Below are 57,123 nucleotides of genomic sequence, written 5' to 3'. Positions count from 1 at the left end.
GTGTTTATCTATCACGGCGGCTATGTGGCTTTTGTAGATGACGAGCAAACCTTTATTACCCGAATGGACGAAAAATCATTCCGTAAATTGAAATTTGTGAAATAAGTGAAGCAAAAACGGCGTGATGCTAAACACATCACGCCGTCGAAATCATTAATTAATAATTGGGGATTAACGTTTTAGGTAACGGGACAACCACGCAGGGCCTTCAAAAGCCGTATCTTCATCCGTCATAATCGCTTTTGCCGCGTCAGCAGGGCTTGCCTTGCTTTCCCAAAGCTCATCCAGTGTTTCCTCGTCGATTTCCTGATTCCCGCTCAATCGACTTACGCGCTCACCGTATAATTTACGTGCTAAAAGATCTCTATCCATCTTACCACCTCACTAAGTACAACAAAAAAACATCAAATAAACTTCTGTTTTATCCCTTTAGTTGAAGCTTATTGTTGAAAGCATCTACATAATAGATTAATTATAGGTGATAAAATGTTGCTCAGATCACTTGCTGATTACTTTTGAGCTAAAAAATAAATTTATTAATATGCTTTAGCATACACAACAAGATTTACGGAAGTAGAAAATGGAAAAGAAAACTTTATTAACCCATTGTAGTGACGCACCTGGGTTAATTTCTAAGATTACGAACATCTGTTACAAGCACCAGCTTAATATCATCCACAATAACGAGTTCGTAGATAACACCAGTGGTCACTTTTTCATGCGCACTGAACTGGAAGGCATTTTCAATGATGAAACCTTCTTGATGGACTTAGATCAAGCACTTCCTGAAGGAGCCAAACGAAAGCTTGTGAGCTCAGAACGAAAGAAAGTTATCATTCTGGTTACTAAAGAAGCGCATTGTCTTGGTGACATCCTGATGAAAAATTTCGATGGCAGTTTAGATGTTGAGATCGCTGCCGTGGTTGGTAACTACGATACCCTTCAAGGCTTAACCGAGAAATTTGATATTCCATACCACTGCGTATCTCATGAAGGCCTGAATCGTGAAGAACACGAAGAGAAGGTACTGGAAGTTCTGGCTAAGTACGATGTTGATTATCTGGTACTGGCGAAGTACATGCGTGTACTAACACCTAACTTTGTTGAAGCGTACAATAACCGAATTATCAATATTCACCACAGCTTCCTGCCTGCATTCATTGGTGCCAAACCTTATCATCAGGCGTATGAACGCGGCGTTAAGATCATTGGTGCAACGGCTCACTTCGTAACTAATGACCTGGATGAAGGCCCAATCATCAAGCAAGACGTGATTCCTGTGGATCATAACTTCAGTGCTAAAGATATGGCACGAGCGGGTCGTGATGTAGAGAAGAACGTACTGAGTAAAGCATTGAACAAGGTCGTGAATGACCACGTATTTGTATACGGCAACCGTACCGTTATTCTTTAATATCCGGTTGTTAACCCATTGAAAAAGGCGACTTCAGTGTCGCCTTTTTGTTTGTTGCTATTCTTGATTGCGGCCTAGACTTGTGTACGACCTAAAGAGATCACTACCCTTCGGTTTTTGTCTTTCCCTATAGGGTTGCTATTGTCCGCGATTGGCCTGCGCTCACCGTAACCCTGAATTTCGATTCTGTCTTCTGGAAGACCAAGTGATTTAAAGTAATCTCTCATCACCATTGCTCGCCTTTCCGATAAAGCCTGATTAACGCCTTTATCTCCTGTCGAATCGGTGTAAGTTGAAAGTAAAACCAAATCAATATCCGGGTTGTGTTTCACATACTCCGCAATTTGGGCAAGACGCTTTTGAGAAGCTTTATTTAGCTGATCACTATCTCTGTCGTAATGAAGAATAGTAAAAGAGATATCTTCGAAGCTATACGGCAACAACTGGCTCAGGCAAAAACTGAAAGCGTCATATTTCTGTCTAAACAGTACAGACGAAAGTGCAACTTCAATACGCTGATCACGGCTAATCCAGTCGGCATAGCTAAATGTTGGCGTTCGCCCTTTTTCTAGCTCAGATAGAATACCCCACGCAGCCTGACCACCTACATAACCATCAAACTGTTTAAAAAACTTAATCATCTGCATCCGGTCTGCACTTTCACCTGGCCTCCAGGATGGCGGCATAGAAACCAGGCTCACCGCTCTGGTCTCCCCCATTGGGCGTCGCATCTTAAGTTCAAAATCGAGATTAATTTTCTTGCTGGCCCGGGATGAAAATTCCGCTTGCCCGTAATGAGGTATGGGATGAACCAGACGGCACTCCAATGGAGAGTTCATCGTCATTTCCCACTTTGATTGCTCTGGTGTTGCTTCATAGCGAATAGCGGAAGCTCCTGACATCGGAGATATCAGACTAGCGGCAACCACTGTGCTTAACGCAATCATCTTATTCATAAAATCTATTAACTCTTACCTATCAAAACGGCTAACTATTGCCGTTGTTACGGATAGAACGTCCTTTTTCTTCTGTCTGCTCAGATATAAGCAAAAAGCTAGCCAACCTATACTCTAACAAAATTGGCATTAGTCATTTTTATTGTAGGGATTATCTGCAATAATGCGTCGCTTACAAAACATGACCTAAATACCATGAGCAAACAAGAAGATTTATTGACGCTAAAAAGCCGATTCAGAGGATATTTCCCTGTTGTCATCGATGTAGAAACTGCCGGATTTAATGCAAAAACCGATGCACTTTTAGAAATCTGCGCCGTTACCTTAAAAATGGATGAAAACGGAGACCTGCTGCCAGCGTCTACAATACATTTTCATGTCGAACCTTTTGAAGGTGCCAACCTGGAACAAGAAGCACTGGATTTCAATGGTATTCGTGACCCTTTCAGCCCGCTTCGTGGAGCCGTTACTGAAGCACATGCGCTGAAAGAGATTAATAAACTGGTCAGAAAAGAGCAAAAAGACTCAGAGTGCAGCCGAGCTATCATTGTTGCCCACAACGCGACTTTTGATCATAACTTTTATATGGCGGCCGCTGAGAGAAGTAAGCTCAAAAGAGTCCCATTCCATCCTTTCGCTACCTTTGACACTGCCGCACTATCGGGTCTGGCTTATGGCCAGACGGTACTAGCAAAAGCGTGTAAAGCAGCCGGGATGGAGTTTGACAATAAAGAGGCGCATTCAGCCCTTTATGACACTCAAAAGACCGCAGAGTTATTCTGTGGCATCGTTAACAAATGGAAAGCACTTGGTGGCTGGCCACTAGTTGATGAAACCCAAGAAAAATAATCAAACACAACTCTAACGAGAATAAAAATGAATCCTGTAGTTATCTCAGTATGTATTATGCTGCTGCTAGCACTGATGAGAGTCAACGTTGTTGTCGCTCTTACTTTCAGTGCAGTAATCGGCGGACTGGTTTCAGGTATGAGCCTGAACGAATCTATCTCAGCATTTGAAAGCGGCCTTGGAGGCGGTGCTACTATCGCACTTAGCTACGCCATGCTTGGTACTTTCGCTGTTGCGATTTCAAAATCTGGCCTGACAGATCTGCTTGCACAGAATGTTATCAAGAAAATTCACGGCAAAGAGAACGGTGCTGCTTCAACTGGATTGAAGTACGTTGTTATCTGTGCCCTGATTCTGGTAACCATGTCATCTCAAAATGTTATTCCTGTACATATCGCCTTTATCCCAATTTTGATTCCACCTCTACTGGGCGTATTTCAAAAACTTAAGGTAGACCGTCGTCTTATCGCGTGTGTGCTTACTTTTGGTCTTGTAACCCCGTATATGGTTCTTCCAATTGGTTTCGGTGGTATCTTCCTAAACAATATCCTGCTTAAAAACCTGCATGACAACGGCCTTGAAGGTGTTGTTGCTAGCCAGGTTCCGACAGCAATGCTGTTACCAGGTCTGGGTATGATTTCTGGCCTGCTGGATAGCGATATTCTTTACTTACCGTAAACCTCGCGAGTACAAAGAGACTGAACTGACAACAGTTCACACCGAAGTCGAAGTTGATAAGAAAAACATCATGGTTGCTGTTGCTGGTATTTTCGCAGCACTAGGTGCTCAGTTAAGCACAGGTTCTATGATCATCGGTGGTCTTGCTGGCTTTATGGTGTTTACTTTTGGTGGCGTAATTAAGTTCAAAGAAACACACGATGCGTTTACCAAAGGTGTACACATGATGGCGATGATCGGCTTTATCATGATCGCAGCAGCTGGTTTTGCAGCAGTAATGAAGCAAACTGGCGGTGTTGAAACACTGGTTGAAGCGCTATCGACAAGTATTGGTGACAACAAAGCACTTGCAGCTCTGCTAATGCTGATCGTTGGTTTGCTTGTGACTATGGGTATCGGCTCGTCGTTCTCTACTATCCCAATTATCGCAACTATTTATGTACCATTAGCATGCGGCATTTGGCTTCTCACCAATGGCGACGATCGCACTAGTTGGTACTGCTGCGGCACTTGGTGATGCAGGCTCTCCGGCTTCTGACTCAACGCTTGGTCCAACATCCGGACTGAACGCTGATGGTCAGCATGAACACGTTTGGGAAACAGTAGTTCCAACGTTTATTCACTACAATATCCCGCTAATCGTATTTGGCTGGATTGCGGCAATGGTTCTGTAAATCCAAAGTTCTTTAAAACAGATCTAAAAAGCCCGGACACTCACCTAGTATCCGGGCTTTTCTTTATGATTTTAAAACTATTCCGCAGCAAGCTTATCAAGCTGACTACGTTGTTCAAACACCAGGTTCATTGCATCCAGATATTGATATAACCCGTTCCCGTATAGCTGACTCTCATCAATCAGAGTTTGCTCAAGAACCATGCCCTGTGAACGTGCTTTCTGCTCCTGGTTGGTAAACTTTAACAACTTAATAAGAATCCCTGGTCTTGCCCGCTCAAACTCTGAAATCCGGTCGCGTAGCTGATCATTGAGCTTATACAACTCCTGCTCTTGCCTAGGTAAAACAATCTTTGGCGAGTACTTATGGTGCAACAGGATTCCTGCCATATAGGCGGCAAGCAGACCTACTGCGGTGATTACATTTATGCCAATAGTTAAATAACTTACTATCATCACCAGAGTTGAAAGCCCCCCAACCCATGCTAATCGATAAAGAATTTGTTTTTTACGCTGTTGCCGTTCAGCCTTAAGCAAAACATTATTTAACTCAAGTAGTTGGCTGCAACCCCGCTTAATGTGCCCATCGTACAGCTCAATCGCTGCTTTGACATCAACTACAGGAATGGCTTGATCTGTCTGGCTCATCTTGGACCTAACTCATTTTTCACTTGTTACTATAAAGACATACTAAATGAATTAGTGTTAAGCCAAGCTCTGGCAACATCCAATAAAAACTGTCCTTAAAGTTTTAATTGACCCAAATGAATTAAACTCAATTTGCCGCGTTCTGAGCAAAAAAAGTCCTGACAAAATCAGGACTCTTTCTAAATATTGATTAGAAAAGATTACTCGCTATCAGCCATTCTTGCTGCAGCTTCTTTGATGAGTGGCTGCAGCTCACCTTTCTGGAACATCTCTAGAATGATGTCACATCCACCAATCAGCTCACCTTCTACCCAAAGCTGAGGGAACGTCGGCCACTGCGCATATGCTGGTAACTCAGCTCGAATATCAGGGTTTTGAAGGATATCTACATAAGCAAATTTTTCACCACAGTTCATAAGTGCTTGTGCTGCCTGAGAAGAAAAACCACAACTAGGAAGTTTTGGAGATCCCTTCATATAAAGAAGAATAGGGTTTTGCTCAATCTGCTGTTTGATTTTATCGATAGTTTCCATCATTTACTCACTGGCTGATACAACTTTACATAGGTGAAACATTTTACTGTTTTAAAATAGAATAAAAAGCACATTATTTAAATGGTTATTAGGTCATAGTGTTACTTCTTATAAGTGAATATTTTAATATTTTTTTGTTAATGGGCTTTTAATAAAGTAAAAACTTGATAAACTATGTCTCAAGTCAGCAAAATGACCAATAACAACAATTTACTTGGAAGCAATAGAAAGAGACAACTCTTTCATATCAATGGAGAATCCGGCAATGGCTTTTGAACTACCAGCTCTTCCTTATGCAAAAGATGCACTAGAACCACACATCTCAGCAGAAACACTAGATTTTCACCACGGTAAGCACCACAACACATACGTTGTAAAACTAAATGGTCTTATCCCAGGTACTGAGTTTGAAAACAAAACTCTGGAAGAGATCATCAAGACTTCTTCTAGGCGGCGTATTCAACAACGCAGCACAGATTTGGAACCACACTTTCTACTGGCACTGCCTGGCTCCTAATGCTGGCGGTGAACCAACAGGTGCAGTAGCAGAAGCAATCAATGCATCATTTGGCTCATTTGAAGAATTCAAAGCGAAGTTCACAGATTCTGCGATCAACAACTTTGGCTCTTCATGGACATGGCTTGTTAAGAAAGCTGACGGCTCTCTAGATATCGTAAATACGTCAAACGCAGCAACGCCGCTAACTGACGAAGGTGTTACTCCTCTACTTACAGTAGACCTTTGGGAACACGCTTATTACATCGACTACCGCAATGTTCGTCCTGATTATATGAACGGTTTCTGGGCTCTTGTGAACTGGGCATTTGTAGAAGAAAATCTGGCTAAATAAAAGCAACTTTAACCAGGTCAAAAATTAGAAAAGCTGGCAATTAAAGCCAGCTTTTTTCGTTCTGAAATTGTTGGAAAAATTAGCCACAACAAACTCGATTCTTACCGCTCTTTTTCGCGTTATACATTCGATCATCAGCTTCTTTGAGTAAATCATCAAAAAAGAGTGGTTCACATTGATTTGGTCTGGTGCAGACACCAATACTCACGGTGGTTTTAATCGCTATATTACCAAATCGACAAACCCGTTTAGCACAAGCTTCCCTAATTCTTTCAGCAATATGCATGGCTTCTTTAGCGGAAACATCCGGGAGTAGCACGAGAAACTCTTCGCCTCCCCAGCGACCAACTATTCCTTTATCATCAATAACGGATTCACAAGTATGAGCAAACGCTTTGATTACCTTATCACCAGCATAATGACCATAAGAATCATTCACTTTCTTAAAGTTATCGATATCTAAGATCATGCATGTTAAGGTCTCAAATTCACGCTCCTCATTCTCCAGCCACTCAAAAACAGCATCCCGGTTATAGAGGTCGGTTAACTGGTCATGATTTGCTTTATATTGAAGCTCTTTTTCCAGTTTTGCTTTTTCTGTCACATCCTCTACAACCGTTTGCAATGCAGGCTTCCCGTCCCATTCAATCTTATTTTCATAGATACGAAAAGTACGAAGGGCACCATCGAAACAATAGTTTTCGACAGTTATGCTTTCTCCTTCTACTTCTCCATTGATAAGTTTGTTGTATCGTTCAATACAAAAACCTCGGTAAGATTCAGGAATACGATCCAGTAGCGAACTCTGCATAACAGCCTCTACTGAGTCAGCGTTATAAAGACGCACCCAGGCTTCATTAACCAGTAGTGCTTTGAAATCTCGCTGGATAACCATCCCTTGTGCAGATTTAGTGATTAGCTCTCTATATTGTTTTTCGTTATCAAGAATTTTCTTGTTGGCTTTAACAATGCTTGTCAGGTCGACCACTGTCACTTGTAGAACAGGCTCTCCCTCCCAATCAATAACCTGGTCAAGAGTAAGTACCGTAATTACTTCACCAGTAGAGTTTACATTTGCGTGAGTAGTCGATGCTGCCTGTATTTCACCATTCAGCATCGCCTGATTATTAGATTTAGCGAGACCCCATTCAGTCGGCGATATTAAGTCTAAGAGAGAGCTTGTTTCATCAAGTAGGTCTTTCGCGGATTCAAACCCAAAGATACGTGCGTAGTTATCGTCTACACTAAGAATTTCGAAATTTTTATGGATAACCACTCCGTAAGTGGAATCAATATTTACAGCAGGCATAGGCAATACAAAAAATCTATATGAGTACCAGTTTCAATTAAACCGGATTATATGCTGAATGTAACATAAACATAATCCGTTGAAAGGTACAGACATCAAAAAGCCCGAACCTAAGTTCGGGCTTGATTTATTGTTTTGTGAAAGCAAGCGTTTACCAGCCAGTCACTTCACGAAGACCTTTACCGATATCAGCCAGGCTCTTCACTGTCTTAACACCCGCTGCTTCAAGAGCTGCAAACTTGTCTTCAGCAGTACCTTTACCGCCGGAGATAATCGCACCAGCATGGCCCATACGCTTACCCGGAGGCGCAGTAACACCTGCAATGTAAGAAACCACCGGCTTAGTCACGTTATCTTTGATAAATGCTGCCGCTTCTTCTTCAGCAGTACCACCGATTTCACCGATCATTACGATTGCTTCAGTTTCAGGATCTTCCTGGAACAGTTTTAGAATATCGATGAAGTTAGAGCCAGGAATCGGGTCACCACCAATGCCAACACAAGTAGACTGACCGAAGCCTTCGTCAGTAGTCTGCTTAACTGCTTCATAAGTTAGCGTACCAGAACGGGATACAATACCCACTTTACCTTTTTTGTGGATATGACCAGGCATAATACCAATCTTACACTCATCTGGAGTGATAACACCCGGACAGTTTGGACCAATCATTACAACGCCTTCCGCATCCAGACGTACTTTAACGTCCAGAAGATCAAGGGTTGGGATACCTTCTGTGATAGTTACGATCAACTTGATGCCTGCGTCAATCGCCTCAAGAATCGCATCTTTACAGAAAGGGCCGGCCCATAGATAACCGATGCTGTCGCACCTGTTACTTCTACTGCTTCACGAACCGTATTGAACACAGGAAGACCTAGGTGCATTTGCCCACCTTTACCAGGTGAAACACCACCAACCATTTGTGTGCCGTATTCGATTGCCTGCTCTGAGTGGAAAGTACCCTGACCACCAGTAAAGCCCTGACAAATAACTTCGGTATTTTATCAATCGATACAGACATTATTTGCCCTCCGCTGCTGCAACTACTTCTTTCAGCTGCTTCAGTTAGCGAGTTAGCAGCAATGATATTCAGACCACTTTCTGCCAGTTTCACAGGGAGCCAAGCGGAGCGTTGTTACCTTCAAGGCGAACGACTACCGGTACTGTAACACCCAACCTCTTCGACAGCTCCATTGATGCCTTCAGCAATCAGGTCACGCGAACGATACCGCCAAAGATGTTAACCAGCACTGCTTTTACGTTGTCATCAGACAGGATAATCTTAAATGCTTCAGTAACGCGCTCTTTTGTTGCGCCACCACCAACATCCAGGAAGTTAGCCGGACTGCCACCGTGAAGGTTTACGATGTCCATCGTACCCATCGCAAGACCAGCGCCGTTAACCATACAACCGATGCTGCCATCAAGCGCTACGTAGTTCGGTTCCCATTGAGCTGCGTGAGCTTCACGCTCATCTTCCTGAGAAGGATCATGCATTTCACGTAGCTTAGGCTGGCGATAAAGTGCGTTTGAATCGATGTTGATCTTACCGTCAAGGCATAGAAGGTTACCTTCACCAGTAATAACAAGTGGGTTGATTTCCAGAAGTGCAAGATCGTACTGGGCAAACATGTTGCCAAGACCCATAAAGATCTTAGTGAACTGTTTGATTTGATCGCCTTCAAGGCCAAGTTTGAAAGCAAGCTCACGTCCCTGATATGCCTGAGGGCCTACCAGCGGATCAATGGCTGCTTTGTGGATTAGTTCCGGCGTCTCTTCCGCAACTTTTTCAATCTCTACGCCACCTTCAGTAGATGCCATAAATACGATACGACGTGTAGAACGGTCTACAACAGCGCCAAGATACAGCTCATTCGCGATGTTGGATGCTTCTTCTACCAGGATCTTAGATACAGGCTGACCATTCGCATCTGTTTGATAGGTAACCAGGTTTTTACCTAGCCATTTCTGGGCAAACTCTTTAACGCCATCTTTTGTGTCGTGTAGCTCTACACCGCCAGCCTTACCACGGCCACCAGCGTGTACCTGACACTTTACAACTTTCTTTTCTGTACTAATACGTCCAGCGGCTTCAAAGGCTTCCTGCGGGGTATCACAAGCGTAACCTTCTGGTACCGGCAAACCGAATTCTGCAAAAAGCTGTTTGGCTTGATATTCATGCAAATTCATTGTGCTATTCCATTTGTTAATCCCTTAGGGGATTTATTATGTCCATAAAACGTTCTCGGGAGAGAATGCTTATACGTCTGTAGGGTACTCGCATTTATCAATGGCAACATCCGATGCCATTGAAAAGAGTCAGACGCTGAGCTTGCCTGACTCTCAATTCAAACTGGTGCATTAAAATAAACACACCAGTTTAGTCAGGCTGCTTATACATCGAGTAGTAAGCGTGCTGGATCTTCCAGTAGTTCTTTGATGGTAACCAGGAACCCAACGGATTCACGACCGTCAATCAAGCGGTGATCATAAGAGAGAGCCAGATACATCATTGGCAGTATTTCTACCTTGCCATCCACAGCCATCGGGCGTTCCTGAATCTTGTGCATGCCAAGAATCGCTGCCTGTGGCGGGTTGATGATAGGCGTAGACATTAGAGAACCAAATACACCACCATTAGTAATGGTGAAGTTACCACCTGTTAGTTCTTCTACCGTTAACTTACCGTCACGACCTTTAATTGCAAGATCTTTAATGCCTTTTTCAATATCCGCCATACCTAGAGTATCGCAATCTTTTAGGACCGGAGTCACAAGACCACGTGGCGTTGATACCGCCATACTGATATCGAAGTAGTTGTGGTAAACAATATCGTCACCATCGATTGAAGCATTCACTTCAGGGTAACGCTTCAGAGCCTCAGTTACCGCTTTCACATAGAAAGACATAAAGCCAAGACGCACATCGTGGCGCTTCTCGAACTGGTCTTTGTATTGCTTACGAAGATCCATGATTGGCTTCATGTTTACTTCGTTGAAAGTCGTCAGCATAGCGGTACTGTTTTTCGCTTCAAGCAGGCGTTCAGCAACACGCTTACGCAGACGAGTCATAGGTACGCGTTTCTGGCTACGTGCCGTAGCCGGTGCTTCAACCGCTGGCTGTTCAGCAGCAGGAGCTGGTGCATTAGCTGGTTTGTTCGCAAGGTATGCATCGATATCTTCACGAATGATGCGACCACCAACACCAGTGCCTTTGAGCTGTGCAGGATCGATACCATGTTCTTCAACCAGACGGCGAATTGCAGGACTTAACCAGTCATTAGACTCTTCACCCAGAGACGCCTTATGGCGCTTATCTGGAGAAGCTTCCGTTGTTTCTGTTGTATCGGCCGTTGGCTCACCAGCTACAGCACCAGGCTTAAGCTTGCCGATGAGCTGCTTGGACAGCACTGTCGCGCCTTCTTCTTCAATAATGGCTTCTAAAACGCCTTCTTCTGGTGCCGGAACTTCCAGCACCACTTTATCGGTTTCAATATCAACGATAACTTCATCACGAGCTACTGCGTCACCAGGTTGCTTGTGCCAGGTAGCAACCGTCGCATCAGCTACGGATTCAGGCAAATCTGGAACCAGAATTTCAATTGTCATATCTTTTCTTCCTTAACTTCTAGTTCTTAATAATCTAGGTTCAAAGCATCTTCGATCAGTGCTTTTTGCTGTTTAACATGGACTGACATATAGCCAACCGCTGGTGACGCAGATGCCGGACGACCCGCATATTTCAGCGTAGCTCCACGAATCGCATTCACAAAGTTGTGTTGGCTACAGTACCAGGCACCCTGGTTTTGAGGCTCTTCCTGACACCAGACGAAGTCCTGCACATTTTCGTATTTCTCAATAATGTCCCTAACCTCAAACAGAGGGAATGGATACAACTGTTCAACACGAACAATGGCAACATCGTCCTGTTCATTCTTACGGCGCTGTTCCAGCAGGTCGTAGTAAACCTTACCTGAACAGAATACGACGCGTTTCACCTTGCTCGGCTCCAGTTCATCCACCTCATCAATGGCTGGCTGGAACGTTCCATTAGCCAGTTCATCCATAGTTGAAGTACATAGCGGATGACGAAGCAGTGATTTTGGAGACATCACCACCAGCGGACGACGCATTGGGCGAACCACCTGACGACGCAGCATGTGGTAAACCTGAGCTGGTGTTGAAGGAACGACAACCTGAATGTTTTGTTCCGCACAGAGCTGCAGGTAGCGTTCTAGGCGAGCGGATGAGTGCTCTGGCCCCTGTCCTTCGTAACCGTGAGGAAGCAGCATTGTAAGGCCACATAAACGTCCCCACTTCTGCTCACCAGAAGAGATAAACTGGTCGATTACCACCTGAGCACCGTTGGCAAAGTCACCAAACTGAGCTTCCCAGATAGTTAAGCCACCTGGCTCCGCTGTTGCATAACCATATTCAAATGCCAGAACCGCTTCTTCAGAAAGTACCGAGTCAAATACCTGGAAAGGCCCCTGACTGTTATGAACATTCTGCAATGGAATATAGGTACTCGCATCGTCCTGATTATGCAGAACCGAGTGACGGTGGAAGAAAGTACCACGACCTGAATCCTGACCCGACAAGCGGATGCGCTTACTATCATCAACCAGAGTAGCGTAGGCAAGTATCTCTGCCATACCCCAGTCTAGAGCTTTTTCACCGTTCAGCATCGATCGACGGTCGTTGTAGATTTTGTTAACACGACTCTGAAGCTTGTGGCTATCTGGATATTGGCAAATCTTTTCACCAAGTTCTTTTAGTCTGGTCTCGTCAAACTGAGCTTCCCAGTCGATATTCCAGTCATGCCCAATATAAGGGTTCCAGTCTACAGAGTGCATCTCCATAGGGCGCCACTCTTTAACAACAACCTCACCACGGTCTAATGCGTCTCGGTAGTCGTTTACCAGCTCCGTTGCGGTATCAATACCAAACTCACCACGCTCCATCAGAACGTCTGCATATAGCTTACGTGGTGTCGGATGTTTTTTGATCTTCTGATACATCAGAGGCTGAGTCGCGTTTGGTTCATCCGCCTCATTGTGACCATGACGGCGGTAACAAACCAGATCAATAACAACATCACGTTTAAACGTGTTACGGAAATCCAGTGCAATCTGAGTGACAAATGCTACGGCTTCAGGGTCGTCCGCATTAACGTGGAAAATCGGTGCCTGTACCATTTTGGCGATATCGGTACAGTACATGGTCGAACGGGTATCTCTCTGGTTTGAAGTAGTAAAACCAACCTGGTTGTTGACTACGATACGAACCGTACCACCAACACGGAAACCACGAGTCTGAGACATATTAAATGTCTCTTGAACAACACCCTGCCCTGCTATTGCTGAGTCACCATGAATGGTAATTGGCAGAACCTTGCTTCCGTCTTTATCACCAAGGCGATCCTGACGAGCACGAACCGAACCCATAACCACCGGATTTACGATCTCCAGATGAGATGGGTTAAATGCAAGAGCAAGGTGGACGTTGCCGCCTTCTGTTGCGAAATCCGCAGAGAAGCCCTGATGGTATTTAACGTCACCTGTACCCCAGGTTTCGTCGTGTTTACCGGCAAATTCGTCAAACAGGTCTGCTGGTTTTTTACCAAGAACGTTAACCAGCATGTTTAGTCGGCCACGGTGTGCCATACCGATAACGACTTCGCGCATCCCGCTACGGCCTGCATGACGGATAAGCTCTTTCGTCATAGGGATTAGAGCATCACCACCCTCCAGGGAGAAACGCTTAGCGCCCGGGAACTTCGCACCCAGATAGCGCTCAAGGCCTTCAGCAGCGGTTAATTCATCAAGGAAGGTTTTCTTCTCATCCAGATTAAAAGAAGGCTGAGCCAGAACGGACTCAAGACGCTGCTGAACCCAACGTTTCTGTTCGGTGTTCGTCATGTGCATATATTCTGCACCGATAGAACCACAGTAGGTTTTCTTCAGAGCGTTGTAGAGGTCACCTAATTGCATCGTCTCTTGTGGTATCGCAAAAGAACCGACGTTAAAGGTTTCTTCGAAGTCTTCTTCGGTTAAGTTGTGGAAAGCAGGGTCCAGATCGGGACCAGCATCCCTTTTCCAGATACCCAGAGGGTCAAGGTTTGCAGCCTGGTGCCCACGGAATCGATAGGCGTTAATTAACTGCAGAACTTTTACTTGTTTAGCATCGACATCAGGATCACTTACTTGGACATTGTAATGCTTTGTCTCTTGAGCTAGTCGTCGGAAGTAATCACGGACCCGTGAATGTGGTTGTTCCACCACTTCTGATGGTTGCACAGGCAATCCATCAAACACACGTTTCCATTCCTCACTTACCTGATCGGGGTCACTTAGATACAGTTCGTAGAGATCTTCTACGTAGGTTGCATTGGCACCAGCCAAGTGTGAAGACTCGAGCCATGCCTTCATCACGCCGTTGTGCATATATTCCCTTAATCAGTTGTTTATTATAACTTTACCCAGCCAGTATGACCGAGTAATAATCGCCGACAACCCTGCCGGCAATACTTTGTCTTTTAAAGCAACACCTGGTCTTTTCAGAGCATTAAATCGCTACTTTTTCACCAGGTGTGCCTATCTATTACCTATCGTAATCTGCCGGGTTAAACCGAACGTTCCACTAGCATAGTCTTTATATGACCGATTGCTTTGGTCGGATTTAATCCCTTAGGACAAACACTTACACAATTCATTATGCCATGGCAACGGAAAACACTAAATGCATCGTCAAGATCAGACAATCGTTCATCTGTTGCAGTGTCCCGGCTATCGATTAGCCATCGGTAAGCAGCCAATAACCCAGCGGGGCCGATAAATTTATCAGGGTTCCACCAGAAAGACGGGCAAGACGTTGTACAACATGCACACATAATACATTCGTACAAACCATCAAGATGCGCGCGTTCGTCCGGCATCTGCAGATTTTCTCTTGATGGTGGCAGGTTGCCGTCAGCAATTAGATAAGGCTTAACTTTTGCGTAGTTATCATAAAATTGCGTCATGTCCACGATCAAGTCACGAACCACAGGCAATCCTGGTAATGGTCTGATTACTATAGGGCTCTGCTCCGTAAGAGCCGAAAGCGGAGTGATACATGCCAGGCCATTTTTTCCGTTCATATTCAAGCCATCTGAACCACATACACCTTCACGGCATGAACGGCGGAAAGAAATGGTTGGGTCCTGCTCTTTCAATAAGATAAGAGCATCCAGAACCATCATGTCTGAACCTTCTTCCACTTCCAGCGTGTAGTCCTTCATATGAGGCTTTTTATCTACATCCGGATTGTAGCGGTAAAGAGAGAATGTCAGTTTCATCGTTTAGTCCTCCCTTAGTAAGTACGTACTTTTGGTGGAAATGCTTCGCGGTATACCGGCTCCATATTTACATCACGCTTCGACATCTCTTCTGTCTCAGGGTTGTAAATGGAGTGGCATAGCCACTGCTCGTCATCGCGATCCGGGAAATCGAATCGGGCGTGTGCACCACGACTCTCGGTACGATAGTTCGCAGCCACAGCCGTTGCGTAAGCTGTTTCCATCAGGTTATCCAGTTCCAGACACTCAATACGCTGAGTATTGAATTCTGAAGACTTATCTGAAAGGTGAGCTTCTTTCAGGCGGTCACGAATCACTTTCAGCTCATCAAGGCCTTTCGCCATTGCTTCGCCTTCACGGAATACAGAGAAGCTATTCTGCATGCAGGTCTGAAGGTCTTTGCGAATCTGTACTGGGTCTTCACCGCTAGCGCTGTTCTCCCAGCGCATAGTACGAGCCAGAGAAGCTTCGATATCAGATTCCGTTGCCGGACGCGCTTCTGCCTGTGCCGCCAAAGTTTCACCAAGGTGTAGGCCTGTTGCACGGCCAAACACCACAAGGTCAAGCAGTGAGTTACCACCCAGACGGTTCGCACCGTGAACCGATACAGAGGCAATTTCACCACAGGCAAATAGCCCCTGAACTTCAATATCTGCACCGCTAGCATCTTGCTTGATAGCCTGACCAGAAACCTGAGTTGGTACACCACCCATCATGTAGTGACAGGTTGGGATAACAGGGATTGGTTCTTTAACCGGATCAACGTGAGCAAAGGTACGGGATAGTTCACAGATGCCCGGCAGGCGAGACTCAAGAACATCTTTACCAAGGTGATCAAGTTTAAGCTTGATATGTGGTCCCCATGGGCCATCACAACCGCGGCCTTCACGAATCTCAATCATCATTGAACGTGCAACCACGTCACGACCAGCAAGGTCTTTCGCGTTCGGCGCATAACGCTCCATAAAGCGCTCACCTTCGCTGTTTAGAAGGTAACCACCTTCACCACGACAACCTTCGGTTACCAGTACACCAGCGCCAGCAATACCTGTTGGGTGGAACTGCCACATTTCGATGTCCTGCATTGGAACGCCTGCACGCAGTGCCATACCCACACCGTCGCCAGTGTTGATGTGTGCGTTAGTTGTTGACTGATAAATTCGGCCTGCACCACCGGTTGCCAAAATTGTTGCTTTAGACTTGAAGTAACAAATCTCACCGGTTTCCATGCAGATTGCGGTACAACCTAGAATAGCGCCATCCTGGTTTTTAACTAGGTCAAGTGCATACCACTCAGAAAAAATCGTGGTTTTATGCTTGATGTTCTGCTGATACAGTGTATGCAGAAGTGCGTGACCGGTACGGTCTGCAGCTGCCGCAGTACGCGCAGCCTGTTCACCACCAAACTCTTTAGACTGACCACCAAACGGGCGTTGGTAGATAGAACCATCATCAAAACGAGAGAATGGTAAGCCCATTTTCTCTAGCTCGATGACTGACTCTGGACCATTCTTACACATGTATTCGATTGCATTCTGATCACCAATGTAGTCAGAACCTTTAACCGTATCGTACATGTGCCACTGCCAGTTATCCTTGTGGGAGTTACCAAGAGCAACGGTGATACCGCCCTGCGCAGATACCGTATGGGAACGAGTTGGAAAAACTTTTGAGAGAAGAGCACAAGTCAGACCCTGCTCTGATATTTGAAGGGCGGCACGCATACCTGCACCACCCGCGCCGATTACTACGGCATCGAATTCACGAACTGGAATAGTCACTTATGCACCCCACAGAATAGATAGTCCAGAGAAGAAATAAACGATAAGTACCGCTACCAAACCAAATTGAAGTAAGCCACGAAGCAACGTTGGCTTTACATAATCCGTCAGCACTTGCCATATCCCAATCCAGCCATGAATCAGAATGCAGGTAAGAGCCAACATGGAAAAGGCTTTAGTAAACGTGCCGCCAAAAAAGGAGGTCCAGGTTTGATAAGTGATATCGTTAAATGCACAAAAACCGACTAAATAGACGGTATACAGGGTGAGAATGATTGCGGTGGCACGAATTAACAGGAAATCGTGGACACCATTTCTGCCTACAGATGATACATGGCTTACCATACAAGAATTCCTCCAAGAAGTGACAGTACCACTGTCGCACCAAATGACACCTTCGCCGTCATCGTTCCGGACTCGAAGTCCTCAAAGTGTCCGAGATCCATAATCAGATGTCGGATGCCACCAACGATGTGATAGGCGAGTGCTGTCAGGATTCCCCAGAGAATAAGTTTGACGAAAAAGCTGTCAACGATATCTGCAGCCTGGGCAAAACCGACTGGCGAGGAGAGGGATAATGATAGTAACCAAAGCAAAATACCGATCGAAACAAAAGTTATCACACCAGATACACGGTGAAGGATTGATGCTATTGCTGTGATCGGAAAGCGAATGGTCTGTAGATCTAGATTTACAGGTCTTGACTTTCTTTCTTTCACGGGCTTGCTCACTCAGCTCCATTGAGCGTTATAGTTATTTTTGATTAACATTCCGTTAATTTAACATTAAAGAAACATTTTCCGATGAAAATTTCATCACAGGCGGAGATTTCGTGTTACTAAAAAGTTAATGCAGGCTCGAAAAACTTTGCACATCAATTCTTTCAAGCCTAGAATTTATAAGGAGTTAATCGCTATATTCGTCGCCACTATACGACCCGCAACATATTAATACAATTGTTGTAACAATTTTTGTTACTCAGAACATGTTTTTAACTTTTTCTGCGTGCAAAATCTTAACAAGTGCACACAAAATGGGACGAAAATTGACTTTCAGCCCGATCATGAGTAAAAAAACAGCTCACAAAAAATCCTGGACGGATTAAATTATAAACAAAGGAGAATGTTATGGCAGATAAGAAAGCGACCCTTCATATTGAAGGTAAAGCTCCAATCGAACTGCCGATTATGGATGGTAATCTAGGCCCAGAAGTAATCGATGTTCGTAAACTAGGTGCAAATGGATACTTTACTTTTGACCCTGGGTTTCTTGCCACTGCATCTTGTGAATCACAAATCACTTTTATCGATGGCGGAAAAGGTGTTCTTTTACACCGTGGTTTCCCTATCGATCAACTTGCAAATCAAGCGGATTATTTAGAAGTTTGTTATATCCTTCTTTATGGTGAAGCACCAAACCGCGATGAATACGAAGAGTTCAAGAAAATAGTTACACGCCATACCATGGTACATGAGCAAATCGCTAGCTTCTTCCATGGTTTCCGTCGTGATGCTCACCCAATGGCAATCATGGTGGGTGTTGTAGGTGCACTTGCTGCGTTCTACCACGACTCATTAGATATCAACAACGACAACCACCGCGAGATTGCAGCATTCCGCTTGCTATCTAAAATGCCTACTCTGGCTGCGATGTGTTATAAGTACTCAATTGGTCAGCCTTTCATCTATCCTCGTAATGACCTTAGCTACGCAGAGAACTTCCTTCACATGATGTTCGCTAACCCATGTGAAGAGTACGAAGTAAACCCTGTTGTCGCACGCGCTATGGATAAAATCTTTACCCTTCACGCAGACCACGAGCAGAACGCTTCAACATCAACCGTTCGTCTTGCTGGTTCATCAGGCGCTAACCCATTCGCATGTATTGCCGCAGGTATCGCTTCTCTTTGGGGGCCAGCTCATGGTGGTGCTAACGAAGCCTGTCTTCGTATGCTTGAAGAAGTAGGTAGCGTAGATCGTATTCCTGAGTATGTTGCTCGAGCAAAAGACAAGGATGACCCATTCCGCCTAATGGGCTTTGGTCACCGTGTTTACAAGAACTACGATCCACGTGCAACGGTAATGCGCGAAGCTTGTCACGAAGTACTGAAAGAGCTAAACATTGAAGATCCACTACTAGACGTAGCGATGGAACTTGAGCGTATCGCTCTATCGGATGAATACTTCGTTGAGAAGAAACTGTATCCAAACGTAGATTTCTATTCAGGTATCATTCTGAAAGCAATTGGTATCCCTGTATCTATGTTTACCGTAATCTTCGCGATGTCTCGTACTATCGGCTGGATTGCTCACTGGAATGAAATGCACAGTGACCCGGCTAACCGTATCGGACGTCCACGTCAGCTTTACACTGGCAAAGAAATGCGTGACTTTAAACCTCTTCACGAGCGTGAATAAGGTTTTTAGGTTACAGGTAATGTTAAAGCGCAGGCTAATTAGCCTGCGCTTTTATTATCCCTAACCTGTCACCTATAACCCTTCACTTCAATTAAACCGGGTTATCGATATCAATAAACTCGACATTCATACCATGCTACTGAGCCAGTCACTCACCCAGCGCTTTATGCCATAGCGCTCAGTAGCATGATGCCCAGCACCAAAGTAATGGATATTTAACCCTCGTTCCCATGGTCCTCGTGGGAATGTATATTAGATTCAAAGTTATCAGTCAGAATTATAAACCGTTAACGGGGTAATTCTCATCTTTTCAGTATGTTACGTGGATATTTTCAGCCACAGTATGCATTACCACGCAGAGCGTGGGAACGAGGTAAATGGCACTTTGCGGGACAATTTGACTCATATTTGCCCCAAAGCGACACAGCATAATTTTCGACCGATAAATCCTGTCAGGATTTGCCCTACATTTCCTAATGTTGGGCAAGAACCGGAGCGTGAACGGTTTTGGACAAAAGCTTTCAGTACAGAGCTTCTTGGCTAAATTACCTTTATGCGTTTTTTATAAGAATTTATTCACGCCTGAGATTTTTCGAGGCAACTTCACCCAAACCCAATGCACTAGTAGAAAGTGTATATTTGGTAAATTTTCCAGTTAATTACTTCTCAGTATGCACACCAAGAAGCATTAGCTTGGATAGATAAATAGGCAATGTAGGGAAAACTGAACATTCCTCCCATTACAATGCTTAAAAAGCCGAACACATAAGCTTTAACGGTTGCACCTTCTCGCCACACCACCCAGCTAGCTAGCAAAAACAAATGAATTAAAAAATCAATATCAAACTGGCTTCTCCAATTCATACTCAGCAGATCATTTACCGCTACAGATGGCCAGTTAAAGCCATACCCATTAACAGCAATTATGGTGAATACATAAATAATAACTGTTGATAATACCAGTAAATACCGAAAAAACTTCATGATTACCTCATGTTCAGCATAGACTACCAAACCTTATACTGAAGAATGTATATACTGTACATTATGAGAAGGCTTTCACTTGTGAGTGTGTGTATTACGCATTGAATTGTAACAAGATTATGACTTTATGGTCAGTTTGAATCTAACTTAGCTGCGCTTTCAAGAACTCAATAAACACTTTTGTTTTTGCTGGCATCACTCTACCGCTCGGTATTAATGCATTCACAGGAGGGCCAGATATTGATGTGCTGGGGAGTAGTTCTACCATATCTCCACTTTTTAGAGCTTGGCTAACAGCTTTGTCATACACTTGCGCAATGCCTAAGCCTGATACAACGGCATCGACCAACGCCCTTCCATCATTAAATACCGCTATTGGTCATATTGATATTTCAGATGTCTTTCCGCTTGAGTCTTTAAAAAGCCACGGGCGGATTTTTCCAGTCGGGGCACGAAAGGCTACGGAGTTATGATTACGCAACTCATTTAAATCTTTAGGGATACCAAATTCTTCTATGTATCTTGGAGAGGCGCAAAGTATTCTTTTGGCCTGACCTAGGTTTTTGGCAACAAATGAGCTGTCATCCAACTCACCAATCCGAACTACAACGTCCCATTCTCCTTGAACGGCATCTTCAAATCGGTCTGTCAGAGATAGTTCAACAGTAACTTTAGGGAAATTATCGGTAAATTCTCTCAATGTATTAACGACATTGCGCCCGATAGCGTTAGGAAGATTCACTCGCAGTTTACCTACAGGCTCGTCTTTTCTTGCTTCTAATAGGAGCCTCGCATCATTAATGGTATCAAGCGCATGCTTCGCTGCCTCAAAATAAATCCTTCCTTCTTCCGTCAAACTAACTGAGCGTGTTGTTCGATTAAACAGCTTTAACCCTAGCTCCGCTTCAAGCTTTCTAACGGCTTTTCCCGTTCCTGATTTCGTTGAATTAAGGGAAGCAGCCGCCAAGGTAAAACTACCAAATTCAGCGACAGCAACAAATGCAACCATCTCATTCAAGAGTGCATTTTTGAACATAATTGTGTCCAATTGGGATACTATGAGTATCAAAGTAGCATGTTTATCCCTCAAATAAAAAACAATAATCTTACCTCACTGGTTCGAAGCACAAGCTTATACAAGCAATACGCTTCAATACGGTGCTCAGAATTAAACAGCTTATGTACGTTCTGAATTTAGCCGAATATGAAAACAACTTGAGGAAGAAATCATGTCTCTACAACAACAACTAGATACTTTTAAAGAACAATTCAAGAAACAAGCTCCTGCACCCGCTTATGAAGCATTCAGTCGCTCAACACAAGAGCTAATTGAAAGTGGGCAAGCTGATAATGCCCTAAAGGTTGGGAACAAAGCCCCTGATTTTGTATTAAGTGACTCTGAAGGTAACGACGTAGCCCTAAAAATACTATTGGCGAACGGCCCTGTTGTGATTAGCTTCTATCGTGGCGTGTGGTGCCCATACTGCAACATCGAACTGCAAGCTTTGGAAGCGGCAGCTAAGGACATCGCGGCCAAAGGTGCAACCCTTGTCGCTATCTCTATGCAAGGTGCTGCGGATAGCCGTAAATCTCAACGTGACAACAATCTCAGCTTCCCAATCCTGACTGACAAAGCTGGCGAGCTAGCGGACAAGTTCGGTATTCGTTGGCAAGTTCAGGATTATGTGATCGAGTTCAAAAAAATGTTCAATGTCGTTCTTCCGAATATCCATGGTGATGGTCAGTGGAATCTACCGATGCCTGCACGTTATGTGATAGACACAGACGGAACGATTGACTACGCGGAAGTGAATCCAGATTACACTCAGCGACCTGAGCCGAGTGACCTGTTTCCTGTACTCGATTCTCTTGCAAAGAAATAAGCCCTGTTTTCCAGCAGTGAAAAACTATGCCGCAATATAAGTAGCTTAGATTTTATCCTCTTGATAGGGGTGGCAGTAGCCAAGTTCTCCTCACCCCATCATAAATGTATTTAGAAGGTAAGTAAGATGAAAAAAATGATTTTGCCACTGATTCTACTCAATATGATTGGTGGTATTGGCTCTGGTATTATGTTCTGGCTCTCTGGAGAACTGATATGGTTGGGTTCGTTTCTCACTACGCTCCCTTTACCATTTTTTCTCATGGTGCTAATTAACATGACAGGCATCGCAAGGACGTCTTCACGTTTACCTTTAGTTCAGCTTATGAGCTTAGTCGGGATCGCGTTTGTTGCTATGTATATATATAGGGCTGAACATCTGACAAGTGCTCAGTATATTGCGATACCTTTAGCTGCATTTGGTTCGCTTTTTGTACAGTGGTATATCCGAAGTTTTTCCATCTATAATCGAAAAAAAAGTAAGACCATCGTAAAAGGCCAACTATTACCAGAGTTCGACTTAAGTCGGTTAGATGAAAGTGTTATATCTTCAACATCTTTTATTGGATCAAAAACGTTAATCGTCTTCTTTAGAGCAAACTGGTGTCCTTTCTGTATGAACCAGTTCAAAGAGGTTCAAAAGCTCGCTGACACGTTGAAAAGTCGTGACGTGAAGGTGAAATTTATTTCCAATCAGGGTTTTGATAACTCAAAGAAACTGGTCGATAAAATGGGTTTACCAGAACACTTTGAGATTTTACAAGATGTTGACTTAAAGGCGGCCAAGAGACTAGGGATTGAGGACATCGGTGGTTCCCCTGCAGGTATGTCGGGATACCCTGAAGATACTGTTATGGCAACAGTGATTACGCTAGATGAAAATGGTTTAGTAACTTTTGGTGATGAAACAGATAACTATCGTGTGCGCCCTCATCCAGATACATTCTTATCGGTGTTTAACAAGTAATAGTCAGGCGAAGCTACAAGCAACGGCCCGTAAAACAAGTTCTCAGCGAAAATATGTTGAGGATGAAGGCGTTAGATGGGTGACCGCTTGTTTTGACAAATATCTGAATCGCTACTAGCTTAATTAGCTGTGGCGGTTCAACTCGCAATCATACTGTAACCTTTCATCAAAGGGATATCATGAACGAAAAAGGCTCTTATATTTCCAATGACAAGTATGCGAATAACCTTGGCATTGAGCTTGTAAAAGTAGAAACTGAATTTGCTCGTTGTGAGCTAGAAATAAATGAAAATCACAAGAATGGATTGGGCACTTTACACGGTGCGGTGATTTTTGCATTGGCTGATATCGCTTTTGCAGCCGCGTGCAACACAGTAAATACATCAATCGGTATGCAAGCTGATATCAAGTTTTTAAATAAGCCTGAAGGTAGTCGTTTAATTGCGGAAGCTAATATTGTTTCGGGGTCAAACAAGATAGGCCATTATCACGTACGTATATCAGATAACGAAGGTGTACATGTTGCCGAATTCAACTCGATCTCATACCGCTTCCCCCTAAACCGTAGATGTATTAATGATGACTCATTTGTAAACTGCATAAAAAATCAGAATGTTCTCACAAAATAAAAACGCCACTCTGCACGAAAATGGGAGTTTTCGCTCACGGCCAGACCAGACATGAGTAATGGTTAGGTGTTCAAGTCATTTCGTGTTCACGTTTTTCACTGTTCAGCTAACAATCAAGGTACTAATGTACTATCTGAATTAAAACAGTATGTTAAAGTTGATCAAGGCCTTGTAACTAGCTTAACTTTAAGGAAAAAGATTGAAACTGACTATCAAGTATGGAACTGACAGTTTGGACTGGAGAGAAATCCTCCCAAAACTTTGCAAAAAACCATTTCCACGCTTAGCCTTGAGAGTGCATATTAATGCAAAGGCTCCGAAACAACCTAACTACTTGTACCGGCTGTGGCTGCCTTTCTTTGAGAAGCTGCAGCCTATTCAACCCAAACGATGAGGTCGCCTCTCATGGCAATGAACCAAGATATTTTATTGAAGGTCGTGATGAGGAACAAAGTGATAGTTACTGCAACTCGGATCACTTCGGGAGCATTGCTCGCTAATTTTAGTGAACCTCCCAAAGCGCTGGCTGTTCAGAGAGTATTCAGCCAAAATGTCGATTAACTGTGCTTTATCATCTAATAGTTCGGCTCTTTTCGTTCGGATCGGTCGGGGAATGCGCATGAACTGCACTTAAAGCGACTTAATAGCTTGATGCTCGCTTGCCGAGTAATGCTTGATAGTTAAACTCTTACGTGACAACAATCATGACTTCACCTTATTCTCCCAGAAGAGCGGTACGATTTTTCATCGCCCAATCTTCTAGTGTCAGTGCTGCGCGGCCGGTCACATGAGGAACGTCATCACGCACTGTGCCCAGATAGGCCATCCGGCCATCCTGGATCTGACGCATCACCTCTACACCACTTGCGGCATAATTCGGCTCAACGTCTACCGCACCTGAGTTAAAGAATTCTTCCAGCTCACTTGCCGGACGCACATCACAAGTGATCTCTGTACCCAGCGCTTTAGTTAAAATAGCCGCTGCTTCAACGCCGTTCAGAGATTCTGTGCTCAACCAATAATCCTTGCCATGGTGCTTTTCTGCACCGTCACGCAGCACGATAGCAGCCACTTCTGCCGCATCTTCCAGCGCAATCCAGCCCCAGCGTGCGTCGCCTGAGTAGATAGAAAAGCGGTTGTTCTTAATCTGAGTAACGTTGACCAGGTTTTCCATAAAGTAGTTGGGATGCAAGTTGGTCCATTTCAGGCCGCTGGCTGCAATATAGGTTTCCACCATCTGGTGCCAGGCAAAGTGTGGGTCAGTGACATCAGGGTTATGGAATACTCCCCAGTGCACCATGTGCTGAACACCTGCCTTAACCGCTGCATCGGTTAGCGTCTTGCTCTGTACCAGCATGTCCACCGTGTAACCGGTCAGCATAAACACGCTGTCGACACCTGCCAATGCTGTGCCGAATGTACGCGGTTCATCCAGGTCAAGCAGTACCGCATTGCGCCCCTGTGCTTTCCAGTCATCAACTTGCGCCTGACGACGTGAGCTGACGACGACCTCAACATCACCCGCCAGTTGCTGCAGCTTATTAACAACCTGACCACCCACCTGACCGGTAGATCCAACAACCAGAACTTTCTTTTTACTCATGAGTTTATCCTTGGTTTATAACCTATTGGTTAATGAAATCTGTTCAATGGGAAGATAATACGCAGTCTAGCTACTGGAAAAAATAGTCATAAATCCAATATTCTATTGTCGAAAAAGGCAATAATTCCCCCGTTTATAGGTGCTTCTAGCTGGTATAATTTGTCCGGTGCACAGCTCTCCTAAAAGGATAAACAATGAACGAAAGCAGACAGCTCCTGGTATTTTTGGATGTAGTTGATCAAGGTAGCTTTGTTAACGCAGCTCGACTGCGCAATACCGATCCCGGCCGGGTAACTAAACAGATCAAAGCTCTGGAAACCAAGTTAGGGGCAGTACTGCTTAACCGCTCGACTCGCTCGATGTCACTGACCGAAGTGGGCGAAAAGGTGTATGCCAAGGCAAGTCAGATCAAGACATTGCTGGATGAGGTTAGCGATATTCCCGGTGATTACCAGCAGAATGTACAAGGAGTGGTTAAGGCTACTTCTCCGGTTTTTATCGGGCGTAAGTTTGTCGAGCCAGCCATACGCAGCATACAAACCCAGTATTCTAATGTGGTGTTTGATCTGGAGATCACCGATGGCCATACCGATATCATCAAAGAAGGTTACGATGTGGCGATCCGTCAGTGGCTGCCGAAAGACTCCAATCTAATCGCCATTAAACTGCGCGATGTCAGTTTTAAGCTCGTCGCCAGCCCTCAGTTTTTGCAAAAGCACGGACAGCCAGCCTCAGTACATGACCTAGCCAGGCTGCCCGCGTCTCTCTATCGCCGCAAAAACCTGTACCGTAATAAGCTGCAGTATTTTAACCATGAGCAGGAGCTGGTTTCTGAACCTCTGCACGGTAACTTTGTAGTCAATGATGCCGACCTGATCATGCGCGCGGCACTCGCTGGTAACACCTTTGCCCAGGTTGCGGACTATATGGCGGATGAGTACCTGCAATCAGGCGAGTTAGTTCAACTGTTGCCTGAGTTGCAACTGCCACCTGAGCAATCGGTCTATGCCGTTTACCCTCACCGAGGAGCGACCAAAGGCACCAAACTGCTTATAGAGCAACTGAAACATTCACTGGTAAATTAAGAGTACATCAAATCCATCTAATAAAATGTTTGGGTAGTTCTCTACCATTCACTTGCTGAGCTATTCAGTTTGGTTGATTCACACGAGCAAGATATGAGTTCAAGCTATACAGAGAAATAGGGGGATGATTATGCCGCCCCCTATTTAACTTCTAATGTTACTGATAAACCGGATAGTCAGTTAAACCTTTCTCATCCCCTCCAAAAAGTGTATTTGGATCGAGTTCGGCTAATGGATAGCCATTTTTAATACGGTTTGGCAGGTCAGGATTCGCGATAAATGGACGGCCAAAGCCAATCATATCGGCGAAACCAGATTCAACTGTTTTAACCGCTTTCTCAGCGTCGTACATACCAGCATAAATGATGGTGCCACTATAAACCTCGCGAAGAGATTGCTTAAATTCTTCAGGCGTTTCAGGAGCGCCATTCATATCCGCTTCCGCGATATGTACATATATTACTTCTAGCTGATTCATTAATGCGCCTGCCGCAACATAAGTCTCAATAGGCGTTGAATCAATACTATCATTCAGCGTTGTAAATGGAGAGAAACGCACACCAACACGCTCTGCACCAATTGCTTGCGTTGTTGCCTCAACGACTTCTTTTAGGAAGCGAAGACGATTTTCAATAGAGCCGCCGTATTCGTCGGTACGATTATTTGCTTCAGAGTCAATGAATTGGCTCACCAGATATCCGTTTGCCGCATGGATTTCAACACCGTCAAACCCTGCCTCTATGGCATTCAAAGCGGCTTGGCGATATTCTTCAACAACGTTTTTGATATCCTCTACGGTCATTTCTCGTGGTAGAGCGGCATCAACAAAACCAGGAGCACCATTTTCAGATATAAATACTTTAGTGTTCTGTGCTTGAAGTGCAGAGGATGAGATTGGTTGCTCGCCACTGGTATTAGCGGGATGTGTCACTCGGCCGACATGCCAAATTTGGGCAAAGATGGTACCGCCCACAGCGTGAACGGCTTCCGTTACTTTTTTCCAACCAGAGATTTGCTCTTGAGTGTAAATGCCGGGTGTGAAGGCATATCCCTGACCGAGTTGAGAGATTTGTGTCCCTTCAGCAATCACGAGTCCAGCAGAGGCTCGTTGCGCGTAGTATGTAGCCATCATTTCGTTGGCAATGTTACCCGGTTGGGTCGCTCGAGAGCGTGTCATTGGTGGAAGTGCAATACGGTTACTTAGTGTTTTCGAACCGAAGTTAAGGGGAGCAAAAAGGACATCTTTCATTTTCGTTTCTCTTTATTTGTGGATGGGCTGAAACCCATCTGGATATTTGATTACATACACAGATAACCCTATAAACCTTTGGTTTCTCGATTTATGGTAAGAAGTTATCTTCAGGAATACTTTGGTCAAAGCTTTTAACGTTACTTAAGGCAAGCTGTTAAATTCTTGATAATTAGCTCTGTCTCTCAAATACAACAGTGCCAACTCGTTCAGCTCCAGCGATAAAAAAGGGCGGCGTTTTTAGCGTCAACGTATCACCTTCAACGGTATACTCTCGTTCTTCTGAGTGACCAACCCAGTTTGGAAACAAAGAATGCTCAATAACATGCAGCAGCTTACCCGGCTCTTTAATGACAATACGCCCAGCGTATGTGCTGTAGGTCTGCATAGCCATTTCGAACTCCTTTGGCGTGCCGGATAAAATGTCATCAGATGCAAAAGGGGCACGATTACTACTATGCAGAGCGACACTCATAAAACCATCTTGGGTGTAAATAAGCTGACCTTCGGGATCTCCTCCAAATGGGAAGACGATGTCACTTTCTTTTTCGTCAGCTAGAGTAAACCGCTTCAATCCCCATGTACCGATAAGGTTATTGTCCATCGTATTCGCTCCGGTTTAGAACAAATCAAACTGAGTTGATTCAAAGGTTTCCATTTCCAGCGTGTCAAACCAAGGCTGGGCTTTTGCCAGATGCGTTTGCATATGCTCGGTTGCCAAATGGGCGAGAATATCTTCTTTGCTTTCCCACTTTTCGAATAGGAATAACACCAGACTGTTTTCCGTATCGTAGTTAAGATCGTATGCGATACAGCCTTTTTCCTCTCTTACGGTTTCAGCAAGCTCAGCCATATGCGTGACAAATTTTTCTTTGAATTCAGGCTTGATTTGCCCTTTTACAGTATTGATGATCATAATCAGGTACCTCGATTGCATTTGAGTTTTAGGATTGTGCAGTGGATTGATGTTTAATCTACTCCTAGTCTTATTGATTTTGTATGCAATAAAACACAGAATACTTTTGTGTTTTTTTACAAGATAGATTCAACCACGTGAACGTAAACCGACTGGATTTAAAATTGCTAATGGTGTTCGCTGGTATCGTTGAAGCAAGAAGCCTCATCGCAGCAGCTATACTTAGGGAAAGTGGTGTTGGTTATATTAGTAGGCAGGTAAAGAGGCTTGAAACTGAGCCGAGGTAGTCGCTCAACATATTCGCTATCGCTCATACACGTCTGTAAACGAATCTATCAAGGTGCTTGTAAAATCAGAGAGCTTTCTAACTAACTGCATGTAAAAAAGTTCAGGGAGAGTATCGCTCCCCCTGAACCGAGTCGTGTAAAACACAAAGGCAGTGAACAGATTAACTTTCTTTTTTAACGTCCAGTAAATGGCCTATATGGAACGCGCCATAGATGCCACTAGTCACTTTAGAGATATGGTCATTGTAACCTTCTAGATGCTCACCCATCCCCATCTTATCTACTGTGGTACGTAGTGGACGTTCACCAAATGGCTTCGCTAACAATGCAACATACGCGTCCGCGACATCTTGAGGGTTTTGAGCTGGATTGTTTGCTAATGCTTCTTCAAAGCGCTCAAGGAAGAACTCTGGTGTTGGATTCAGTCCACTATAGGTTTCAGCACGACTGTCGGAGCCTTTCATTAAGTTGTCAATAAATGAGGTAGGGTAACCGCCCGGTTCGATTAAACAAACTTCTATTCCCAGCCCAGAGAGTTCGGAACGGTATGTTTCGGTTAAGCCTTCAAGCGCCCATTTCGATGCACTGTAGGGACCATGAAAAGGTAACGCAAAACGACCAAGCAAGCTGGACGTGTTCACGATTAGGCCGGATTTTTGCGCTTTAAAATACGGGATAACCGCACGCGTAACACGCTGAACACCAAAAACATTGATATCGAAAATCGTACTTAGATCGTCAGCCGTAAACGACTCCTGATAACCGGTTGTCCCGCGTCCCGCATTGTTGATAACCGCATCAAGTCCACCAAGTAGCTCAACAGCGCTGCGAACGCCTTCATTTACAGAATCATCTGAGCGAACATCCATTTCGATCATTTTGACTCCAGCCTCAGCCAGTTCCGTTTTAAGATCAGTATTGTTTGCAAGACTGCGTGTGGTGCCAACAACCTCATGACCATTTTTTGCCAAAGACTCAGCGATGAGTTTACCGAAACCACCGAATGCACCAGTAAGTAAGATTTTCATTATTTATTCCTCGTTGCCCATTTGCTTGAGATGGATAATGCCAGTTGATGATCAATCTACTCTCTGTCTTGTTGATTTTGTATGTAATAAAATACAGAATACTTTTGTGTTTTTTTACAAGCCGGGTTCAACCAAATGAACGTAAACCAACTGGATTTAAAATTGCTAATGGTGTTTGTTGATGTCGTTGAAACAGGAAGCTTCACCGCAGCGGCTCAACTTAGAGAAAGTGATGTTGGTTATATCAGTAGACAGGTAAAGAGGCTTGAAACTGAGCTGGGGAGTGTATTGTTCAACCGCTCAACACGTTCGCTATCACTAACACACTTCGGTAAACAAACCTATCAGGATGCGTGTAAAATCAAAGAGCTTTCTAACCGTATTGTCGAATCTGCACACAGTGAAAAAGCAACGATTCAGGGGTTGGTCAGGGTAACTTGCGGTGCATTCTTAGGCAGAAAATATGTTTACCCCGCTCTGCAACGGATAAGCGATAACTATTCTGGACTTACTATTGAGTTGGAATTAGATGAAGACAAGGTTGATATCATAAAGAAAAGATTTGACCTGTCTGTAAGAGTCTGGAAGCCAAAGGATACGAACTTAGTCGCTCAAAAGTTATGTAGCTTCGGCTTTTTACTTGCTGCCGCACCTGAGTTTATAGAAGAGCACGGGACACCTCGTTCTTTATCTGATCTAGATAGCTTGCCGTCTGTCCTTTACGCAAGAAACGAGCATTCCAATAAGCAGTTTTCTTACTGTGATGAGCAGGGTGTGATAAAAACGTATCATCTTACCAGTAACCTTTTGGTCAGTGACGCAGAACTCATTGTTCGCACTGTACTCAGTGGAAAGCGATATGGGTTGTTTCCGAGCTTCATGGTCGAGAACGAACTGAAAAGTGGTCAGTTAGTTCAGTTATTACCTCAAATAAAGTTGGTCAGCGACGAAGGTATCTACTTGGTTTACCCGACTAAGTCAAAAACTAAGGCACTCGAAATTATCATCGACGCACTCAAACAACAAATCCCTTTCTTGCTTTAGCAATGTATTGTTCTGTCTTTATAATCAGTTTCAGAAAATGCACATGACATCAATCAGGGTTATGAATAAAACTAATGACCAATCTCAAAAGATGCCATTACCACTGTCGTAAATAACGCTGATAGCATTTTGTGTCAAGTCGTTAGATTCTTGGCACGCATGACAGCCATTAGTGCTCATAGGGTCTAATTTCTACCCATTGACTTAATCCCACATCAAGGAGTCACTATGAGCGACAAACATCAAAACCCAGCGAATAATGAACAAATTAATCGCAGACAGGCACTAAAAACCGCCGTTTCAGGGTTGGCAGGCGTAGGCGCATTAGCAGCATCTGGAATGGTAAGTTCGGCATTTGCCTCACCATCCAGTGAGTCAGACAGTTTGCAACAGCCCCTAAAAGGTAAGGCTGCCATCGTAACAGGTGCAAGAGCTAACATGGGACGAGCATTTGCACAAACTCTGGCCGAGCTGGGTGCAAATGTCGTTATTCATTACCATAGAGAATCAACGCGAAGTGAAGCACTCGAGACGGCTAAGTTAGTTGCTGATGCTGGAGCAAAGTATGAGTTGGTAACAGGGAACCTTGGTGACTTGGCGACGGTAAAACGTATCTTTGACACAGCAGAGAAAAGGTTCGGCGGTGTAGACATTGTTGTAAATAATGCGGGAGCCATTATTAAAAAACCGTTGGCCGAGTTTACCGATGAAGAGTTTGACCAACTCGATCAGGTAAACCATCGCGGCCTCTTTTATTCACTCCGAGAGGCTAGCCGACGTATACGTGAAGATGGACGCATCATCAACATTGGCACTTCGTTGTTAGCAGGCGCCGCTCCGGGTTATTCCGTCTACTCAGGCACTAAAGCCGCAGTGGAGGAATATACGCGGACTTTGGCGAAAGAGCTGGGTGGCAAGAACGTTACAGTGAACTGTATTGCGCCCGGCCCTATCAATACTCCTTTCTTCTGGAGTCAGGAAAATGAACGCTCTGGTGCTTATGCCGCGAAGTTGGCCCCTGCGGGTCGACTGGGTGAAGTGTCGGATGTAGTTCCTCTGGTTCGATTTATATCCAGTCCTGAAAGTCAGTGGGTCAATGGCCAGACACTGTTCATTAACGGCGGTTATCTCACGCGCTAATTAAGATTTAACAATGCAATTGCCGGCTACATTTTCAGCCGGCTTTTTAGTTTGTGGACAACATTACTGAGCACTTGTGAGGTAGATTATGGACTTGGCGAATAAGTTGGAACTGTTGTTGGATGTCGCTAATTACGGCTCTTTTGCAAGAGTCGCGGACAGCCGTAACATAGACAGGTCATCACTTTCAAAACAAATCAAACAATTAGAAGACTCGCTGGGGGTTCGTTTATTGAATCGAACCACGCGCTCCCTGTCTTTAACCAGCGTAGGAGAGGATGTTGTCATGCAAGCAAGGAAGATCGCTGACTTGCTTGATGAAACACGCTTTATCGCTGAAACGTCACAAACCGAAGCAAAAGGACATATCAGGATATCGAGTTCAACCTTCTTCGGTAGAAAGTACCTTCAGCAGGCAGTAAATGTATTTGCAAGCAGGTACCCAAACTCTAGCATTGAAATGCATCTTGATGATAACAGGGTAGATATGGTGGGAGAGCGATTTGACATCGTTTTTCGAATCGGGCCTATACGAGATTCTAGTATGATTGCCCGAAGACTCGCGCCCAACGACATCGCTTTGATTGCTTCAAGAGACTTTATAAAAACACATGGAATGCCAAGGACACCGGATGAGTTAGTGAACTTACCAGCGGTTATCTATTCGAATGGTAATGTTAAGCTGGATAAACTCCACGTTTTAGACGGTCCCAACTTTATTGAACCCAGAATCTATACCATGCAAGGGCAATACAGTGTGAATGAAACAGAGCTCATCATTGATGCCGTCAGGTCTGGTCTGGGTTACGGCATGTTGGGACATTTTGTGATACCTGATGAACTGGAAGCTATGGGGCTCGTTCAACTTCTGCCAGAATACGACATCCCGTCTTATGGGGATATCTATGCGATGTATGCTCATCGCGCCCAGCCACCATTAGTAAAAGCATTTCTTGATATCGTCCAGAATACTATTATTGGCACCCCTCCGGTATGGTCAAAAAACTTCTCTCGTCCTTGATAGCCAGCCGAAAGCTCAACATGATCCAATCCACTGCAGGTAAAAAGTTCAGGGAGAGTATCGCTCCCCCTGAACTGAGTCGTGTAATACACAAAGGCAGTGAACAGATTAACTTTCTTTTTTAACGTCCAGTAAATGGCCTATATGGAACGCGCCATAGATGCCACTAGTCACTTTAGAAATATGGTCATTGTAACCTTCTAGGTGCTCACCCATCCCCATCTTATCTACTGTGATGCGCAGTGGGCGCTCACCAAATGGCTTCGCTAACAATTCAACATACGCGTCCGCAACATCTTGAGGGTTTTGAGCCGGGTTGTTTGCTAATGCTTCTTCAAAGCGCTCAAGGAAAAACTCCGGTGTTGGATTCAGTCCACTATAGGTTTCAGCACGACTGTCGGAGCCTTTCATTAAGTTGTCAATAAATGAGGTAGGGTAACCGCCCGGCTCGATTAAACAAACTTCAATTCCCAACCCTGAGAGCTCGTAACGGTATGTTTCGGTTAAGCCTTCAAGCGCCCATTTCGATGCACTGTAGGGGCCATGAAAAGGTAACGCAAAACGGCCAAGCAAGCTGGATGTGTTCACGATCAGGCCGGACTTTTGCGCTTTAAAATACGGGATAACCGCACGCGTAACACGCTGAACACCAAAGACATTGATATCGAAAATCGTACTTAAATCGTCAGCCGTAAACGACTCTTGATAACCAGTTGTCCCACGTCCCGCATTGTTAATAACCGCATCAAGTCCGCCAAGTAACTCAACCGCGCTGCGAACGCCTTCGTTTACAGAATCATCAGAGCGGACATCCATTTCGATCATTTTGACCCCAGTCTCAGCCAGTTCCGTTTTAAGATCAGTATGGTTGGCAAGACTGCGTGTGGTGCCTACCACCTCATGACCATTTTTTGCCAAAGATTCAGCGATGAGTTTACCGAATCCACCAAATGCGCCAGTAAGTAAGATTTTCATTATTTATTCCTCGTTGACTATTTGCTTGAGAGGGATAATATCAACAGACAAGGATATGAAGGTAATGAAACGATTTGGTCATAGCTATGAATATATCAAATAACCTAAGTTTGGCTTTGGTGAGACTTTTTGTTGTTTTAGCTGAAACCGGGACAACGACTCAAACAGGAAAGGTACTTTTTCTCTCGCAATCAGCCATAAGCCACAACTTAAAAAAGTTAAGGGCAGCGCTTGAGGATGATTTGTTTATCAGAGATGGCAACAAGATGGTGATGACATCAAAGGCCGTTGAGCTTTATCCTCGATTAAAGGCGTGGCTTCTTGAGCTTGATGAGATTGTCAGCCCTGCAACTTTTCGCCCAGAGGAAACAGAAGAGACATTTGCCATTGCATGTAGTGACTTATTCGAGCAGATGTTTGGACCTGTGCTGTTAACAAGGTTTCAGGAAGTCGCTCCCAAGGCAAAGCTGAAGTTTATCAAAATCAATGCCAATAGATTAGCCGATGACTTAAACAGACAAGTATGCGACATAGCCATCTCTGTTCGCAGCCCCTCAGACAAAAATATTGAGTCCGAGGTTCTATACACCGACAACTACGCATCCTGTGTGAGAGCCGGTCATTCATTGCTAAATACACAGAAAAGCTTGGATGATTACTTACGATACCCGCATATATTATCTAGTTTAAATGATGGCATTAAATCCATAGTAGACCGTAAGTTGGAAGAAATAGGCCGCACCAGAGAACTTAAGTACGTGACTTTCAATTTTTCGAATGTTCCTTACTTTATAGCCAAAAGTGATGCCGTTTGGTCCGCGCCAAGTCGCTACATTCAGTTTTGCTGTGAGCATCATGATATTGAGATGTTTGATACCCCCTTAAACATTAAGCCTTTATCTATCAAAATGTTTTGGCCTAAGCGAGCTAATAACTCACCCGCAAGCCGGTGGTTAAGAGAGGTTATTGTTTCAACAACAAAAAGGTAAGTTTTGTCGACTATAAAAAGTTAAGCTGGGCGATGAGTTATCGAATATACCGTGTTATCACTGAAGCTGCTATCTGTCATCACCATTTACACTTGGTTTGAATATACTCAGTGAACTAGAATCATTTCCTCGCTCTGAGTATGCCCTTGATACCATTATAAAAGGAAGTGACATTATGCTCTCAAAACGTTTTCTACCATTCATTGCCCCACTTTTGATGTCTTTGTTTATGGTTACTCTGATGACAGGCCTTATCACGGCTATCAACACAGGCGTAGACAAGGGATTTACTTGGCGTTGGTTATCGTCATTTTCCATCGCATGGCCAATGGCTTATTGTTTTATTCTTCTCTTTTCAAACAAGGTCGGCCGTTTGGCTCAGCGTATTTGTAGTCTAGAAGATTAGTTTTAGATCTAAAGAAACACCATGACTCAATTGTTCGGAAAATACAGTCAGACTTACTCTCCAGAAAACCATGACGCAATGGTTCTACGTAACCATATATGACGTTTGTCGGGCGCAAATCGTTTATGCCAAGCCGCATAAAGCTCAATTGGCTTTAGTTCAAAAGGCAGAGGCCTATGGACAAGTGTTCCATGGGTTACCTCTGCCAGACCTTTAGGTGCAACTGACAACCTTTCACTGTGTCCTACCAACGTTTGTAGAGACAGAAAACTCGGTGTTATGGTGTCAATGACTCTTGTACAGCCTTTAGCCATCAATATCTCATCAATCATCGTTCCCGAAGACTTTCCTCGTAGACTCACCATAACATGCGGATAGGCGCAAAATTCATCGATACCTATAGGTTTATCGACCAGCGGGTGCTTGGGCGACATGAACAGTACAAGCTCATCACTTCTAAGGTGTCTTGTCTGAAGCGTATCAGGCAACATGATTGGTGAACCAATTAACAAATCCGTCGCTAAGAGCGAAGAGTTTGATATGGCGTCTTCACCTGAATAGGCCTGAACCGTGATATTAAGCTCTGGGGCTATTGACGACAATCGGTCTCTAATCGGAGATATGATAGTAGATAATGCATAGTCTGTTGCCAGAATAGTCACTGTACCTGTTGCTGTTGAAGGTTCAAACTCCATTGACGAACTGAGTGTGCGCATTGAGTTCAATATCTGTGAAACAGGAACACTCAGCTCATTTGCTCGTTGAGTCGGATTTAATCCCCGGCTATGTCGCTCAAAAAGAGGGTCATCAAAAATATCTCTTAAACGCTTTAGCGCACCGGAAACCGCAGATTGGGACAACCCTAATCTCGCAGCGCTCATCGTCGTTGATTTCGTTTCAAGGAGTGATTCAAACACAAGTAATACTTGTGGATCTAGTCTTCTGATATCGGCCATGTCGATATCATATATCAGTCTAATCGTTTAGAAAAGTTTCTCTGCTCTCCATACACTAAGCTCATCTACTCAATCAGTAATACAGGTCCAAAATGATGAACAAGCTTACAACCCACGTTGCAATAATCTTTGCTGCTTTTATTGGAGGAAACGCTATGGCACAAGAATCAATTAACTATCAGACGGAATCCGCCCAGTATGAAGGCTATCTTGTAAAACCAACTCAATCCGGTGACTTGGATGGTGTTTCAGTGTTATTTGCCCATGACTTTCTGGGTCCCGGAGAAAACCAGCTTTCTTTAGCAAGAGAGTATGCTGACCGAGGTGCGCTTTCTTTTGTTGCGGATTTCTATGGTTCAAACGTTCGCCCATCAAATCCTGAAGAAGCGAATATCGAAGCGATGCGAGTTCGCCAAAACGTTCCCGAGCTACGTGCTGCCATGAAAGAAGCACTATCGGAGGTTGTTGCGGCTGGCGGAAAGAAAGAGAAGACCGTCGTGATTGGAACCAGTGTCGGTGGCCTTGCTGCGATAGAGTTAGGGCGCTCTGGAGAAAGCGTGAACACCATTATTACAATGTGGGGGGTTTTAGAGAATACTCAACCGGAAACCGCGAGTGCCATAAAATCGAACGTCGTACTTTTGCAGGGGGATATTGACCCTCTTACCTCAAAAGCGGCTATCGATGCCATAGAGGATGAGTTCAGTAAAAACCAGACCTCTTATGAAGTCGTTTTATATAAAGATACCGCTCATGCATTTACGCTTCCGTTTGTAGGCACCGATGCGAGCACAGGATTTGCTTACAATGAACAGTCTGCAAAAGACGCCAGTGACCGTATTTCATCAATTCTGGTAAAGGCAGCGAAACAATAATTGGAGTGTCACGTCAATTTTACATCTCACTTAAATCGCTTTGCGTTTAAGTGAGATTGTCTATGTTTGCTTTATCTATTGTGGAAAAGGCAACATACTTTCAGTATCGATATGCAAGTTACAAGCAGCAATGATTTCACTGCAATATTATGCATCTGATATGCATGGTATAACAAAGTGAGAATAGAGAATGTAGACCAAATATTGGAAGGTATTGTCCATAAGCTTCCACGGTCGGCATCTCAGAAAGAGGTGCCGTTCGTCATTTTAGGATACCAGAAGTTATCCGAAGGGTAGAATACGCCAGAAGCCCCTAAATGATTTCTGTCCAAAAATAATTTGTGTGGGTATCGATTGTAGGCGTATGGTCAGTCACACTAAATCGACGTCCTCACGGTGAGAACGAGCAAATAAATAACCCTGCTAAGTTAGCAGGGTTAATTATTAGATATACACTCCCATACAGAGCATGGGAGCGAGCAGTCATGCGGGATTACACCGGATTATCAATATCTATAAACTCGACATTCATACCATGTTCCTGAGCCAACCATTCACCCAGTGCTTTTATGCCGTACCGCTCTGTTGCGTGATGCCCAGCACTAAAATAGTGAATATTTTGTTCGCGAGCAGAGTACGTAGTTCTTTCCGATATTTCGCCGGAGATAAAGGCATCTAACCCCATTTTCGCAGCAAGATCGATGTAGTCTTGCCCTCCCCCAGTACACCAGCCAACTTTCTTAATTGGCATATCAAACTCCGGGGCAATATGTAGTGGCTCGCGGCCTAATGCCACCGCTATACGTTTTGCAAACTCATCGGCCATAATTGGTTCTGCAAGCTCACCATACAAAGCAACAGATTGTGGTGTTGGCTCCAGACCGCCTTCTACACGAATATCCAGCAATTCAGCCAGCTTAGCGTTGTTTCCTAACTCCGGGTGAATATCCAGAGGTAAATGATAGGCATAAAGGTTAATGTCATTTTTTATCAAGGTACGCAGTCGGTTACCCTTCATGCCTCGAATTGGCTCCGCTTCGCCTTTCCAGAAGTAACCATGGTGTACAAGGATAGCGTCTGCTTGCGTTTCAATTGCTTTTTCGATCAGAGCCTTAGATGCGGTTACGCCAGTTAACACCTTACGCACCTCTTCTTTGCCTTCAACCTGTAAGCCGTTAGGGCAATAATCTTTAATCAGCTCTGGCGATAATTTCTGATTAAGTAGCTTCTCTAGTTCTAAGTTATTCATTATGTGAAATACCAACTCTACTTTTGTCATTTATACTTTAAGTACTGTTATTTCAGGATATCACATGACAACCGACTCACTAACTTCTATTGCACAATGGATAATTCAACAACCTTCACTCCTTGTCCCTGAGCAAGAACCTGTCGTTGAAAATCCATTTACTAGTGTGAAAGATATTCCATCAGGAGGGTATGAAGGAAGTCCAAAGCTTGGATTTATTTATCAGGAGTTATGTAAGCGGCTGTTTGATCTGCACCCTGACTATGAACTGGTTGCCGATGAAATTCAGCTAAGAGAAGGTAAACAAACTCTTGGAGCCATCGACTTTCTACTAAGGCGAAACGATAACGTGGAGCACTGGGAGGTAGCCTTAAAATTCTATCTACTGAAAGGTGGGTATTGGTATGGCCCGGATAGCCGAGACAGGTTAGATATCAAATTGGCCAGAATGCTTAATCACCAACTAAAAATGTCAGAGACAGGAGCTTTTCAAACTGCGTTTCCGGCTATAAGCACAACTATTCCTAAACTGCTTATTCAGGGACGATTGTATCAGAACCCATTTAGTGATGAACCTGTCCCAGACTATTGCCTTAACCATCCGTTGAACAAAGATATCCTAACCGGATTCTGGTGCTATCAGCATCAAATAGATAAAGTTACTGAGCCATTATACAAGCTTCAGAAGATCGATTGGATCACTGGTAACCAAAAGCAACGACAGCTACTTCTTTCACTACCTGAATACTCTATTCACTGCCAGTCTGAATCTGGAGTATTCTGGATTATTGTTCCCGATACATGGCCAAACAACCATTAAAAAAGCGCGAAAGTTAACCTCTCGCGCTTATCACTTGTTACCTGTAGGACGAAATCCGTCCTGTAACCTATCGCCTATTACAGGCCAGCGTCAGCAAATACCTGATTTACAATTTCCTGAGCTTCTTTCTCAATCGCTTTCAGGTGTTCTTCACCTTTAAAGCTCTCACAGTAGATCTTGTAGATATCTTCAGTGCCAGAAGGACGAGCTGCGAACCAACCGTTTTCAGTTGTCACTTTCAGGCCACCGATAGCTGCGCCATTACCCGGAGCATTTGTCAGGCGAGCTGTTATTGCTTCACCAGCAAGCGTATCTGCAGAAACCATTTCAGGAGACATCTTCTTAAGAACATCTTTCTGCTCAGTGTTTGCTACAGCCTGAATACGGTTGTATGCAGAAGCGCCGTGTTTAGCAGCTAGTTCTTCGTAGTATTCCTGAGGATTCTTACCAGTAACCGCTGTGATTTCAGCAGCAAGAAGACAAAGGATAATACCGTCCTTATCTGTTGACCAAGGCGTACCATCTTTACGCAGGAACGATGCCCCTGCAGATTCTTCACCACCGAAGCCGAATGAGCCATTGTAAAGGCCATCTACAAACCACTTAAAGCCTACTGGCACTTCACATAGCTCACGGCCAAGATCAGCAACAACGCGGTCAATAAGAGCACTTGATACTAGAGTCTTACCCACTGCCACATCGCTAGCCCAACCTTCACGGTGACGGTATAGGTAGTCGATACACACAGCAAGGTAGTGGTTAGGGTTCATCAGGCCTTTTGGAGTTACGATACCGTGACGGTCGTAATCCGGGTCGTTACCGAATGCCAGAGCGTACTCATCTTTAAGAGCAAGCAGGCCAGCCATCGCGTAAGGCGAAGAACAGTCCATACGAACCACACCATCTTTATCCAGAGACATAAACTGGAAAGATGGGTCAACCGCTTCGCTTACCAGAGTAAGGTCAAGGTTGTATGTTTTAGCGATTGTACGCCAGTATTCAATACCTGAGCCACCTAGTGGATCAACACCAAGCTTAAGGCCTGCTTTCTGAATCGCTTCCATGTCGATAACGTTTACCAGGTCATCAACATATGGCTGAACAAGATCTACCTGCTTAAGCAGTTCGCTTGCTTTTGCTTCTTCAAGAGGCAAACGCTTAACGCCTTCAAGGCCAGCTGCGATAAGCTCGTTAGCGCGGTCTTCAATCGCTTGAGTCAGTTCACCTTCAGCTGGACCACCGTGTGGTGGGTTGTATTTGATACCACCGTCCTGAGGTGGGTTGTGAGACGGAGTAATTACAATACCATCTGCTTTTTTCTCATTCTTAACGTTGTGCGTAAGAATCGCGTGAGAGATACCTGGAGTTGGCGTATAGCCATTCTCTTCCTGAACAATAACTTCAACACCGTTTGCAATCAGTACTTCGATAGTCGAGTAGATCGCCGCTTCAGAAAGCGCATGGGTATCTTTACCTAAAAACAGTGGACCTGTTGTTCCTTTCTCTGCACGAACTTCTGCTACCGCCTGAGCAATCGCCAGAATATGGTTTTCGTTAAACGTAGATTTATCTGCTGTACCACGGTGCCCAGAAGTACCAAACTGGACTTTATGAGCCGGGTTAGTTGGGTCTGGTTGTAATAAGAAGTAGTTGGCAACCAAAGCGGGAATGTTGTGTAGATCTTCCTGCTGAGCCTTCTGCCCTGCGCGAGGATGCATAGCCATAAATAATCCTTTGAAAAAACACTAAAGCCTAAAAATAATAAAAGCCCCATAACGACGTTTGAGGACGGTTCATTATGGGGCCTAATCTTGCAACAAAGCTATGCTGTCAGTCAAAAACTATATGGAACTGCACACTTTTTCTATTAAATCGGCCTGAAAACCCATGCGAGTCATCAATTGCTCTGCCATCTGACGTTTTCGATTTGTATTATTGTTGGTAATTACCCAAAAAGGTGTGCCTGGAATAGCGCGTGGTTTTGTCGTTTTACCACTCTCTAAAAGCGTACTTTCGTTGTCCGCAAAATAAACACGTGTACGGCCTTTCACCTGCGTTGCTTCTGCAAAACTTGAATTATCTATACGATAAAGTGCAGACAGAACCTGCATAAATCTGTCGATAGCTTTTTTGCTTCCGGCAAACTCATCAGAAATTAGCAGTGAGCGCATCTCTTTCACGCCATCGATACTGGTCTCTTTTCCAGCATCCTTACTAACAACGATACCTTGTGGCTGCTCTGGCTTAGTCTCTTCAGAAACCGTTTCGGTAGGCATTGAAGCGTCTTTTCTTACAGTTTCACCGTTGTTATCAAAGCCTAGCAAGCGTCTAAGAATGTCAGATGCACTTTCACCAATGTGCTCCGTCTGACTAGCAATGTAACGGTAAAGATCCTCATCAACTTCAATTGTCTTCATTCGTATTCACAATCTCACTATTTTTAATATCTGGATGATTATATACTCAAGCCACATCAAGATGCGAGTGTCAGCAGAATATTTTAAGACGCTGATTTCTTTCATCGCAACATCATCATACAAAAATACAATGTCAGAAATGCTCAACTATAAACTGCAAGGCAGTGGTCCAAACGTTCTGCTAATTCACGGACTGTTTGGCAACCTAGACAATCTCGGCCTAATCGCCAGAGATCTCGTAACCGACTATCAGGTACTGAGTGTAGATCTACGCAACCACGGTCTCTCTTTTCATTCAGATGATCATACCTATCAGGCTATGACCGATGATATCTATGAGTTGGTAGCTCACCTTCATCTGGCTGATCTTCACGTAATCGGTCATTCGATGGGTGGAAAAGTCGCCATGCGTTTCGCGTCGGATCATGCTGATCTATGTAAAAGTATGATCGTAATGGATATGGCACCAGTAGCCTACAAACAGCGAAAGCACGACAATGTTTTTGCCGGGCTTCAGGCAGTAGTTGAAAGTAAACCGACCAAACGCTCCCAAGCGATGCAACTCATGGCACAGCACATAGAGATGGAAGGTGTAAGACAGTTTTTGGGTAAGTCTCTTTTTAGTAAAGATGGCTATCTTCAGTGGCGTTTTAATGTTCCTTCGATATTGAAAAACTACTGGAATATTCTCGGCTGGGAGACAATCAAGAACTGCGAAATCCCAACCCTGTTTCTTAAAGGAGCAAACTCAGATTATCTTACGCAGGAACATCAGCCTCTAGTCCAGCAACAGTTTTCGAATGCGAAGGCGCACGTCATCGCAAACACCGGACACTGGCTTCACGCAGAGAAGCCATCTGAGGTAATTAGAGCAATTCGTCGATTTCTGGTAAACAATTAACGAGTCAGTGACTGACCGCATTAACATTACCTTTTAACAGTGGTATAGTTCTGCCACTAAAATTGGCATCAGGGAATGGTATGCTTTACGAGTACTTTGATTTACTGGAATCTATCGGTCTGGATCTTCTTTTTGCTTCTATATTCCTGCTTATTGGACTAGCAATTAAAGATGTTCTTAAACAAGGTAATGTCCCAGTGTTTGGTCAACGTATCGTATGGGGAGTTCTCTGCTTAGGGTGTGCCGGCTTTGTAGCAAAAGGCCTAATCCAGCTAAGCTGGGAAGGTACTGGCCTGGGTTGAAACCCTCTGTCGCCAAGTTCAACAAATTCATAAATAGGTAATCATATATGGCAAGTGTAGGTCTCTTCTTTGGCAGTGATACTGGTAATACAGAAGCTGTTGCAAAGATGATTCAGAAGCAGCTAAGCAAGAAGCTGGTTCACGTTCAAGACATCGCTAAAAGCAGCAAAGAAGATATCGATAACTTCGATCTTCTGATTCTGGGTATCCCGACATGGTACTACGGTGAAGCACAGTGTGACTGGGATGACTTTTTCCCTGAGCTAGAAGCGATCGATTTCTCTACTAAGCTTGTCGCTATCTTTGGTTGTGGTGATCAGGAAGACTATGCAGAGTACTTCTGCGATGCTATGGGTAACATTCGCGATATCGTTGAAGAAAAAGGCGGTACTATTCTAGGTCACTGGCCGACTGAAGGCTATGAGTTCGAAGCCTCTAAAGCACTTGTTGATGACGAAACATTTGTTGGCCTGTGCATTGATGAAGATCGTCAACCAGAACTAACTGAAGAGCGTGTTACTAATTGGGTCAACCAGATCCATGAAGAAATGTGCTTATCAGAGCTTGAAGACTAATCGTAAAACAAGCTGTAGTAGTTTGAAGCGCCTCTTTACACAGAGGCGTTTTTTATTTCTTCTCCATCAACATCCTGCTTTACCTGTCTGTATTTAGGTTTTTTACGAACATATAGCGTTCTCTGAACTTCAGAGACCACCTCACCTCTGGCGTTTTTAACGTAGATCATAAACTCTGGAAAACACTTATCGCCATCTGCGGTTGTTCGCAGTATCTCATCCAGCACTTCCTGTGATATTTGAAATTCGGCGTATAAGTCAGAGCTACCCGGCTTTAGAAAATTGATGCTGGCCTCTTTGTCCCATACATAATATTGCTCTCCTAGAATTCCCATCAGCATTAGCGAATAAACCGGGTCGGTAAGAGAAAATATGCTTCCACCATACTGAGTTCGGTTAGCATTTTTGTTCCACCATCTCAGCTTCAATCTCATCTTAACTACTCGAAAGTCTTCGCTGATATGCCGGATACTGATCCCCGCTCCCCAAAAAGGAGGCCAAATATTCAATGCAAATTTTACAGTTCCAGGTTTATATACCCTGGCGAGATGTTTATTCATTGTTTTTTGTTAATCAATTGTTACTGGTCGGATCACAATATCTATGATTTTTATCTTAATATCAAATCTTTCTTATTAACCCTTTGAAGTTTGAGGTTTAATGTTCTTGCTCAGTAACCTATAATGACTCTAATTGTGACTGTTGAATCAGTTATGCAGTTCATCTACAGGAAAACATATGTCAGACAATAATAAAGCACTCAAGGATGCCGGGCTAAAAGTTACCCTACCAAGATTAAAGATTTTGGAAGTCCTTCAACAACCAGATTGCCAGCATATTAGCGCAGAAGAGCTGTATAAAAAGCTAATTGACCTTGGTGAAGAAATTGGACTTGCAACAGTTTACCGAGTGCTAAACCAGTTTGATGACGCAGGTATTGTCACACGCCACCACTTTGAAGGTGGTAAATCAGTATTTGAACTTTCAACACAGCACCATCACGACCACCTGGTTTGTCTGGACTGTGGCACTGTCATTGAATTTTCTGATGAGGTTATCGAAAATCGTCAGAAAGAGATCGCCTCTTCCTATGGTATTGAGCTAACCAACCACAGCTTATACCTTTACGGGAAATGTGCTGAAGGGGATTGTAAAAAAGACCCGAATCTCCACGAAAAAAAGTAAAGATACAAAAAACCAGCATTAAGCTGGTTTTTTTATGCTAACCAAAATTGGTCATTCCCGCACTAGCCGTGCGCCTTGACGGGAATCTATTTATTTAGCTTCAATCTTAGCCCATGTATCACGCAGGCCAACTGTACGGTTAAATACTAAAGCTTCTGGCTTTGAGTCTTTAACATCAGCACAGAAATAACCTGTGCGTTCAAACTGGTAACCTACTTCAGCTTCAGCCGCTTTCAGGCTTGGCTCAACAAAACCGTTCATCACAACCAGTGATTCAGGGTTAATTGTTGCTGCAAAGTCATCAGCCGCTGCTGGGTTAGGAACAGTAAACAGACGATCGTACAGACGAATCTCAGCCGGAACACCTTTATCCGCAGAAACCCAGTGAATAACACCTTTCACTTTACGGCCATCTGCCGGGTTCTTACCAAGTGTTTCATTATCGTAAGTACAGAAGATAGTTGTGATATTACCTTCTTCATCCTTTTCGATACGCTCAGCCTTAATAACGTATGCACCACGTAGACGAACTTCTTTACCCAGAACCAGACGCTTATACTTCTTGTTCGCTTCTTCGCGGAAGTCTTCACGTTCAATCCAGATTTCACGGGTAAACGGTACTTCACGCTCGCCCATTTCTGGTTTGTTCGGGTGGTTCGCAACGTTTAGCGTTTCGACTTCCCCTTCTGCAAAGTTTTCGATAACAATCTTCACAGGATCAAGAACGGCCATTGCACGCGCTGCGTTCTCGTTCAGATCGTCACGAATGCAAGACTCCAGAGAACCAAACTCGATCATGTTTTCTTGCTTAGTAACACCGATACGCTTACAGAACTCACGGATTGAAGCTGGCGTGAAACCACGGCGACGCAGACCAGAAATAGTTGGCATACGAGGGTCGTCCCAACCATTTACTAGTTCATCAACAACAAGCTGGTTTAGCTTACGCTTAGACATCACCGTGTATTCAAGATTCAGACGGCTAAATTCATACTGATGTGGCTGACACTCAATAGTGATATTCTCTAGTACCCAGTCGTATAAACGACGGTTGTCCTGGAATTCCAGTGTACATAGTGAGTGCGTAATGCCTTCCAGCGCATCCGAGATACAGTGAGTAAAGTCGTACATTGGGTAAATGAACCACTTGTCACCAGTCTGATGGTGTTCTGCGAAGCGCACACGATAGATTACCGGATCACGCATTACCATAAATGGTGAAGCCATATCGATCTTCGCACGAAGACATGCTGTACCTTCAGCAAACTCACCAGAGCGCATTTTTTCGAACAGCGCCAGGTTTTCTTCAACGCTACGATCACGGTATGGGCTATGCTTACCTGGTTCTGTTAGTGTGCCACGATATTCGCGAATTTGTTCAGGACTTAGCTCTTCTACGTACGCTAAGCCTTTATTAATCAGTTCGATAGCATATTCATATAGCTTGTCGAAGTAATTTGATGAATAACAGATGTCACCAGACCAATCAAAGCCTAGCCATTTAACATCGTTTTTGATCGACTCAACGTATTCGATATCTTCTTTTTCAGGGTTAGTATCATCAAAACGAAGATTACATTGTCCCTGGTAGTCCTGAGCAATTCCAAAGTTTAAGCAGATTGATTTCGCGTGACCGATATGCAGGTAGCCATTTGGCTCCGGTGGGAATCGAGTATGCACGCTAGTGTGTTTACCATCAGCCAGATCTTTATCGATAATTTGGCGGATGAAATTCGAAGGGCGAGCCTCAGCAGCTTCACTCATCTAAGCACCTCAGTTTTTTGGATTGTCAGAAATAATCGCTAATGATCCACGATTATGAGGAATTACACAATATAAACCGTATAAAAGTTAACGTTTTCTTTTTGATTGCGTAATTAGTATGCAGGTCGGCCCGTTAAACTCCGTATATTTGCCAATTATGCTCTATTCCGTCGAACCGCTATAGCGATATTTGTACCTGTAGCGACCATGGCTGTTTGGCATGTTCGCTACATAGAGCACAATAGGCAAACAACTAATCGATAGTATCCGGCACTGTCCGAATGTTTATCAGGTGTACTCTGTGGAATGAACATGCATGAGACTGAAATATCATTTGAACACAGAGCCACTTAGCGGTTCATGGAAGAGAGTATTCCTGATAAATATTATCGCAGAACAACAAAACCCCGGCGGCTGCCGGGTTTTGAATCTTCTCTACGATGCTCAATATTAGCCCAGTAGGCTTAGCGCTGAGTTCGGTGCCTGCTTCGCCTGAGCAAGGACTGAAGTTGATGCCTGCTGCAGAATCTGAGACTTAGTCATCGCTGTTGTTTCTTTCGCGAAGTCTGTGTCTTTGATTCGGCTCTTAGACGCATTCACGTTTTCGTTGATGTTGTCTAGGTTATTAATCGCATGGTCGAAACGGTTCTGGAATGCACCCAGCTCTGCTCGGTGTGAATCCACATATTTCAGTGCCGAGTCGATGATACCTACTGCTTCTTGTGAACCACCTACGGTTGTCACATCCAGCGTATCAACAGTGACTGCCTTGCCTTCACCCATACCTAGTTCGCCAGCGAGACTACCACCGAATGCCACTTCACCCTGAACCTTGTTGTTACCAGCGAATACCTGAAGGCGACCTTCTTCGTCTACCGATGCAGCCACAGAATCCTGCTGACCATTGATGTACGTTGCCAGCTCTTCGATGTCATCACCCTGCTTAGCATTGATGGTTACATTCTGCTCTGCTCCTGCATCATCAGTAAAGGAGATTGTCAGTGTAGAGTCTTGTGCTACACCCCAGTTCTGGTCTTTACCTTCTGTTGCTGCGTAAGATGTACCACCCATCATACGGTTATCTGAACGCATATCTTTCAGAGATAGCATTACCGCTTCACCGTTATCCGCACCAATCTGGAAAGACTTTGTACCGTGTGTACCGTTCAGAAGCTTGTTGCCACCGAAAGATGTGGTTTCTGCAATACGGTTCAGCTCGTCGTTCAGTGCCGTTACTTCTTCCTGAATCGCTACACGGTCTGCTTTTGAGTTCGCGCCGTTCGCTGATTGTAGGGACAAGTCACGCATACGCTGAAGGATGTTGGTGGTCTCGTTCATTGCACCTTCTGCTGTCTGTGCAATCGAGATACCGTCGTTCGCGTTTCGTACCGCTACGTCAAGGCCACGGCTCTGAACGTTCAAACGGTTAGAGATTTGAAGACCCGCTGCGTCGTCTTTCGCGCTATTAATCTTGAAGCCAGAAGACAGGCGTTCCATTGAACCATTCAGGTCATTCGCTGCATTGTTCAGGTGACGCTGAGCTGTCATTGCTGCTACGTTAGTATTTACATTCACTGCCATGGTGATTTCTCCAATTGATTTTCCGGTATAGCGGTTTCCGACGTCTCGGAAAACCAAGTAGTTCTCTCAAAGTTACTTTTATTAACGGCTCATCATGGGAAATCTTTAGATGTTTTTTTCTCTTTTTTATAAAAATATTCGTTTGATGGGTAAGATTTGATGAAAGGCATAAAAAGAACAAAAATCTTAAATTTATCGCTAAAGTTTTTAATAAACTTGCCGAGCGATAAACTCTGTATTTCTTAGTTAGCCTAATAAGGTCAGTGCCATATTAGGAGCTTGCTTAGCCTGAGCAAGTATTGATGTGCTTACCTGCTGGAGGATCTGCTGCTTTATCATTGCTGTTGTTTCTTTAGCAAAATCGGTGTCTTTTATTCTGCTGTTAGACGCAGCCAGGTTTTCGTGGATATTATTAAGATTATTTATCGCGTGATCGAATCGATTCTGGAATGCGCCCAACTCAGAGCGATGACTGTCGACAAACTTTAATGCACTATCAATTACAGATACAGCTCGTTGCGAGCCGCCAACTGTTGTTATATCGAGATCATTGACCGTCTCGAATTCCGGACTAGCCATCGACAACTCATTTGCCAGACCACCACTAAAACTGATCGTTCCCCCAGCTTTATCACCAGACATAAATATCTGAAGCTGACCATCCTCATTTACTGATGCGGATACCGCGTCTGTCTGGCCATTTATATAGGTTGCCAGTTCTTCAATATCGTCGCCTACGTTGGCTCTTATCTTAATGGTTTCTTCTCTGCCTTGTGCATTGGTAAAGCTCATATTAAACATATGGCTACCCTGTTTTACCGTCCAGGTATCATCCGCCTTCCCCTGTGCTACATACGAAAGGCCACCCATATCAAGCGTGTCCGAGCGCATATTCTTAAGGCCAACCTGAACGGCTTCACCGGAGTCTGCGCCTATCTGGAATGAAGCTTTAGCAAAGTTACCATTAAGTAGCTTACGACCACCAAATGATGTCGTTTCAGCAATTCTGTTTAATTCATCATTCAGAGCTGTCATCTCTTCCTGAAGCGCAACCCTGTCTGCTTTACTATTCGCACCATTAGAGGACTGAAGAGAAAGATCCCGCATTCTTTGCAGGATATTGGTAGTTTCGTTCATCGCGCCTTCTGCGGTTTGCATAATAGAAATGCCATCATTTGCATTTCTTACCGCCACATCGAGGCCACGCATTTGGGATTCTAGTCGATTAGATATCTGAAGGCCGGCAGCGTCATCTTTTGCGCTGTTAATACGACTACCTGACGACAAACGCTCAAGCGACTGGGTCAACTGATGAGTTGCCAGTCCAAGATGCCTTTGTGCCGTCAGTGCAGCGACGTTGGTATTAACATTTACAGCCATTGATGCCCGTTTTCCCCGAAACAGTTAAAAATAGGGTTCTCTGGGCTAGTATCGGCAAGGCGTTCAGAAACTTTAGGAAAATTAGTGACAGTTATTCGACGATAAGAACGAATCAGGCCGCTGAATAACTAACGGCCTGAATATCATGTTATTGCTAAAAAATTAGCTACTATTTAATTTCTAGCTTTTGAAGCATTCCTTCGGAAGGAGCAAAGAAGTAAGCGCCTGTCACCGCTTTAGTAAAGCGCAACATCTGGTCTGTTTTTCCATCGGTAACACCGTACATACTTTCCAGCATCACCTTGATATTGTGCAGAGTATTACAATAAGAGATAAACAGCAGGCCGTGGTCACCAGATACCGAACCGTACGGCAGGCTGTGGCGAACAATCTTCAATCCTTTACCTTCCTCTTTAATATCTACACGGCCCACATGTGAAGCTGCAGGTACATTATCCAGTTCGATAGAATCTGGCTTGGTACGACCAATGACTTTTTCCTGTGCAGACACAGATAAGCGGTTCCAGGCAGGAAGGTTATGAATAAAGCGTTGCGCCATCACATAGCTGCCACCAGCAAACTCACCTTCTGGAATAATAGCAACTTCCGCACGCTGTTCACCTTCAGGGTTTTCGGTTCCATCGACAAAATCCGTCATATCGCGGGAATCCAGGTAACGATAACCATAGGTTTCATCAACCACTTCAACCTGCTCTGAAATTGCAGCCATCAGTTTACGCATCACGTAGAAGTGAAGGTCGTGACGATTTGAATGGCAGTGAACAATGATGTCCACATCAGAAGCAGGAGCAATGATTTCACCTTCGCCCAGAGCTTCAAAAGGAATTAGCTCTTCAGGCATATTCTGATTTGTTTGCGACCAAAACGCATGAGTGAATGCAACAGACACCGTTAACTCAGCTTCTGGTTGAGTTTCATTGATCTCATTTACCAGTTGAGGCAATTTCTTAAGCTCTGCAAGGACGGCTGATGCATCGTTGCGAATTTTAAGTTGAGCGTATAGTGCGAATGGCCCTGCCTCAGGGACAATGGCTGATTGAGATACTGACATATAGGGGACTCTCTCCTTGATTATAAGATTGAGGCATTTAACCTCTGATCAGTCTACAACTTTGTTTTTGATAAAGTTTGATTTCCGTCATACTCCTGGTTTGAAATATGTATGATTAATAACCTGTTACTCAAGTATTGGGGCACGAAAACAATCTTTAACTCGTTTGCTTCTTAATACAAACAATAATAGCCATAATAAACCAACAAGAGAAATGGCATTGGGCCAACTAAATACACCTTTATCCAGTTGAATTTGATAAACCAGCAGAAATAGCTGAACAATAATGGTAAGCAGAGTTACGCTTTTTCCGTAAGAAAACAGCTTTACTACCATTTTTCGATCCTGATGCCTAAGCCCTAACAGCCAAAACAACACTATCGCTGGCGCGCCTGTTATTAAGCCCATATAAAGGGTTGAATGCACCGGATAAATTAGCTCAAGGATTCTCGCTCCTGTGTCTCGGCTTGCTCCTGCCATCACAAACACAACCCAGGCCTTTGCTAAAAATAACCAACCCAATTTAAGCCATACGGGTGCATTTAAAAAACCATTCTTGTCGTAATGTTCAATCGGATACCGCACTAATCCCTCTTAGAAGCTTACATCTCAAATCTCGATAGGTATGATAGATGAAAATAGAAGTGATTAAACTACGTGAATGTAAATATGAAAAAGAACAAGACGACAATCTCTGCAGAAACGCAAACTGAAGCAATGAAGATCGCCAAATCAACACAGAAACCCGGTCAAACAAAAGAGCAAACCAAGTTGATAGCCCAGGGCATCGAGAAGGGTATTGCACAGTACAAAAAGCAGCAAAAAGAGCGAGCACGACAGGCTGATAAAGCCAAAAAGAGAGAAAAAAAGCCAAAGAGCAGCAAGTCACGATTGAAACTGAAGCAACTTCTAAAGTTACTGAGGTTAGCTCCCAGGAGTCTGCAGGAAAATCAAACACATTACCGTGGGTACTGTTGCTTCTAAGCTGGATAGGATTTGCAGCATATATTTTTGTTGCTTAACGAGAAAGTCCCGCTACCGCTAGCGGGGCTTTGAAAGGTGATCGGTGAAGAGCCAATTCAAGGAACAGGCGAACCCCCGACCCTTTTGACCCAAAACGAAAAAACCTCGCTAGCGATAGCGAGGTTTCAATATATGGCCGGTGAAGAGGGATTTGATGGGACTGGCCTTCCAGCCCCCGACCAAAAGCTTTGCTTTTCAGATTCCAAATACGACAAAGCCCCGTCATACGACGAGGCTTTTAAAGTGGTCGGTGAAGAGGGATTCGAACCCCCGACCCTCTGGTCCCAAACCAGATGCGCTACCAAACTGCGCTATTCACCGATAATGTATTTTGTTAGGACGCTGTATCAGAGGGTCACCCTCTGGTCCGCTATTCCTAAACCCGGAGATGCGCTACCAAACTGCGCTATTCACCGAAATGTTCCGTATCAGGTTCTCCCTGAGAACGGAGCCGTATAATACGGATTCCTGACAAAGACGCAAGCCCTTTCTTGGATTTTTATTGCATCAAGCTCAAGTGTTCGTTTAACGCTCAAACTGTGATTAAAAACACAACAACACAAACAATTTCTTAACGTTATATCCACATTTGATCCAGATCATAACGAAAATAGGCGCATAGCTCTAAGTTAGTTCTTGTCGTCACTAACTTTGACGGAGGACTCATGGACTTTTGGCTCGATCTCCTTTTTGGCAATGCCGTTGGATTATCTTCAATGATAGTCATCTTTGGCGCTCTTGGTTTGATGCTGTTTTTCGGTGGTTTCTTCGTTTACAAAGCAGTGAGTGACAAATCTCCTCACTAGATCGCTTAGCAATTAAAGCTATTGCTCCGGAGTAAATTTGAATATTTGCTCCGGTTTTTCTATGGGCGCAATTTAATTTATACTCTAGTCATGCCATTCCTATATGAGATGAAGTTATGTCTCAAGATGACGATCTAGATCTATTCCAGCAAATGATGGGGGACGTTACCCCAATTAAAAACGATACTGCAGAACATCAGAAAAAGCATAAGGTTACTGATGCTCATATAGCTCGCCGAGAAGCCGCGATCTGGCTCAGTGAACAAGATCCCGAATACCTTTCGCTTGATAATGCTCCTATGGTTAGACCTGAAGATGTTATTGAGTATAAGCGCGATGGGGTTCAGGAAGGCGTTTTCCGCAAACTCCGGTTAGGAAAGTACCCTATTCAAGCCAGACTCGACCTACACAGGAAGTCACTGCAAGAGGCCAGAGACGAAATCGTTAAATTTCTCAAACAGTGTCTTCGGATGGACATTCGAACCGTCATTATTGTTCACGGTAAAGGTGAACGCTCAAATCCACCAGCTCTAATGAAGAGCTATACAGCTAGCTGGTTAAGCCAAATCAAAGATGTTATGTGCGTGCATAGTGCTCAGCAGTTTCATGGTGGAACCGGAGCTGTGTATGTGCTGCTTCGAAAGAGTGCCGAGAAGAAGGCTGAAAACCGGGAAAGACACCAAAAACGCATGGGATAAATAATCGCCTGTGCTACAATTCCATTAATTTTTAAAGCAACTGTATATCAGTTGCTTTTTTCATCGTTGTGAAACGCGGAGTCCCCTATATGTCACAAGAAACCACACCTCAAAACCATTCATCAAATAACGAAGCTAAACGCCTGAATAAGTTTATCAGTGAAACTGGCTATTGTTCACGTCGTGAAGCCGACAGGCTTATCGAACAAGGTCGAGTAACCATTAATGGTTCAGTACCTGAAATGGGTACCAAAGTATTCCCTGGTGACGAAGTTCTGGTAGATGGCAACCCTCTAAAGAAAAAAGAGAAGCCAATCTATATAGCTCTGAACAAACCAACAGGGATAACCTGTACCACTGAACGTGATGTCGAGGGAAATATCGTCGATTATATAGGGCATAAACAGCGAATCTTCCCAATCGGAAGACTGGATAAGCCTTCTGATGGCCTGATCTTTTTAACTAACGATGGCGATATCGTTAACAAGATTCTTAGGGCGGGCAACAACCACGAAAAAGAGTACGTGGTTCGCGTAGATAAACCAATTACTCAGGAGTTCATTAATAAGATGTCTTCGGGTGTTGATATTCTCGACACTACAACTTTGCCATGTAAAGTGTCCAAAGAGACTAAGTTCTCATTCAGAATCGTTCTGACTCAAGGCTTAAACCGCCAGATTCGCCGCATGTGTGAAGCACTGGGCTATGAGGTATTTAAGCTACGTCGTGTTCGCATTATGAATATCACTATTGATGGTATCCCAAATGGTAAATGGCGTTACCTTACCGACGATGAAGTTGCTGAAATCCTCAGGATGAGTGAGAGCTCTGTCGGTACTGAAGAAGCCTCAAAGGTAAATGCGAAAGGCCAGAGAATTAAGAAAGCAACCGACGCAAAACTATTCGACAGCAGGGAAGAGAATCAGACTTCAAAAGCAAGAAGAAACCAGAAGCCAAAACACCACACCTATGGCGGCAAGGGCGCTGATGAATTCAGGCATTCGCCGAAAAAAAGAGATACTCAAAAGCGTACGTCGGGTAACTCGTCCAGATCAGTACAAAACAATAAGCCTTCTGGCAACTCAAAACCATCAGCTTCTAAGCCAGCCAAACGAGTAACAGGAACGCTATCTCTTAAAAAGTGATAACTTTACTCATCATCTGACTGGTTATAGTGGAACAGACATACAAGGGCATGGATGCCCTTGTTTAAGCGAACACAGGTTACGCTGTTAACTCAACAAAGCTCCCACGGGTCAAAGAAGCTAGATCCGATGGCGATAACTCAATATCCAACCCTCGTTTACCACCGGATACTAAAACGGTTTGCTGTGGTTCCGCCGTCATGTCGATAAAAGTCGGTAATGCTTTTTTCTGGCCTAACGGGCTAATCCCACCAACAATATATCCTGTGGTTTTCTGCGCGATATCCGGGTCAGCCATATCCGCTTTCTTGGCCTTCATCGCCTTTGCTGCGTTCTTCAGGTTTAACTTGGCATCAACAGGGATAATGGCCACTGCCAGATTTCTAGGCTCACCATTTACGCAAAACAGCAAGGTTTTAAATACCTGTTTAGGATCCATCCCCAGCAGTTCTGCTGCTTCCATACCATAACTCTGACAATTGGGATCATGCTGATACTGACGGATGATATGAGAGATTTTTTTCTTTTTAAGTAAATTAATAGCGGGAGTCATAGCGCACCTAAACAAAAAAGACGGTGTAAAAACACCGCCTTAATCTACGCTTATATGACTTTATTGGTCAAGCTTACTTGTAAACCATCTCACCTTTTGGTGCGAACTTGTTTACATCAACTGGAGAGTTTTCTTCCAGGAATGCTTTAAGTACTTCTGCATCCACAAAGCCTGTGTTCACGTAACCAGGGTGACCCGTTAGCTTAGGATATCCGTCACCACCTGATGCGTTAAAACTAGGTACTGTGAAGCGATATGTCTTCGCCATATCCAGAGGCTCACCACCAACCTTCACATCACTTACTTTACCGTTTTCGACTGTCATCGAAATACCAGCAAACTGAGCGTATGCACCTGAATCAACTGGCTTAGTTGCTACAACATTCAGGTAATCAAGTACTTCTTTACCAGACATATCAGTGTAAGTGATTGCGTTACCAAACGGCTGTACAGTCAATACGTCTTTATAGGTAATGTCACCTTCGTCCATAGACGCACGAACACCACCGGAGTTCATTACACCGAAGTCGGCTTTTGCACGCTCCATCTGAGCCGTTGCAATCAGGCGACCAAGGTTAGTCTGGTTGAAACGAACGATGTTACGCTCACCTTCCAGGCGACCATTTGTCTCAGCGATTTTAACGCTAAGTTGTTCTTGACCTTTCTCCTGATATGGCTGAAGGAATGCTAGCACTTCTGGATCTTGTGCGATTTCTTCTTCGATAAAGACGCGTTTCTTCTTACCATCCACCTTAATTTTCTTCTTAAGGTTTACAGGGATAAGATCGTAGCTCACCATCTCTAGCTCACCGTTTACAAACTCAAAGTCTGCACGACCTACGTATTTACCCCACTCATGAGCCTGTACGATCCAGGTTCCATTCTGATTGTCTGGTTTACAGTCTTCACCTGGCTTGAAGTTCTTGTTGTACATGTTTGGACCTTCCATGCACACAGGTTCCTGAGAGTGACCACCTACGATCATGTCCAGAGAACCTTCATCCAGATAACGGGCAAGCGCAACGTCACCAGGAGCATTTACACCACGGTTACCGTTTTCGTAGTGGCCCATGTGTGTTACTGCGAAAATAAGATCTGGCTTTTCAGTTTTCTCTAGTTCAGCGATCAGCTTCTTAGCTTCTTCTTTTGGATCACGGAAGTCTAATCCACTAATGAACTCAGGGTTACCAATTTTCATGGTGTCTTCTGTAGTTAAACCAATAACCGCAATCTTAAGACCCTGTTTTTCAAACATCTGGTAAGCCTGGTACTTGCGCTCACCAGTTTCTTTATCATAGATGTTTGCGGACATCATTGGGAAGTTTGCCCAGTCAATCTGCTGTTGTAGCACCTCGAGCGGGTTATCAAACTCGTGGTTACCTAACGCCATTGCATCGTAACCAAGTAAATTCATACCTTTGAAATCAGGCTCAGCATCCTGAAGATCAGACTCTGGCACACCAGTGTTAATATCACCACCAGAAAGAAGCAATACGCTTCCACCTTCTGCTTCAATTTCTGCACGCAGTTCATCAATCAATGTCTTGCGAGCAGCCATACCATACTCACCATATTTGTTCTGCCAGAAGCGACCATGGTGGTCATTGGTATGCAGTACAGTTAGCTTGTAAGTTTGGTCTTCTTCCCAGTTAGGACCAGAAGCGCAACCAGCCAACACAGCTAATACCGCAGCACTTACTGCTGATTTAAAAACTAGGCGTTCCTTCATGTTTTCACCTTTTCTATTGAGGGGACTGACAAGTGCAAAAAGCACCTGAGAGATTACCCAAATACGTAATCCCATTTACTATTTCTGTTGTCAAATATCACTATAGTTACAGTTAGCCTTAGCCGCTATAAATACAGTTAAAATACGATTTCATCGCCACAAAAACTTTGCGCATGAAATATGACAGATAGATGACAGACAAACTGTGATTGCAAGCTAAAAACATCACTCGCAAACATTTGCCACAGGAATGATTTCCCATTTCTGTTGATTTCACAAGATATATCACACAAATAGATGCAAAAAAGCCGACCTTATACGGTCGGCTCTGGAAGAAAAAGTGTAACTTATCGTTACTTGATATCGATATGCTCGAAGCCTTTGATCAGATCGTCTAGTGCTTTCATTTGAGCCAAAAACGGCTCCAGCTTATCTAGTG

Annotated in this window: 54 protein-coding genes, 1 tRNA gene and 7 pseudogenes (2 of these 62 cut by a window edge); 26 read left to right on the top strand and 36 right to left on the bottom strand. The window is 44.1% G+C overall.

The genetic code is table 11. The annotated features are described in order from the left end of the window. Nucleotides 1-105: the 3' end of a cytosolic protein gene (locus P7F88_RS16015; RefSeq protein ID WP_277826321.1), read on the top strand. The gene continues 267 nt to the left of window position 1, outside the view; 105 of the gene's 372 nt are visible here — the last part of the coding sequence; its start codon lies beyond the left edge, outside the window; it ends in the stop codon at nt 103-105. A gap of 66 nt (nt 106-171) precedes the next feature. Here P7F88_RS16015 and P7F88_RS16010 read toward each other — a convergent pair whose 3' ends face one another. Further along, the gene (locus P7F88_RS16010; RefSeq protein ID WP_277826320.1) at nt 172-372 is read right to left on the bottom strand and encodes a hypothetical protein; all 201 of its coding nucleotides are present in this window, start codon (nt 370-372) and stop codon (nt 172-174) included. A gap of 208 nt (nt 373-580) precedes the next feature. On the opposite strand from P7F88_RS16010, the gene purU reads away from it, so the two are divergent. Further along, on the top strand, nt 581-1,414 hold the full coding sequence (gene purU, locus P7F88_RS16005; protein ID WP_277826318.1) for a formyltetrahydrofolate deformylase: 834 nt from the start codon (nt 581-583) through the stop codon (nt 1,412-1,414). Between the two features lie 74 nt (nt 1,415-1,488). On the opposite strand, the gene motY is transcribed toward purU, so the two are convergent. Continuing rightward, on the bottom strand, nt 1,489-2,316 hold the full coding sequence (gene motY / locus P7F88_RS16000; protein WP_422128555.1) for a flagellar protein MotY: 828 nt from the start codon (nt 2,314-2,316) through the stop codon (nt 1,489-1,491). Nucleotides 2,317-2,565: 249 nt separating this feature from the next. On the opposite strand from motY, the gene rnt reads away from it, so the two are divergent. Together rnt and P7F88_RS15990 are read left to right on the top strand one after the other, a co-directional pair. Continuing rightward, nucleotides 2,566-3,219 carry a ribonuclease T gene (gene rnt / locus P7F88_RS15995; RefSeq protein WP_277826314.1) on the top strand — a complete coding sequence of 218 codons (654 nt, stop codon included), beginning with the start codon at nt 2,566-2,568 and terminating at the stop codon, nt 3,217-3,219. A 27-nt stretch (nt 3,220-3,246) separates the two neighbouring features. Next, nucleotides 3,247-4,571: pseudogene (locus P7F88_RS15990) on the top strand (Na+/H+ antiporter family protein). 77 nt (nt 4,572-4,648) lie between these two features. On the opposite strand, the gene P7F88_RS15985 reads toward P7F88_RS15990, so the two are convergent. Together P7F88_RS15985 and P7F88_RS15980 are read right to left on the bottom strand one after the other, a co-directional pair. After that, nucleotides 4,649-5,218 carry a hypothetical protein gene (locus tag P7F88_RS15985; RefSeq protein WP_277826312.1) on the bottom strand — a complete coding sequence of 190 codons (570 nt, stop codon included), beginning with the start codon at nt 5,216-5,218 and terminating at the stop codon, nt 4,649-4,651. A gap of 200 nt (nt 5,219-5,418) precedes the next feature. Further along, nucleotides 5,419-5,751: a Grx4 family monothiol glutaredoxin gene (locus P7F88_RS15980; protein WP_277829198.1), complete on the bottom strand. Its 333-nt coding sequence runs from the start codon at nt 5,749-5,751 to the stop codon at nt 5,419-5,421. Between the two features lie 265 nt (nt 5,752-6,016). On the opposite strand from P7F88_RS15980, the pseudogene sodB reads away from it, so the two are divergent. Next, nucleotides 6,017-6,602 (top strand): annotated as a pseudogene (gene sodB / locus P7F88_RS15975) (superoxide dismutase [Fe]). A 79-nt stretch (nt 6,603-6,681) separates the two neighbouring features. On the opposite strand, the gene P7F88_RS15970 reads toward sodB, so the two are convergent. From P7F88_RS15970 to sdhC, 9 genes and pseudogenes are all read right to left on the bottom strand, one after another. Next, nucleotides 6,682-7,911, bottom strand: coding sequence for a sensor domain-containing diguanylate cyclase (locus tag P7F88_RS15970; protein WP_277826310.1), 1,230 nt, complete (start codon nt 7,909-7,911; stop codon nt 6,682-6,684). A gap of 151 nt (nt 7,912-8,062) precedes the next feature. Beyond that, nucleotides 8,063-8,933 (bottom strand): annotated as a pseudogene (gene sucD / locus P7F88_RS15965) (succinate--CoA ligase subunit alpha). Continuing rightward, nucleotides 8,933-10,102, bottom strand: a pseudogene (gene sucC / locus P7F88_RS15960) (ADP-forming succinate--CoA ligase subunit beta). The pseudogenes sucD and sucC overlap by 1 nt, the downstream one beginning before the upstream one ends. 203 nt (nt 10,103-10,305) lie before the next feature. Then, nucleotides 10,306-11,520 (bottom strand): 2-oxoglutarate dehydrogenase complex dihydrolipoyllysine-residue succinyltransferase, encoded by a 1,215-nt coding sequence (odhB, locus tag P7F88_RS15955; protein ID WP_277826308.1) that lies wholly within the window; start codon nt 11,518-11,520, stop codon nt 10,306-10,308. Between the two features lie 26 nt (nt 11,521-11,546). Next, complete coding sequence (gene sucA / locus P7F88_RS15950; protein WP_277826306.1) at nt 11,547-14,357, bottom strand: 2-oxoglutarate dehydrogenase E1 component; 2,811 nt, start codon at nt 14,355-14,357, stop codon at nt 11,547-11,549. A gap of 179 nt (nt 14,358-14,536) precedes the next feature. Beyond that, nucleotides 14,537-15,250 carry a succinate dehydrogenase iron-sulfur subunit gene (locus tag P7F88_RS15945; protein WP_277826304.1) on the bottom strand — a complete coding sequence of 238 codons (714 nt, stop codon included), beginning with the start codon at nt 15,248-15,250 and terminating at the stop codon, nt 14,537-14,539. A gap of 14 nt (nt 15,251-15,264) precedes the next feature. Then, complete coding sequence (gene sdhA, locus P7F88_RS15940) at nt 15,265-17,031, bottom strand: succinate dehydrogenase flavoprotein subunit (protein WP_277826302.1); 1,767 nt, start codon at nt 17,029-17,031, stop codon at nt 15,265-15,267. Continuing rightward, nucleotides 17,032-17,376, bottom strand: a complete 345-nt coding sequence (gene sdhD, locus P7F88_RS15935; protein WP_277826299.1) for a succinate dehydrogenase, hydrophobic membrane anchor protein — start codon at nt 17,374-17,376, stop codon at nt 17,032-17,034. It abuts the gene before it with no gap. Further along, the gene (gene sdhC, locus P7F88_RS15930; RefSeq protein WP_277826297.1) at nt 17,370-17,762 is read right to left on the bottom strand and encodes a succinate dehydrogenase cytochrome b556 subunit; all 393 of its coding nucleotides are present in this window, start codon (nt 17,760-17,762) and stop codon (nt 17,370-17,372) included. Before sdhC ends, sdhD begins: the two co-directional genes overlap by 7 nt. Before the next feature lie 396 nt (nt 17,763-18,158). Between sdhC and P7F88_RS15925 the strand changes: the two genes are divergently transcribed. After that, nucleotides 18,159-19,448, top strand: a complete 1,290-nt coding sequence (locus tag P7F88_RS15925) for a citrate synthase (RefSeq protein WP_277826295.1) — start codon at nt 18,159-18,161, stop codon at nt 19,446-19,448. A gap of 91 nt (nt 19,449-19,539) precedes the next feature. Here the strand turns inward: P7F88_RS15925 and P7F88_RS26465 are convergent. The 3 genes and pseudogenes from P7F88_RS26465 to P7F88_RS15915 form a co-directional block, all read right to left on the bottom strand. Further along, nucleotides 19,540-19,673: pseudogene (locus P7F88_RS26465) on the bottom strand (Nif3-like dinuclear metal center protein); the annotation flags it as partial. Between the two features lie 441 nt (nt 19,674-20,114). Continuing rightward, on the bottom strand, nt 20,115-20,432 hold the full coding sequence (locus P7F88_RS15920; protein WP_277826293.1) for a hypothetical protein: 318 nt from the start codon (nt 20,430-20,432) through the stop codon (nt 20,115-20,117). 142 nt (nt 20,433-20,574) lie between these two features. Then, nucleotides 20,575-21,441: pseudogene (locus tag P7F88_RS15915) on the bottom strand (LysR family transcriptional regulator). Nucleotides 21,442-21,661: 220 nt separating this feature from the next. On the opposite strand from P7F88_RS15915, the gene P7F88_RS15910 reads away from it, so the two are divergent. The 3 genes from P7F88_RS15910 (at nt 21,662) to P7F88_RS15900 (ending at nt 23,910) form a co-directional block, all read left to right on the top strand. After that, nucleotides 21,662-22,315 carry a peroxiredoxin-like family protein gene (locus P7F88_RS15910; RefSeq protein WP_277826291.1) on the top strand — a complete coding sequence of 218 codons (654 nt, stop codon included), beginning with the start codon at nt 21,662-21,664 and terminating at the stop codon, nt 22,313-22,315. A gap of 126 nt (nt 22,316-22,441) precedes the next feature. Then, nucleotides 22,442-23,281, top strand: a complete 840-nt coding sequence (locus tag P7F88_RS15905; RefSeq protein WP_277826289.1) for a peroxiredoxin family protein — start codon at nt 22,442-22,444, stop codon at nt 23,279-23,281. A 179-nt stretch (nt 23,282-23,460) separates the two neighbouring features. After that, nucleotides 23,461-23,910, top strand: a complete 450-nt coding sequence (locus P7F88_RS15900) for a PaaI family thioesterase (protein WP_277826287.1) — start codon at nt 23,461-23,463, stop codon at nt 23,908-23,910. A gap of 715 nt (nt 23,911-24,625) precedes the next feature. Here P7F88_RS15900 and P7F88_RS15895 read toward each other — a convergent pair. Next, nucleotides 24,626-25,513, bottom strand: coding sequence for an NmrA family NAD(P)-binding protein (locus tag P7F88_RS15895; protein WP_277826285.1), 888 nt, complete (start codon nt 25,511-25,513; stop codon nt 24,626-24,628). Between the two features lie 194 nt (nt 25,514-25,707). Between P7F88_RS15895 and P7F88_RS15890 the strand changes: the two genes are divergently transcribed. Then, nucleotides 25,708-26,598, top strand: a complete 891-nt coding sequence (locus P7F88_RS15890) for a LysR family transcriptional regulator (protein WP_277826283.1) — start codon at nt 25,708-25,710, stop codon at nt 26,596-26,598. Nucleotides 26,599-26,755: 157 nt separating this feature from the next. Here P7F88_RS15890 and P7F88_RS15885 read toward each other — a convergent pair whose 3' ends face one another. The 4 genes from P7F88_RS15885 to P7F88_RS15870 form a co-directional block, all read right to left on the bottom strand. Beyond that, entirely contained in the window at nt 26,756-27,847 is a 1,092-nt protein-coding gene (locus P7F88_RS15885) for an alkene reductase (protein WP_277826281.1), read from the bottom strand. Between the two features lie 172 nt (nt 27,848-28,019). Continuing rightward, nucleotides 28,020-28,451 (bottom strand): lipocalin-like domain-containing protein, encoded by a 432-nt coding sequence (locus P7F88_RS15880; RefSeq protein WP_277826279.1) that lies wholly within the window; start codon nt 28,449-28,451, stop codon nt 28,020-28,022. Between the two features lie 15 nt (nt 28,452-28,466). Then, the gene (locus P7F88_RS15875; protein WP_277826277.1) at nt 28,467-28,763 is read right to left on the bottom strand and encodes a putative quinol monooxygenase; all 297 of its coding nucleotides are present in this window, start codon (nt 28,761-28,763) and stop codon (nt 28,467-28,469) included. Nucleotides 28,764-29,211: 448 nt separating this feature from the next. Further along, nucleotides 29,212-30,078: an SDR family oxidoreductase gene (locus P7F88_RS15870; RefSeq protein ID WP_277826275.1), complete on the bottom strand. Its 867-nt coding sequence runs from the start codon at nt 30,076-30,078 to the stop codon at nt 29,212-29,214. 135 nt (nt 30,079-30,213) lie between these two features. On the opposite strand from P7F88_RS15870, the gene P7F88_RS15865 reads away from it, so the two are divergent. From P7F88_RS15865 to P7F88_RS15855, 3 genes are all read left to right on the top strand, one after another. After that, complete coding sequence (locus P7F88_RS15865) at nt 30,214-31,122, top strand: LysR family transcriptional regulator (RefSeq protein WP_277826274.1); 909 nt, start codon at nt 30,214-30,216, stop codon at nt 31,120-31,122. A 228-nt stretch (nt 31,123-31,350) separates the two neighbouring features. Further along, the gene (locus P7F88_RS15860) at nt 31,351-32,262 is read left to right on the top strand and encodes an SDR family oxidoreductase (protein ID WP_277826272.1); all 912 of its coding nucleotides are present in this window, start codon (nt 31,351-31,353) and stop codon (nt 32,260-32,262) included. An 88-nt stretch (nt 32,263-32,350) separates the two neighbouring features. Continuing rightward, nucleotides 32,351-33,283, top strand: a complete 933-nt coding sequence (locus P7F88_RS15855; protein ID WP_277826271.1) for a LysR family transcriptional regulator — start codon at nt 32,351-32,353, stop codon at nt 33,281-33,283. A 108-nt stretch (nt 33,284-33,391) separates the two neighbouring features. Here P7F88_RS15855 and P7F88_RS15850 read toward each other — a convergent pair whose 3' ends face one another. Then, a complete protein-coding gene (locus P7F88_RS15850) occupies nt 33,392-34,258 on the bottom strand; it encodes an SDR family oxidoreductase (protein WP_277826269.1) in 867 nt (288 codons plus the stop codon). 86 nt (nt 34,259-34,344) lie between these two features. Here P7F88_RS15850 and P7F88_RS15845 point away from each other — a divergent pair, with 86 nt between their 5' ends. Continuing rightward, nucleotides 34,345-35,247: a LysR family transcriptional regulator gene (locus tag P7F88_RS15845; protein ID WP_277826268.1), complete on the top strand. Its 903-nt coding sequence runs from the start codon at nt 34,345-34,347 to the stop codon at nt 35,245-35,247. Nucleotides 35,248-35,422: 175 nt separating this feature from the next. Then, nucleotides 35,423-35,653, top strand: coding sequence for a DUF2798 domain-containing protein (locus P7F88_RS15840; RefSeq protein WP_277826266.1), 231 nt, complete (start codon nt 35,423-35,425; stop codon nt 35,651-35,653). Nucleotides 35,654-35,706: 53 nt separating this feature from the next. On the opposite strand, the gene P7F88_RS15835 is transcribed toward P7F88_RS15840, so the two are convergent. Further along, nucleotides 35,707-36,609: a LysR family transcriptional regulator gene (locus tag P7F88_RS15835; protein ID WP_277826265.1), complete on the bottom strand. Its 903-nt coding sequence runs from the start codon at nt 36,607-36,609 to the stop codon at nt 35,707-35,709. A gap of 155 nt (nt 36,610-36,764) precedes the next feature. Between P7F88_RS15835 and P7F88_RS15830 the strand changes: the two genes are divergently transcribed. Further along, the gene (locus tag P7F88_RS15830; RefSeq protein ID WP_277826263.1) at nt 36,765-37,484 is read left to right on the top strand and encodes a dienelactone hydrolase family protein; all 720 of its coding nucleotides are present in this window, start codon (nt 36,765-36,767) and stop codon (nt 37,482-37,484) included. Between the two features lie 493 nt (nt 37,485-37,977). On the opposite strand, the gene P7F88_RS15825 is transcribed toward P7F88_RS15830, so the two are convergent. Further along, the gene (locus P7F88_RS15825) at nt 37,978-38,733 is read right to left on the bottom strand and encodes a Nif3-like dinuclear metal center hexameric protein (protein ID WP_277826261.1); all 756 of its coding nucleotides are present in this window, start codon (nt 38,731-38,733) and stop codon (nt 37,978-37,980) included. 64 nt (nt 38,734-38,797) lie between these two features. Between P7F88_RS15825 and P7F88_RS15820 the strand changes: the two genes are divergently transcribed. Then, on the top strand, nt 38,798-39,553 hold the full coding sequence (locus tag P7F88_RS15820) for a DUF1853 family protein (RefSeq protein ID WP_277826259.1): 756 nt from the start codon (nt 38,798-38,800) through the stop codon (nt 39,551-39,553). 77 nt (nt 39,554-39,630) lie between these two features. On the opposite strand, the gene pgm is transcribed toward P7F88_RS15820, so the two are convergent. After that, nucleotides 39,631-41,277: a phosphoglucomutase (alpha-D-glucose-1,6-bisphosphate-dependent) gene (gene pgm, locus P7F88_RS15815; protein WP_277826257.1), complete on the bottom strand. Its 1,647-nt coding sequence runs from the start codon at nt 41,275-41,277 to the stop codon at nt 39,631-39,633. 117 nt (nt 41,278-41,394) lie between these two features. Beyond that, nucleotides 41,395-41,970 carry a replication initiation negative regulator SeqA gene (seqA, locus tag P7F88_RS15810; protein WP_277826255.1) on the bottom strand — a complete coding sequence of 192 codons (576 nt, stop codon included), beginning with the start codon at nt 41,968-41,970 and terminating at the stop codon, nt 41,395-41,397. 130 nt (nt 41,971-42,100) lie between these two features. On the opposite strand from seqA, the gene P7F88_RS15805 reads away from it, so the two are divergent. From P7F88_RS15805 to fldA, 3 genes are all read left to right on the top strand, one after another. Continuing rightward, a complete protein-coding gene (locus P7F88_RS15805; RefSeq protein WP_277826253.1) occupies nt 42,101-42,871 on the top strand; it encodes an alpha/beta fold hydrolase in 771 nt (256 codons plus the stop codon). Nucleotides 42,872-42,951: 80 nt separating this feature from the next. Beyond that, nucleotides 42,952-43,173, top strand: a complete 222-nt coding sequence (locus P7F88_RS15800) for a DUF2788 domain-containing protein (protein WP_277826251.1) — start codon at nt 42,952-42,954, stop codon at nt 43,171-43,173. A gap of 47 nt (nt 43,174-43,220) precedes the next feature. After that, nucleotides 43,221-43,748, top strand: coding sequence for a flavodoxin FldA (gene fldA, locus P7F88_RS15795; protein ID WP_277826249.1), 528 nt, complete (start codon nt 43,221-43,223; stop codon nt 43,746-43,748). 35 nt (nt 43,749-43,783) lie between these two features. Here the strand turns inward: fldA and P7F88_RS15790 are convergent, their stop codons facing one another. Further along, nucleotides 43,784-44,308 carry a DUF4442 domain-containing protein gene (locus tag P7F88_RS15790; protein ID WP_277826247.1) on the bottom strand — a complete coding sequence of 175 codons (525 nt, stop codon included), beginning with the start codon at nt 44,306-44,308 and terminating at the stop codon, nt 43,784-43,786. 178 nt (nt 44,309-44,486) lie between these two features. Here P7F88_RS15790 and fur point away from each other — a divergent pair, with 178 nt between their 5' ends. Next, nucleotides 44,487-44,933, top strand: a complete 447-nt coding sequence (gene fur / locus P7F88_RS15785; protein ID WP_277826244.1) for a ferric iron uptake transcriptional regulator — start codon at nt 44,487-44,489, stop codon at nt 44,931-44,933. Nucleotides 44,934-45,023: 90 nt separating this feature from the next. Here the strand turns inward: fur and glnS are convergent, their stop codons facing one another. The 5 genes from glnS to P7F88_RS15760 form a co-directional block, all read right to left on the bottom strand. Further along, entirely contained in the window at nt 45,024-46,697 is a 1,674-nt protein-coding gene (gene glnS, locus P7F88_RS15780; RefSeq protein ID WP_277826242.1) for a glutamine--tRNA ligase, read from the bottom strand. A gap of 450 nt (nt 46,698-47,147) precedes the next feature. Continuing rightward, nucleotides 47,148-48,278, bottom strand: coding sequence for a flagellin (locus P7F88_RS15775; protein WP_277826240.1), 1,131 nt, complete (start codon nt 48,276-48,278; stop codon nt 47,148-47,150). A gap of 246 nt (nt 48,279-48,524) precedes the next feature. After that, entirely contained in the window at nt 48,525-49,658 is a 1,134-nt protein-coding gene (locus P7F88_RS15770; RefSeq protein ID WP_277826238.1) for a flagellin, read from the bottom strand. A gap of 169 nt (nt 49,659-49,827) precedes the next feature. Beyond that, nucleotides 49,828-50,730 (bottom strand): Dyp-type peroxidase, encoded by a 903-nt coding sequence (locus tag P7F88_RS15765; RefSeq protein ID WP_277826236.1) that lies wholly within the window; start codon nt 50,728-50,730, stop codon nt 49,828-49,830. A 126-nt stretch (nt 50,731-50,856) separates the two neighbouring features. Continuing rightward, nucleotides 50,857-51,315, bottom strand: a complete 459-nt coding sequence (locus P7F88_RS15760) for a DUF2919 domain-containing protein (RefSeq protein WP_277826234.1) — start codon at nt 51,313-51,315, stop codon at nt 50,857-50,859. Nucleotides 51,316-51,399: 84 nt separating this feature from the next. Here P7F88_RS15760 and P7F88_RS15755 point away from each other — a divergent pair, with 84 nt between their 5' ends. Together P7F88_RS15755 and P7F88_RS27235 are read left to right on the top strand one after the other, a co-directional pair. Next, nucleotides 51,400-51,714, top strand: coding sequence for a DUF2956 family protein (locus tag P7F88_RS15755; protein ID WP_479683702.1), 315 nt, complete (start codon nt 51,400-51,402; stop codon nt 51,712-51,714). Continuing rightward, nucleotides 51,687-51,752 (top strand): annotated as a pseudogene (locus tag P7F88_RS27235) (DUF2956 domain-containing protein); the annotation flags it as partial. The gene P7F88_RS15755 and the pseudogene P7F88_RS27235, both read left to right, overlap by 28 nt. Nucleotides 51,753-51,997: 245 nt before the next feature. On the opposite strand, the gene P7F88_RS15750 reads toward P7F88_RS27235, so the two are convergent. Then, nucleotides 51,998-52,074: transfer RNA gene (locus P7F88_RS15750), tRNA-Pro, on the bottom strand. 344 nt (nt 52,075-52,418) lie between these two features. On the opposite strand from P7F88_RS15750, the gene P7F88_RS15745 reads away from it, so the two are divergent. The 3 genes from P7F88_RS15745 (at nt 52,419) to rluF (ending at nt 54,402) form a co-directional block, all read left to right on the top strand. Next, the gene (locus tag P7F88_RS15745; protein WP_277826232.1) at nt 52,419-52,559 is read left to right on the top strand and encodes a DUF3149 domain-containing protein; all 141 of its coding nucleotides are present in this window, start codon (nt 52,419-52,421) and stop codon (nt 52,557-52,559) included. A gap of 116 nt (nt 52,560-52,675) precedes the next feature. Next, nucleotides 52,676-53,257 carry a DNA endonuclease SmrA gene (gene smrA / locus P7F88_RS15740; RefSeq protein ID WP_277826230.1) on the top strand — a complete coding sequence of 194 codons (582 nt, stop codon included), beginning with the start codon at nt 52,676-52,678 and terminating at the stop codon, nt 53,255-53,257. 89 nt (nt 53,258-53,346) lie between these two features. Continuing rightward, the gene (gene rluF / locus P7F88_RS15735) at nt 53,347-54,402 is read left to right on the top strand and encodes a 23S rRNA pseudouridine(2604) synthase RluF (RefSeq protein ID WP_277826228.1); all 1,056 of its coding nucleotides are present in this window, start codon (nt 53,347-53,349) and stop codon (nt 54,400-54,402) included. A gap of 79 nt (nt 54,403-54,481) precedes the next feature. On the opposite strand, the gene ybaK is transcribed toward rluF, so the two are convergent. The 3 genes from ybaK to kdsA form a co-directional block, all read right to left on the bottom strand. Next, nucleotides 54,482-54,955, bottom strand: coding sequence for a Cys-tRNA(Pro) deacylase (gene ybaK / locus P7F88_RS15730; RefSeq protein ID WP_277826226.1), 474 nt, complete (start codon nt 54,953-54,955; stop codon nt 54,482-54,484). 73 nt (nt 54,956-55,028) lie between these two features. Next, nucleotides 55,029-56,684, bottom strand: a complete 1,656-nt coding sequence (ushA, locus tag P7F88_RS15725) for a bifunctional UDP-sugar hydrolase/5'-nucleotidase UshA (RefSeq protein WP_277826224.1) — start codon at nt 56,682-56,684, stop codon at nt 55,029-55,031. 353 nt (nt 56,685-57,037) lie between these two features. Further along, nucleotides 57,038-57,123 carry the 3' portion of a 3-deoxy-8-phosphooctulonate synthase gene (kdsA, locus tag P7F88_RS15720; RefSeq protein ID WP_277826222.1) on the bottom strand. The gene runs 766 nt beyond the window's last position, so only the last 86 of its 852 coding nucleotides appear in the window; its start codon lies beyond the right edge, outside the window; it ends in the stop codon at nt 57,038-57,040.

Origin of the sequence: Vibrio hannami, from assembly GCF_029589055.1 — a bacterium.
In the GTDB taxonomy this organism is placed as follows: Bacteria; Pseudomonadota; Gammaproteobacteria; order Enterobacterales; family Vibrionaceae; genus Vibrio; species Vibrio hannami.
Note: the sequence above shows the minus strand (reverse complement) of the source record. Positions and strands in the feature narration are given on the sequence as shown.

Bases quoted from the DNA above. Each gene is read 5' to 3' on its own strand.
- P7F88_RS16010 (WP_277826320.1), bottom strand. From the start codon at position 372: ATGGATAGAGATCTTTTAGCACGTAAATTATACGGTGAGCGCGTAAGT.
- purU (WP_277826318.1), top strand. From the start codon at position 581: ATGGAAAAGAAAACTTTATTAACCCATTGTAGTGACGCACCTGGGTTA.
- motY (WP_422128555.1), bottom strand. From the start codon at position 2,316: ATGTCAGGAGCTTCCGCTATTCGCTATGAAGCAACACCAGAGCAATCA.
- rnt (WP_277826314.1), top strand. From the start codon at position 2,566: ATGAGCAAACAAGAAGATTTATTGACGCTAAAAAGCCGATTCAGAGGA.
- P7F88_RS15985 (WP_277826312.1), bottom strand. From the start codon at position 5,218: ATGAGCCAGACAGATCAAGCCATTCCTGTAGTTGATGTCAAAGCAGCG.
- P7F88_RS15980 (WP_277829198.1), bottom strand. From the start codon at position 5,751: ATGGAAACTATCGATAAAATCAAACAGCAGATTGAGCAAAACCCTATT.
- P7F88_RS15970 (WP_277826310.1), bottom strand. From the start codon at position 7,911: ATGCCTGCTGTAAATATTGATTCCACTTACGGAGTGGTTATCCATAAA.
- odhB (WP_277826308.1), bottom strand. From the start codon at position 11,520: ATGACAATTGAAATTCTGGTTCCAGATTTGCCTGAATCCGTAGCTGAT.
- sucA (WP_277826306.1), bottom strand. From the start codon at position 14,357: ATGCACAACGGCGTGATGAAGGCATGGCTCGAGTCTTCACACTTGGCT.
- P7F88_RS15945 (WP_277826304.1), bottom strand. From the start codon at position 15,250: ATGAAACTGACATTCTCTCTTTACCGCTACAATCCGGATGTAGATAAA.
- sdhD (WP_277826299.1), bottom strand. From the start codon at position 17,376: ATGGTAAGCCATGTATCATCTGTAGGCAGAAATGGTGTCCACGATTTC.
- P7F88_RS15925 (WP_277826295.1), top strand. From the start codon at position 18,159: ATGGCAGATAAGAAAGCGACCCTTCATATTGAAGGTAAAGCTCCAATC.
- P7F88_RS15920 (WP_277826293.1), bottom strand. From the start codon at position 20,432: ATGAAGTTTTTTCGGTATTTACTGGTATTATCAACAGTTATTATTTAT.
- P7F88_RS15910 (WP_277826291.1), top strand. From the start codon at position 21,662: ATGTCTCTACAACAACAACTAGATACTTTTAAAGAACAATTCAAGAAA.
- P7F88_RS15905 (WP_277826289.1), top strand. From the start codon at position 22,442: ATGAAAAAAATGATTTTGCCACTGATTCTACTCAATATGATTGGTGGT.
- P7F88_RS15900 (WP_277826287.1), top strand. From the start codon at position 23,461: ATGAACGAAAAAGGCTCTTATATTTCCAATGACAAGTATGCGAATAAC.
- P7F88_RS15895 (WP_277826285.1), bottom strand. From the start codon at position 25,513: ATGAGTAAAAAGAAAGTTCTGGTTGTTGGATCTACCGGTCAGGTGGGT.
- P7F88_RS15890 (WP_277826283.1), top strand. From the start codon at position 25,708: ATGAACGAAAGCAGACAGCTCCTGGTATTTTTGGATGTAGTTGATCAA.
- P7F88_RS15885 (WP_277826281.1), bottom strand. From the start codon at position 27,847: ATGAAAGATGTCCTTTTTGCTCCCCTTAACTTCGGTTCGAAAACACTA.
- P7F88_RS15880 (WP_277826279.1), bottom strand. From the start codon at position 28,451: ATGGACAATAACCTTATCGGTACATGGGGATTGAAGCGGTTTACTCTA.
- P7F88_RS15875 (WP_277826277.1), bottom strand. From the start codon at position 28,763: ATGATCATCAATACTGTAAAAGGGCAAATCAAGCCTGAATTCAAAGAA.
- P7F88_RS15870 (WP_277826275.1), bottom strand. From the start codon at position 30,078: ATGAAAATCTTACTTACTGGTGCATTCGGTGGTTTCGGTAAACTCATC.
- P7F88_RS15865 (WP_277826274.1), top strand. From the start codon at position 30,214: ATGAACGTAAACCAACTGGATTTAAAATTGCTAATGGTGTTTGTTGAT.
- P7F88_RS15860 (WP_277826272.1), top strand. From the start codon at position 31,351: ATGAGCGACAAACATCAAAACCCAGCGAATAATGAACAAATTAATCGC.
- P7F88_RS15855 (WP_277826271.1), top strand. From the start codon at position 32,351: ATGGACTTGGCGAATAAGTTGGAACTGTTGTTGGATGTCGCTAATTAC.
- P7F88_RS15850 (WP_277826269.1), bottom strand. From the start codon at position 34,258: ATGAAAATCTTACTTACTGGCGCATTTGGTGGATTCGGTAAACTCATC.
- P7F88_RS15845 (WP_277826268.1), top strand. From the start codon at position 34,345: ATGAATATATCAAATAACCTAAGTTTGGCTTTGGTGAGACTTTTTGTT.
- P7F88_RS15840 (WP_277826266.1), top strand. From the start codon at position 35,423: ATGCTCTCAAAACGTTTTCTACCATTCATTGCCCCACTTTTGATGTCT.
- P7F88_RS15835 (WP_277826265.1), bottom strand. From the start codon at position 36,609: ATGGCCGATATCAGAAGACTAGATCCACAAGTATTACTTGTGTTTGAA.
- P7F88_RS15830 (WP_277826263.1), top strand. From the start codon at position 36,765: ATGGCACAAGAATCAATTAACTATCAGACGGAATCCGCCCAGTATGAA.
- P7F88_RS15825 (WP_277826261.1), bottom strand. From the start codon at position 38,733: ATGAATAACTTAGAACTAGAGAAGCTACTTAATCAGAAATTATCGCCA.
- P7F88_RS15820 (WP_277826259.1), top strand. From the start codon at position 38,798: ATGACAACCGACTCACTAACTTCTATTGCACAATGGATAATTCAACAA.
- pgm (WP_277826257.1), bottom strand. From the start codon at position 41,277: ATGGCTATGCATCCTCGCGCAGGGCAGAAGGCTCAGCAGGAAGATCTA.
- seqA (WP_277826255.1), bottom strand. From the start codon at position 41,970: ATGAAGACAATTGAAGTTGATGAGGATCTTTACCGTTACATTGCTAGT.
- P7F88_RS15805 (WP_277826253.1), top strand. From the start codon at position 42,101: ATGTCAGAAATGCTCAACTATAAACTGCAAGGCAGTGGTCCAAACGTT.
- P7F88_RS15800 (WP_277826251.1), top strand. From the start codon at position 42,952: ATGCTTTACGAGTACTTTGATTTACTGGAATCTATCGGTCTGGATCTT.
- fldA (WP_277826249.1), top strand. From the start codon at position 43,221: ATGGCAAGTGTAGGTCTCTTCTTTGGCAGTGATACTGGTAATACAGAA.
- P7F88_RS15790 (WP_277826247.1), bottom strand. From the start codon at position 44,308: ATGAATAAACATCTCGCCAGGGTATATAAACCTGGAACTGTAAAATTT.
- fur (WP_277826244.1), top strand. From the start codon at position 44,487: ATGTCAGACAATAATAAAGCACTCAAGGATGCCGGGCTAAAAGTTACC.
- glnS (WP_277826242.1), bottom strand. From the start codon at position 46,697: ATGAGTGAAGCTGCTGAGGCTCGCCCTTCGAATTTCATCCGCCAAATT.
- P7F88_RS15775 (WP_277826240.1), bottom strand. From the start codon at position 48,278: ATGGCAGTGAATGTAAATACTAACGTAGCAGCAATGACAGCTCAGCGT.
- P7F88_RS15770 (WP_277826238.1), bottom strand. From the start codon at position 49,658: ATGGCTGTAAATGTTAATACCAACGTCGCTGCACTGACGGCACAAAGG.
- P7F88_RS15765 (WP_277826236.1), bottom strand. From the start codon at position 50,730: ATGTCAGTATCTCAATCAGCCATTGTCCCTGAGGCAGGGCCATTCGCA.
- P7F88_RS15755 (WP_479683702.1), top strand. From the start codon at position 51,400: ATGAAAAAGAACAAGACGACAATCTCTGCAGAAACGCAAACTGAAGCA.
- P7F88_RS15745 (WP_277826232.1), top strand. From the start codon at position 52,419: ATGGACTTTTGGCTCGATCTCCTTTTTGGCAATGCCGTTGGATTATCT.
- smrA (WP_277826230.1), top strand. From the start codon at position 52,676: ATGTCTCAAGATGACGATCTAGATCTATTCCAGCAAATGATGGGGGAC.
- rluF (WP_277826228.1), top strand. From the start codon at position 53,347: ATGTCACAAGAAACCACACCTCAAAACCATTCATCAAATAACGAAGCT.
- ybaK (WP_277826226.1), bottom strand. From the start codon at position 54,955: ATGACTCCCGCTATTAATTTACTTAAAAAGAAAAAAATCTCTCATATC.
- ushA (WP_277826224.1), bottom strand. From the start codon at position 56,684: ATGAAGGAACGCCTAGTTTTTAAATCAGCAGTAAGTGCTGCGGTATTA.